Here is a 57,671-nt window from a genome sequence, read left to right as displayed (position 1 = left end):
AAAAAGAATGCAATCCAGATCAGCGATACCGATATCACCGTCAAAGCAAATGCTTTTCTAACCGTATGTTCGGGAATACTACGATTAAAAATACGTATTTCCTCACGCTGCCGCAAAAACGCGTAAGTTGACAAAATTAACACCACAAAAGTCATTAATTTTATACCTGAAGACGTACTAATTGACCCTGCTCCCACAAACATCAGTAGTATCGTTAAGATGGTGGTTCCATCGTTATAACCTGCAACATCCAATGTATTAAAGCCTGCGGTTCGCGGCGTGGTGGCATGAAACCAGGCTGCCCACCAACGTTCACTTTCGGCCAGTGCACCCAGGGTCGCGGAGTTATTCCACTCCAGCAACAAAAACAATAACATGACAACAACATTGATTATGACTGTGCTGATGATCATGACGCGACTGTAAAGATTCAACTTATGCCAACGACGCTGGCGATAAAGATCGATCCAGACAACAAAGCCCAGCCCACCGGTAATAAATAATCCAGTAATAATTAGATTAGTCCCCGGGTCGCCTACGTAGGCTGACAAACTGTCGGAGGATAATGCAAAGCCTGCGTTATTAAAGGCAGAAATCGCATAAAAGAAGCTATGGAATAGCGCATCTGCGATAGGCATTTCATCTATCCAGCATATAAACAACAGCACCATTCCTAAGCTTTCAACCATGAGCGCAAATAAAACAACTGATTTGGCGGTAGAAGTAACCGTCGCCAGCTTGGTCTGATTAAAAGCTGTGGCAGCAACTTGTTGATGGAACACACCAATTTTACCACCTATTGCTATAAGCGTTACCACCGCAAAGGTCATCAAACCGAGCCCGCCAAATTGGATTAGCAAGGCAATAACAGTCTGCCCAAAAAGCGTAAAGTCTGCACCTGTATCAACAACCACCAAACCGGTTACTGTAACCGCCGAGGTTGCCGTAAACAGCGCATCAATAACACCAATACTTTGATGGGTCGCAAACGGCAATAATAGCAGCCCAGCGCCAACCACAATTAACATTAAGAAGCTAAGCGCCAGGATGGCTGGAGGACTAAGTTTTAGATTACCTGAGCGAGCCGCTACCGGGTTACTTATAATAGGTCAGTCCTCTTAGTTGACGTCATCAAGTTTAGCCGCAATAAACCGATAGCCTACCCCAGCTTCTGTTTCTATAAAACGGGGAGCGCTGATATTATCCTTTAATTTTTTTCGTAACTGGCTAATAAAAATACGCAGATAATGTGTATCATTTTGATGTGACACCCCCCAAATTTCACGCAGCAATTGCTCCTGAGTCACCAACTTATTAGCATGACTTGCTAAATAATTTAGTAGCGCAAATTCTTTTCGTGACAGAGACAACCATTCGCTATCGAGTTTAACCCGGTGGCTTTCACGATTAATTTCTAACCCTTTAAAGGTTAATATGGCTTGCTGCTGTTGGCTGGTTTCCTGGTTAGAGTCACGAATCAACACATAGAGTCGAGCCATAAACTCGCTGATACCAAACGGCTTAGTCAAATAATCATTAGCGCCGGCTCTCAGCAGTTTTACTTTCTCCGCTTCTTCATCTCTTGCTGTCAGCACCAGAACAGGAACATTGCTCCATCCCCTTAACTTTTGTAGTACCTCATAACCATCACTATCCGGTAAGCCTAAATCAAGCACTACCACGTGAGGAGTATGCCGGGATGCCTGCTTTAAAGCGTCATCGGCGTTGGCAGCTTCAAAAAAAGTATAGCCCTCAGCCAACAGCGACACTTTCATGAATCGCCGAATCTGAGGTTCGTCATCAACCACTAGAACTTTAAACGGCGGCCGCATCACCATGACCTCCTTCAGACTCACTACTTAGCGGAAGTATTACCCGAATGTGACACCCGCTGCTCGCATCAACAAGCTCAATAGAACCTTTATGTAGTTCAATAATCCCTTTACTGACAGGTAGGCCTAAGCCCGTACCTCCGGTTCCGGAATCGCGCTGACGAGACGAATAAAATACATCAAAAATTTGCGCTCGTTCAGACTTATTAACACCGGGTCCCGAATCGATAATATCGACAACAGCATTTGTTCCTTGCTTTGATATTGTTATCTCTACCGGCTGGCTTGTGCCGGCATACTGATATGCATTATCGATAATATTAAAAAAGGCTTGTTCAAGCAGTGTCGTTTGCATCGCGACCAACAGTTCATCGTCGTCGCTGTGTATAACCAACTTCTTAGGCGCTACAAACCGTTGCTTGACTCGCCCAAGTAATGCCTGAATGTCAAACTCAAATAACTGGACGTTAGTAACGCCGTGTTGCAGCCGGGTTGCCTGCAACAAATTCTCTATATAGCGATGCAGTCGCCCACTCTCATCTATGGCGCCCTGTATCAAATCTTCCCGATCGTCAGGTAGCAGTTTACCATGGTACAACTGCAACGTGCTTAGGTTACCCATAATGGTTGCTAATGGGGTACGCAAATCATGCGATACACTGAGTAAAATATTAGAGCGTAACTGAGACTGTCGTAAGCGTTCCCGTTGAACTCTAAAAGATGTAGTCAAATGACTAATGGCAACCGCAACCAGAAAAAAGACCAATGCCGTTACCATTTCATCGGCATCCGTCATGTGTAACGTGTAACGTGGCTCACTAAATAAAAAATTAAATGCCAGAATTGCCAAAACCGTCGTTATCAAGGCACCGATGAAATTGGTTATAAATGCCACCACCACGACTGTTAGCAACAGCAATAAAGCAACACCGGCTGTCGGTAATAGCCAAGCTTCAAGATAAAAAAGCACGGTGGTTGAAACCGCCAGGACCAGTGCCGCAACCAAAGAGCGCTTCCAGATAGATAAGTGACTCAAATTAGTCTCTCCAAAACTTCGGCAGCAATAATGTTAATACCGTAAAGTATTCCAACCGACCCAAAATCATCGCGAATGATAACAACCAAGTGCCCGTATCAGATACTGGAATAAAGTTGCTGGAAACTTCACCAAAGCCCGGCCCCAATACATTAATACATGCGACAACAGCAGTAAAAGCGCTAAAAAAATCTAACCCCGTCATAGTCAACAAAACAGTCAACACGAGTGAGCTAATGGCGACTAACAACATAAATCCCATTACCGCCAAAATGACATCGTTTTTAACGACTTTTCCTTGATAGCGAACATGCAGAATAGCCTGCGGGTGAATCGCCTGCATCATTTGCTGACGTAAGATTTTCACCGTCAGAATATTGCGGATAAACTTATTACCACCGGCGGTCGAACCCGCACATCCGCCTAAATAGCTGGCAAAAATCAATAACCCAGCTGTTGCTGCGGGCCAGGCAGATAGGTCATCAGCACCGTAGCCTGTGCTGGTCATAAACGAAATAACATGAAACACTGACTGGCTAATTGTTTCACTAACACGCTCATGAGTATTTGTGGATAAAACAAACAAGGTGGTAATTGCGCCGAGAATAAGAATACTCAACAGCATCCATCGTGTTTCTTCGTCCTTGATATAGCCGCTTAATGACCGGCGAGTGAAATTATTATGATGTAAGGCGAAGCTTATTGCGCCCAAAATCATAAACACATCGGCCACGGCTAAAATATAATGATTATCAAAATGTCCCATACTGCCATCATATGGGGAGAATCCGCCGGTGGACACGGTCGTAAAGGCATGAGCTATTGCATCGAAGCTTTCCATGCCTGCTAACCAGTAAGCTAGCCCACAACTCACTGTCAATACAACATAAACTGCCCATAGATAGCGTGATGTGCTGCTTACGCGCGGCGCTAATTTATCGTTCTTGATCGGGCCTGGTGTTTCTGCCCGCAGCAGTCTCATGCCGCCGACGTTCAACATCGGCAGAATGGCTACTACAAAAATAACGATCCCTAAACCACCCATCCACTGCAAAAACTGGCGGTACAACAGAAAACTTCGTGGCATATCATCAAGGCCGACCAATATGGTTGCGCCAGTGGTCGTCATTGCACTAATCGATTCAAAAGTTGCGTCGGTAAAACTAACCCCGGTGATAAACCAAATGGGTAATGCGCCTAAGACACCCACCACAACCCAAGTGAATGATGCAAAAGCGAGTGCTTCACGATAGAAAAGTTTGGTTAACTTTGCGCGGTGATATCGCACATATAAGAGAATTGCGAATGCAAAGCCAATTAGACCCGAGTAAATAAATTGAATAACGGTTTTGTCTTTAAAAACAAATAACGCCAATACTGCAAACAGCCATTGAATACCTGCAATCCAAACGACCGGCCAAAACAGTAATCGCACCGTTGCATTAAAATTCACGAGACCAACCCGGTTAGCACATTATTTACTTATAGCCTAACCAAAGCTGGTATAAAATTGCCGTCAAATTTTAGCTCGGGGGTATAAAAAAAGCGTAAAATTTATTCGTAGATAGGCGTTCAGACTACGGTTTTGTCGCCTGACGTTTTAGACTTGTAACAAGCTCTACTTTCATAGCATACCGCCTAGTCAGCTAATAAAGCTTCATAACTTATCGTTGGCTCGGCTACTCGGTCCTCAAAAGCGGCTAGATCTTCTTGATCTTCTGCTAACGCAGCATGTAATTGAGGGTCAAAGTAAATCGTTGACCGCTTTGTTGTCTCGCTCATGAGACTCTCCTACACTTCAAGCACTTAATTAATATCAAACGCGCCAAGTGCTTTACGTTTCCAATAAGGCCGGATTAAAAGCCTCCAAACCCAATAGCCAGTTGCAATTGCATAAAGCACATTTTTACCTAAAAACATCCAGTCAAAACCGGTATCAGACCAGTAGAAAACGATATCAATCACTGCTCCGATGAAAACTAATAAACAAACAACAGCGACTATAAATAAAAGAGAATCTTTTAAATCTTTCATTACTTACTTCCAGTTAACGCACCATCATACCGCGTGAATAAATAGTATCCTCACCCGGGCAGGAATATTCCGGCTCTATTGTTGAGCAGGACTGGTTAGCTTTATCGAAACAGAAGTCAAAACGAGTTTGGGTTTTCACAGGCTCAGAAGTAATGTTTTTGGGAAGCTTATTCCATTTCCAGTTGGTAACAACGTCTTTGGCTACGGCTGAAAAGTGTTTATTAGTCGACTTAACAACCACGACGTCTTTGATGTTATTGTCTGACGTTATTACGTATTCAACGGTAGCGCAACCTTCTAGCGAATTAATAACGGCTTGCTGAGGATATCTTGCCGGGAACCGTTCTAATTGCGCCCACTTCGATTTGCCAAGTTCATTATCCACAACCGGTAAGTTGGGGTATTCAATGTTAGTGCTAGTAGTTGCACAACCACTAATTACTAAAATGCTGATAAAGAACCAATGGTAAAGCGTTTAGTCATGCCACTTCCTATGTGCTCTATGAGGTAGCCTCGCCCAGCACCCGAGAAGAGCTAAGCGAGTCGTTATAAAAACGTTAACTACGATAATTTCTTTAACTCAGAAAAGCAAATAAGTGGCGGTAAGAGCGGTAAACCGTGGCTAACTGATTGTTTATAACTATCTAAATCAAAAGGTTTACTTCGAAGAGCAGCTTGCGGATGTTTTGCTTAGTCGACATTAATAACAAGAGTTCGACTTTTTGATTAGCTTCATCAACTTTATAAAATACAAGGTTATAGTCATCAACCAACCACTGCCTATAATCAGTGATCCCAAGACTAAGCAGTCGCTCGCTAATGGGGCCTATTTTAGGGCTAACTGGCAGTTGTTCTTTAATCCTGTGTTTTATGTTGGCAATCACTTTATCAGCAATCGACTCTGAATAATTGTGTTCTATGAAGCTACGGAAGCGTCTGGTAGACAACTTAAAGACACGAGAGGCTTCTACTACATAAAACTCACTCGAATGCTTCATCAAGGCTCAACCTTTTGTCACCCAACGACTTTTCGGATAGCTTGAGAAGCTTCAAAAGTGCTAGAGTTTCTTGTTGAAACTCATAATCGGCAAAAGACTGAACCACGTAAGCGGGTTTGCCCTTTTTAGTAACAAGCAACTCTTCATTGAGTTCAAGAGAATTAGCGTTTTCTTTTAGATAAGTAACCGTTTCAGTTTTCATAAAAGGCCTCAAAAAGACTTTTTAAAGACTGTTTATAACTATAACACTACTTCTACAGTGCGCAACTCTTTATGTTCCAGTTAGCCGAGCTTGTTGCCTTCAGTCGCTTTCAGGGCCGCGCTCAGTTTCACTATCAGAATCGCCTTGTTTCTTGGCTTCTTCAAGTACTTGCTCACGGAAGCTTTCAAGACCTTGCTCTATTAGCTTGTAGGTTTCATCAGCATCGCTTTCTACTTTGCCCTCGTAAACTTGTAGGCCTTGCAAAATAGTCACCGCTTCGTTAAATCCTTTGTCGATGCCGCCTTTTATCAGTTCCAGAAAGTTATTCAGCGTCTCTTCTTCTGAGTCGCCAGGGTTTAATTCTTTGTAACGGCTGTAAAAGTTGGTGGCAAAGGAGACAATGCGATCAGCCGTGGCTTTAGGGGAAGTGTCGACGCCGGACTCGTAAATTTTCTTCGCTGCGTTCTTGCCCATGACAGGATCAAGCTCAGCATTAATGCCTTCGAGTGCGGTCTTGTACAGCAAGCTTAATGACTCATTGTTACTATTTAATGAGACCTTTTCATGCGCCGCTAATATCGCAGCGTTATAGGCCTTTTTCGATTCCGCCTTTACGTCGTTAACACCGCGATTATCAGCATTAGCTTCTGCTCTTACGCTATTAGGGCTAGGCTTACCAGAGCCTGTTACGGAGTTGGTTGGATTAATAGGCATGATGGACTCCTGCAAAGTCGGCTATCACTGACTTTCAGTATAGTCCGTAACCTTATTATCGGCAGGCTTTGATTAATACTTAGGCGTTTAGCCTTCTGATTTAGGTTTCAGAGAGTTATAAACCGCAAAAATGACCGTGCAAAATACACCAACAAAAATAGCGCGATAAAAGTCAGCACCAGAGAGCCCATTAGTCAATACTTCATAAATAGCCACACCAACACCAATTCCCAGGCCGGTGAGTAATGCGTTTTTCATTATTATTCTCCCTTGTTTAAAAGCTTATTACTTTTAGTGACTAAATCACCACTAATTTAACTTCTTAAAAGGGTCTTAGGACACGTTTAACTCCATATAATAAAATCGGTCGTCCTCGTTAGTCAGCGTGAAGCCGAACTTGTCATATAAGCGATATGCAGGACTAATTTTGAATACCTTCAGCATTAGCCTGTAAGCTCCAGGCTCTTCAGCTCTTCGTTTTGCTTCGGCCAACACCGCCCTGCCAATACCTTTGTTCTGAAAGTCCTTGATAATTTGAAGATCTCTTAACCAGCAAGAATCACCATCAAATGAAAGGCGCAACGCTCCAATTAGTTGACCGTCACACAAAATATCCCAATTATCTAAGTCGACAATTTGTTCCAGTATTTTAGATTCTTGCCAACCAACTCCGTAATGTTCGTAATACGAGCGCATATTGTCGTAAGTGATTGCGGCTGATTTAGACAAGTCTTGCGTCAGTCTAAAAGAAATAGCTTCGGTTAGTTTATACATGAGAGCTCAGTCAAGCCTTCTTAGCCTGTTGCCACAAAGCTTCGAGCTCATCTAAATTGCAGTCAGTGGGATGCTTGTCTCGCTCGCTTAGACGTTGCTCTATGTTTTGGAAGCGGCTTTTGAATTTTTCGTTAGCGCGTTGCAGAGCTGCTTCTGGGTTCACTTGTTTGTGGCGTGCGAGGTTAACAACAGCGAACAGTAAGTCGCCAATTTCTTCTTCGATGTGCTCTTGGTCTGTCGCCTCTTTTACTTCTTGTATTTCCTCTTCAATTTTGTCGTATACCGGCTCGGCTTCTGGCCAGTCGAAACCCACCGAAGCCGCACGCTTTTGCAGTTTGGCGGCTTTTAAAATGCTCGGCAACTGACTGGGTATGTCGTCAAACACAGAGCCACGGGCATTTTTCTCTGTACGCTCTTGCTGCTTTATTTGTTCCCATTGGGCTTTAATTTCAGCATCGGACAAGTTGCGTTCGGCATCACTGCCAAATACATGAGGGTGGCGGCTAATCAACTTATTGGCGGTATGTGCGGCAATGTCGTCAAACATAAAGTCGCCCTGCTCTTTCGCCAGCTGTGCATAAAACACCACCTGGAACAGCAAGTCACCGAGCTCGTCCTTTATCGCGGCCATGTCACCCGATTGAATCGCATCAACCACTTCGTAGGTTTCTTCTATGGTGTAAGGCAGCAGTGACTCAAAGTTTTGCTTTAAATCCCAGGGGCAGCCACCCTCGGGGTCGCGCAACCGACGCATGACTTCTGTTAATTCGGCGACACCATTAAATTCACTCATTTATAAAACCTTACACCCGTTGTACTTGTTCAACACCATTAATTTGTCGCAAGCGCTGACTAATACGCTGCAGACTTTCACTATCCTTTACCGCCACCTGCAGCACGATAGTCGCGGTTTGTGAGGTACCATCCGCGTCACTATCCATTTGTAAAACAGCGGCTTTTTCGTTTGATAATACGCTGGTGATGTCATGCAATAAGCTGTTACGATCCAATGCAGAAATACGAATACCGGCACGGTAATCCTGCTTGGTTTCCCGTGACCAGTTAACCTCAATAGCGCGCTGCGGATGTTGATGCAACAAGTTCGCAAGCTGTTCACAGTCGCGGCGGTGTACAGAGACGCCCCGCCCCTGAGTGATAAAGCCCATAATGGGCTCACCCGGCAGTGGTTCGCAGCATTTAGCAAACTGCATCATCAGGTTACCGATACCCTCAACCACTACTTCTGAGGTACCACCGACTTTACGTTTATTGACCTTTGCCCGCTTCTTAAGCTGTTCGACTTTTTCGGCATCACTGGTTTGCGGTTTTAAAAAGTTAACCACCTGATGCAAACGCACATCGCCGGCACCGATTGCTGCTAACAGATCATCCAGCGAACTCACGTTAAAACGCTCCAGCGCATCGCTCGCTTTGCTTAGTGGCAGGTTGTGTTTATGTAATTCGTTTTCCAGCAGTTCACGACCCGCGATTATATTCTTGTCGCGGTCCTGCTTTTTAAAGTAAGTGTGTACCTTAGCCCGTGCCCGTGCCGAGTGCAGATAGCCCATTTGCGGGTTAAGCCAATCGCGGCGCGGTTTGGCGGTTTTCTGGGTAAGGATTTCAACGCGGTTACCGTTTTGCAACTGATAGGTAAACGGCACAATCCGTCCATCCACTTTTGCGCCCACGCAACGGTGACCAACCTGGCTATGAATGTAATAAGCAAAGTCCAGTGGCGTTGAGCCCGCCGGCAAGTCGACCACCTCGCCCTTGGGGGTAAATACGTAAACCCGATCTTCAAAAACTTGCGAGCGAATTTCATCAACCAACGAGTCGCTGCCCGCCATGTCTTCGTGCCAGGCCAGTAGCTTCCGCAACCAGGAAATTTTTTCTTCAAAACCATGACGTTTACCGGCACTGGCACCTTCTTTATACATCCAGTGCGCAGCAACGCCCAGTTCCGCGTCATCATGCATATCGTGACTGCGAATTTGAATCTCGACGTTTTTATTGTCCGGCCCCACCACCACGGTATGTATCGACTGATAACCGTTCGGTTTAGGGGTAGCAACGTAGTCGTCAAACTCAGACGCTAAATGCCGCCACCGCGTGTGTACGACGCCTAATGCACCATAGCAATCTTTTAACGAATCGGTCAGGATGCGCACCGCGCGGATATCAAATAATTGATCAAACTGCAGATGCTTTTTCTGCATTTTGCGCCAAATCGAGTAAATATGTTTTGGCCTGCCATAAACCTCTGCATCGATATCTTGTTCGCGTAACAGTTGCTGTAATTCTTCGACAAAGGCGCTGATGTAATTTTCACGATCCAGGCGGCGTTCATCTAACTGTTTTGCTAACGCTTTATAGGTTTGTGGATGCAGGTAGCGGAACGAGATATCTTCCAGCTCCCACTTTAACTGCCCAATGCCTAAGCGGTTTGCCAGCGGCGCATAGATTTCAGCGCACTCTTTAGCTGCCAACACCCGTGTTTCTTCGTCGGCATTTTTAACCTCACGTAGGTAACAGATACGCTCAGCTAACTTGATGAGTACAGCGCGGACGTCTTCCACCATGGATAACAACATGCGTCGCACGTTATCGATCTGGTTACCATCCGGTTGACCATGCTGAAAGTGCTGTAAATCAGAAATACTTTGCATCTGGTGAACGTTCTGCAATAACACGCGCAGCGTTTTAGATGTGTCGTCCGGCAATTTATCTAGATTAATCGCACCGGCTTCGATTAGCGGTGCATATAGCGAGGCGACCAGTGATTCGGTGTCAAGGTTGAGCGGCGCCAGAATTTCGACCATTTCCTTGCCCTTGAGCAGTGCCTGGGCATGCTTTGGGTGAGCTTTAGCAAGCTCGGCTGCGTGCTGCTTCACTACCTCGGGCTGGGCAACATCGTGCAACCAATGTTGTTGGTCATCATTGTAATTGGGGTCATCCACGTGGGTACTGCGTACATGGACCATTGTCTACGCCACTCTTTCGAAACACACCATGGTTTCAATGTGATGGGTTTGCGGGAACATGTCAACTAAACCGAGCTGTTTAAGCCGGTAGCCGGCAGCTAAAATACACTTACTGTCTCGGGCCAGCGTATCCGGCGCACAAGACACATAGACAATGCGCTTGGGCTTGCGCTGCTCAGGCAATTGGCCTAACTGCTCGACAATTTTATCAGCACCGGCACGGGCCGGATCTAACAGCCAGTGAGTCGCGTTATAGGAAGCCAGCTTTTTAGCACCAATCTGACTCAAGTCTTGGGTTTCGGCAATCAGGTTATCACAACCTGCTGCTTGGGCATTAGCGGCCAGTTGTTGGCTCATGCCCGCAACCCCCTCGATGGCAATAACCTGTTTTACGCGCCGTGCCAGTGGCAATGAAAAATTCCCCACGCCGGCAAACAAATCCAGCACCACCGCATCAGACTCCGGCGCAAGCCACGCTAGTGCCTGCCGCACCATTTGTTCGTTAACGTCGGCATTTACCTGAATAAAGTCACCCGGGGTGAAATATAATCGGTCACCATCAATGCTTTGGTCATAACAGAAAGCGTCATTACATTCCTTTGCTGTCGTAACCGATGCTACCGAGTTATCGTCCTGCAACCAGAACGCCAGCGAGTGTTGTTCGGCGAAAGCTGTCAGTTCTTGCTTTTGTTGCGCCGATAAAGGCTTGAGCACCCGCAAAACCACGTGCACAACATTGGCCTGAATTAACTCAACATGCCCCAGAGTTCGCCCAAGTCCTGTATTGAATATAAGCTGTCGTAGCGGCTCAATTAATGCCGATAACGAGGGTCGCAACACCGGACAGTTCGCAATTTCGGTTATTTGTTTACTCTTCGCCGCTCTAAAACCAAGCCTCAGATGCTGCCGCTTGCCATCCCAAAAGGTCGCCAGGCGCGCTTTGCGTCGGTAGCCCCATGCGTCGGCCATTAAGGTCGGCTGCCATGATAACTGTTCGGTTTGGGCGAATTTCTGCAATAATCCGGCCACCGCGGCTTGTTTATAAGTCTGCTGGTTTGACTCATTCAGGTGTTGTACGTCGCATCCGCCACACGCTTGATAATAAGGGCATGGCGGCTCGATACGCTCAGTCGAGACCGATTTTACCGATAATAATTCAGCGCTGAACTTACTCAGCGGCTTATAGGTAATCTGTTCGCCGGGCAATGCCCCTGCAACAAAACGGGTGCCGCCATTGTGCTCTCTAACGACGCCCTGTAATTGGTGGTCGAGCGCAGCAACAATACCTTTACGAGGTTGTTTATCGTTTTTTTTACTGGCTTTAAAAAATTGAACCATTGGTTAACCTAACGCTCGAGCACAACCGTCGCGACTGCATATCGCGTTTCATCACTGATGCTCAGAAATGCCGCAGTTAAGTTGAGCTCATCAAACCACTGCGCGGCAGTACCACTAAAAATCCACTCGGGTTTGCCCCATTCGTCGTGTGTTACTTGCATATCCTGAAACGACAGCCCTTCAGCGATGCCTTTGCCAAAAGCTTTCGCGCACGCTTCTTTTGCTGCGAAGCGTTTTGCCAGAAAGTGATCCGGACTGGCATCACCTTGCATTTCATCCAGTTCAAGCGGTGTTAAAACACGTTTTGCCAACTGTTGCCCACGACTCAATGAGTTTTGGATCCTTGCCACTTCAACGATATCCGTACCGATGCCAAAAATTGCCATTAACGCGCCTTGTTTAAAATATTTTTCATATCACGGACTGCGGTTTCCAACCCGACTAGCACCGCACGGGCTATAATTGCATGACCAATGTTTAGCTCTTCAATCTCTGCGATTTGCGCAATTTCAAGGGTGTTATGGTAGTGCAAGCCATGGCCGGCATTAACCTGTAGCCCTAAACCTGCGGCATAACGAGCGCCTTCGGCTATTTTACGTAGTTCTGTAGCTTGCTCCACAAGTGTTTCAGCTTCAGCGTACTGTCCGGTGTGAAGCTCAATCAGCGGTGCGCCGCTAGCCTTTGCCGCATCAATTTGTTGTTCGTTTGCATCAATAAACAGCGATACCGTGATACCCGCCGCAGCTAACCGTTCAACCGCAGCCGTCACCGTGTTCAGCTGTCCAGCAACATCTAACCCGCCTTCCGTCGTAAGTTCTTCACGCTTTTCCGGCACCAGACAGCAATAGCGCGGTTTAATCTCCTCAGCAATAGCTAACATCTCGTCAGTCACTGCCATTTCCAGGTTCATCGGTACGTTAAGCGTTTGTTTCAACATACGGACATCGCGGTCCATAATGTGCCGACGATCTTCCCGTAGGTGGATAGTGATGCCATCCGCGCCAGCCTGTTCGGCGATCGCCGCTGCATGTACCGGATCGGGGTAACGCACGCCGCGGGCATTTCGCAATGTCGCAATATGGTCAATATTCACGCCTAAGCGTAAGTTACTCATTACCTGCTCCTTTGTTAGCGCGTTAGCGTTTAAAAAGTTCTCGCGAGCGCAAGGGCTTAGTGCCTAAATGAATTGCCAATGCTTCGCGCATAATTAATTTACATAATTTGCGTTGTGCCGGATCTAACACCTGATCCGACACCAGCGGTTGCTGGCTAAGTTGCTCTAACGACATCACCAACTGCGTATCCAGTGGGGTCGCATCGGGCATAGGGTTCTCGTGCAAAAAGCCACGCTCGGGATCAAAATAACAGTGCGCCTGCTGATCCAGCGTTATGCCAGTTTCAGCTTCGCTTCGCCAATCAAATGCATGTCCCAATTGTTGTAGTAATTGCCACTCAAACCAACGTAAAACCGTTTCTATATCCTGCTTTTTTGCCAGTGCGCTTAGCGCTGACTCATAGGCAAGAAATAACTCTGAGACTTCAGCGTACTGCGGCAACAGGCGTTGCAGCAGCTCATTCAAGTAAAAGCCACTATACAAATAGTGGCTGCTGAGGCTAAGCGGCGTGCCAGGTGACTCCGCCAGCGTGAGTGTTTTTAAGTCATGGCGACCGCTATATTCTACCTGCAAAGGATTAAACGCTTGTAATACCGCTCGCCAGGGATTTTTATTACGTTTAGCGCCCTTGGCTATCACTCTTACGCGCCCTTCATTTACGGTTAATAAATCAACCAGTAAACTGGACTCCTGATAGTCGCGACGGTGCAAAACATAGGCCGCTTGTGGCACCGTTAATCCTCGCGGTAACCCAGACTTTTCAGCGCTCGCTCGTCATCAGACCAACCCGATTTAACTTTCACCCACAGTTTGAGGTTAACCTTACTGCTTAGGAGTTTTTCCAGGTCTCGTCGGGCTTCGGTGCCAATGGTTTTTAATTTACTGCCGCCTTCGCCAATTACCATGCGCTTTTGCGCTGGACGCTCAACTAAAATCAACGCATGAATGTGCGTTGTACCACGCTCTGACTTACCAAACTGTTCAATTTCTACGGTCGTCTCGTAAGGTAATTCCTCGCCGGTAAAACGCATCAATTTTTCGCGAATAATCTCGGCGGTCATAAACCGTACAGACCTGTCGGTGACATAGTCCTGGGGATAAAAATGAAAGCCCGGTTGCAAGTGTGCTTTAACCACCTTGCGTAACGCGTCGATATTGTCACCATTTTTTGCGGAAATCGGTAAGATATCTTTGAATTCGCGCTGATCACTTAGCCACTGTAAATGAGGCAATAACTTCGATTTGTCTTTAACTTCATCAACTTTATTGACTAACAGCACCACCGGGCGCTCAGTTCTGGCCAGCTTTTCCAGCACCATTTTGTCGTCGTCAGTCCATTTGGTATTTTCTACTACCATCAAAATCAGATCGACGTCGTTAATGGCAGCCGCAGCAGTCTGGTTCATCACTTTATTAATCGCACGTTTTTCTTCTACGTGCATACCCGGTGTATCGACATAAACGGCCTGGCAATCACCGTCGGTATCAACACCTAAGATTTTGTGGCGCGTGGTCTGTGGCTTGTTAGATGTAATACTGATTTTTTGTCCTAACAAATAATTCAGTAAGGTCGATTTACCCACGTTAGGTCGACCGACTATAGCGACAAAGCCACTGTGTTTATTCTCGTCAATTAAGCCATCATCGCCCAGTGACTGTTTGATCATATCGTCAAGATTCATGATGACTCCTGTAATTTCTCTAGTGCGGCAGTCGCTGCCGCCTGTTCGGCCTTGCGGCGACTGGTTCCACTACCTTTTAAGGGCTTATCAAGCCCCTCAACCAGGCAAGTCACCGTAAACTGTTGGTTATGCGCCTGGCCTTGCGTTGCAACCACATCATATTCAGGTAACGGACGTTGCCGCGCCTGAAGCCACTCCTGCAGACGTGTCTTAGGGTCTTTCTGATTAGCGCCGGGCTTGATGGTTTCTAATTGTTCGGTAAACCACTGTAATACCATTGTTTTTACAGTAGCCATGTCGCTATCAAGGTAAACCGCGCCAATAATAGCTTCCATCGCATCGGCTAAAATCGACTCACGTCGATAGCCACCGCTTTTTAATTCACCCTGGCCAAGCCAAAGGTAATCGCCAACCTCTTTCTTACGACCCAGTTTTGCCAACGAGCGGCCACAAACGATGGCGGCGCGCATTCGGCTTAAATCCCCTTCCGCAACGTTTGGGAAACGTTGGAATAAGGCTTCGGCAATCACTACACCGAGTATTGAGTCGCCTAAAAACTCAAGCCTTTCGTTGTGGTTGGCGTGGGCGCTGCGGTGGGTCAGCGCCTGCTTTAACAGCTCTCGCTGTTCAAACTGATAACCTATAACATTTTCGAGTTGTTCGAGCGGTGGTTTTGGTAAACTCACTCTATACTCCCCAATCGTTCAAAACGCACTCCGGTCGGTACCCATTGTGGCAGCACGCTATCCGGGCTGCGATCCATTTCAAAACTCATCCACACAAAAAACGCACGACCGACCAAATACTCTTCTGGTACGAATCCCCAGTAACGACTGTCCTGCGAGTTATCGCGGTTGTCGCCCATGGCGAAATAGTGCCCTTCGGGAACAATAAATTCGCCGGAGTCAGTACCCGGCTGCTCGTAAAATAGCGGCACTCGTGAGCGCACACGGGGGTCCAGTAAAATCCTGTGCTTAATATCACCCAGGGTTTCCTGATAGACATTTAACGAGCCGCCACCAGAAAAATAGGTTTGTTCGGCGTCTACCGCGTTACGCTTAACATCCAACGGCGGACATTCACTGGCATTACCGCATTGTGGTTGGATAAAAAGTTGTTTATCGCGGTAAACAATGCGATCACCCGGTAGCCCCACTATACGTTTAATATAGTCGACGTTCGGCTCCAGCGGATATTTAAACACCGCAATATCGCCACGTTCGGGTTTGCCGGTTTCGATAATTTGCTTGCGAAATACCGGATCTTTGACTCCGTAGGCAAACTTTTCTACCAGAATGAAGTCGCCTTTTAGCAAGGTCGGCATCATCGAGCCTGAAGGTATTTGGAAAGGTTCGTACAAAAAAGATCGTAAAACCAACACCGCTGCCAGTACCGGAAATACCGACTGCCCAAATTCAGTAATGGTATTTTGTGCTTCACCCTGTTTGCGCTTTGGCTTTAGCACCAATGCATCAAATAGCCACAAAAGCCCGGCTATTAACGTAACCAGCGTTAATAAAATCGAAAAATAATTGGCCATTGCCCAACCCTGTTGTTATCTCTTATTTATCCGTTTTATCGTGACGGCCGTTATTTTCCGACTTTTAACACTGCCAGAAAAGCCTCCTGAGGAACCTCGACATTGCCCAGATTCTTCATGCGTTTCTTACCTTCTTTCTGTTTCTGTAACAGTTTCTTTTTACGACTCACATCACCGCCGTAACATTTGGCAGTTACGTTCTTACGTAACTGTTTAACCGTTGAGCGCGCGATAACGTGATTACCAATGGTTGCCTGAATCGCGATATCGAACATTTGCCGCGGAATCAATTCTTTCATCTTATCAACCAGCAGACGACCGCGACTTTCAGCATGTTCGCGGTGGGTAATCATCGCCAACGCATCAACGCGATCACCGTTAATCAAAATATCAACGCGAACCATATCGGCTGCCTGAAATTTCTTAAACTGATAATCCAGTGATGCATAACCGCGGCTGGTAGATTTTAAACGGTCAAAAAAGTCCATGACCACTTCTGCCATCGGCAACTCATAGGTAACTGACACCTGTTTACCGTGGTAGTTCATCGCGGTTTGTACGCCCCGCTTGTCTACGCAGAGGGTAATCACGTTGCCGAGGAACTCTTGCGGCACTAAAATGTTCGCTTCTACCACGGGCTCATAAATTGTTTCGATATCGTTGACCGCCGGTAAGTTAACGGGGTTATCAACTTTTACCATCTCTCCTTTGGTGGTTTCTACTTCATAAACTACCGTAGGCGCCGTCGTGATTAGGTCAATATTATATTCACGCTCCAGACGTTCCTGGATGATTTCCATGTGCAACATGCCAAGGAAGCCACAGCGGAAACCAAAGCCCAGTGCTGCTGAGTTTTCTGGTTCGTAAAATAACGAGGCATCATTGAGTGATAATTTACCCAAGGCATCTCTGAAACCCTCATAGTCATCGGCACTGATAGGGAACATGCCTGCATAAACTTGTGGTTTTACTTTTTTAAACCCTGGTACCGGCTCTTTCGCCGGGTTCTTGCTATTGGTTAGCGTATCGCCCACCGGCGCACCAAGAATATCCTTGATGCCGGCAATCACATAGCCAACTTCGCCGGTGTGCAAGATACCGGTCTCGTGCGGTTTAGGGTCAAAATAGCCGACTTTATCTATTAAGTGGGTTTGTCCGGTCGACATAACGGTCATTTTATCGCCTGCTCTCAGGGTTCCGTTTTTAACCCGAACCAAGGATACAACCCCCTGGTAATTGTCAAACCACGAATCAATAATAAGTGCCTGTAGCGGTTTTTCGACTTCGCCCTGCGGCGGCGGAATCTGCCGAACGATACGTTCCAACACTTCCTCAATGCCGATACCGGTTTTGGCTGAACATTGCACCGCATCAACCGCTTCAATACCTACGATATCTTCGATTTCCTGCGCAACACCCATGGCATCCGCCTGCGGTAAGTCGATTTTATTAAGGATCGGAACAACTTCTAAGTCCATATCAATGGCGGTGTAACAATTAGCAAGTGTTTGTGCTTCGACACCCTGTGCAGCGTCCACCACTAGCAACGCACCTTCACAGCCTGCCAATGAACGCGATACTTCATAGGAAAAATCGACATGCCCGGGCGTATCGATAAAGTTAAGTTGGTAGGTCTCGCCGTCTTTTGCCGTGTAATATAGCGTTACACTTTGCGCTTTGATGGTGATGCCACGTTCACGCTCAAGATCCATTGAGTCAAGAACCTGTTCAGCCATTTCGCGGTCAGTCAATCCACCACAATGCTGGATGAGTCGGTCGGAGAGCGTCGACTTACCGTGGTCGATATGCGCAATAATAGAAAAGTTACGAATATTCTTTTGATTAAACGCCCTTTGCGGCATTGATGACACCTCTAAAACTTAAGATTCTGCATGTGCTTGCTGAGCAAGCGCCATAAATAGCGTCGATCATACCGATGTTGCCGCAAAGCACAAATGTTTTAACGCGCTAACCATGCCTTTTACGCTGCGGCGACATTAATTTGGATAAGTTGCTGAACCTTAACATCACGTTGCCTAAACCAATGCTTTAATCCCACAAAGATGGCACCAAAACCACTAAAGGCCAGCAAAATGACAATCCCCTCAGTAAGCGGACTGAAGTGAGTCAGTAACGCCGCTATCAGTAACAACCCGACAATCGGCAATCCGTAAAGCAACAGCGCATATCGGGTAAAATCACTCTCGTCCATGACCACTTCAACACGATCACCCAGGTTAACGGGCAAATCACTTTCGACGGTAAAACGCGCATTACGATCGGCAAACACCTTGCTCAGGATGCCCGCACCACAGGTAGTGTTGTGCGTACAGCCAGAACAAGCCGTTTTTAATTGTGTTGAGAGGGTAATGCGTTGCCCATCTATAGCAACGACTTCAGCTCTTTCTTTCATGGCATTATTGTACGCTAGATGCGACCTGTTTGGCGACAGCTAACGGGATTTGACCCACTACCGTGACCATTAACTGCCCTGCAGGTTGACTATGCAATGTATGTGGCCCGGTTACTGAAATAGCTTTACCTGACGAACTTACCGTCTGGTCTGATATATAGACAGAATACTCTGCCAGGCCATCAGAAAATAAATAATGATCAACCGGAGTGCCTTCCAGAACTAAGCGGTGATGTTGTGCTTTAAGCAAATTAAATCCGGCGGGCGCCCAACGCGGCTGTTGTTTTAGCAGCGGTGATTGTTGGGATTGTAATTCTTCTAACATCGGCGGCCGGTCCACCCGACTTAATTCTGCAATGGTATCGGCGGCTACGTCTCGTAACGTCAAACTGGTCAGTTGCAATTGCTCCAGTACTTCGCCGTCATGGTTAACCATCAGCATTTTAAGCGGCATACCATTGTCACGGTCCAGCCAAAGTGAAAAACCATAGCGCTGGTTATCTTTGCTAATAAGGCGAATATGCTGGGCTTTGCGATCCAGTATGCGGGCACCGCCAACCGCTACAGCACGGTAGTTATCGGATATTTGCTCAAACGATTGATTGAAAGCTGTAGGGATCATGGTGGAGATGGAACGCGAGCGCAATGAGTAACTAGTCGACGCAGGATGAAAATGTGAAACCACGTTATCGATACGTAACGCCCTAAAACCCGGGCCGTTCATTTGCATTAACCATTCGTACTGACGGCCTTGTTTATCGATTCCATGAACCCAGCGATAAGGTTCTATCCGGTCGCCTTGTACGTGAACAAAAGAGGCTTCAAAGTTTAACTCGTTGAGGGCTTTCGACATCAAGTTAAACCAGCGCTGGCCGTCGCTATTTTCGGTTTCTTGTGCGGCGGTTTCTTGTGTGGCAGCCTGTTGGCCAGTGGGTGCCACCTGAGCGCCTGCCGGCAGAGCCGTGAGAGCAATACAGGTGACAAGTGCGGCGAGGACTACTTTTATCACGCGCTTACCCTCTTCATTAAAAGCTAGTGTTGCTGCGTTGACTCTGCGCCATCGTTAGCGCCCTTGTCGACTTTTTCCGCGCCAGTTTCCGATGCATTTTGTAATAATAAAATCTGTTGCTGATGATCAATCAGGTATGATTGCGCCTGACGTCTTAGCTGCACGTCCTGTTGTTCTTGTGCACCAGCAGATGCCGAATTTACTGACGGCGAATAACTAACCGGTTGACGCCCACCAAGAGGATTCGTAATAAAACCTGGTTCCTGCGCTGCCGGCACGGTATCGGGCGATTGTACCGACTGCACCGTCATTACAGCGACCACAGCAACTCCGGCTGCAACTGCAACTTTTGCGACAGGCTGATACCAACGGCTGGCCGCCTTACGCGCTGCTTTTGACCGGCTGGCAGCTGCAACAGACACAACATTATTGTGTTGCCCCTCTGCCGCGACAGCAGCACTGACACGTTCACTGATATCAACCGAAACTGTCACATCGCTTTTCATGACGCTACTAATAATGCTGTAGCGATGCCAACGCTGTGCCGTTTCTTCATCGGCTAACCAAGCGTCGATCGATTGCTGCTCAGCTGATTCTTCATCAAAAAACGCTGATGTTGCTTCTGTTTCGTCTACCAACTTAGCGTCTGTTGACCGATTGTCCTGAGACATAGTTTACCCTCTGTAAATCACCGTTCTAACAACGGTCTTAACTGATTATCAATGGCTTCCCGCGCTCTGAAAATCCGAGAGCGAACTGTACCGATCGGGCAATCCATTTCTATCGCAATTTCTTCGTAACCTAAACCGTCAATTTCCCGTAACGTTATTGCTCGCCGTAAATCATCAGGCAATTCTTCTATCGCTTTTAACACGACTGTCTGAATTTCGTCGGTTAGCAACTGTCGTTCCGGTGTCGCGGAATCTTTTAGCGCCCCTGCACCTTCAAAGTACTCGGCGTCTTCAGCATCAACATCAGATGCCGGCGGTTTACGCCCCTGCGCAACCAAATAATTTTTAGCGGTGTTGACCGCAATACGATACAACCAAGTATAAAATGCACTATCACCCCTAAACTTAGGGAGCGCGCGGTAGGCTTTGATGAAAGCTTCTTGTGCTACATCAGCCACGTCACCCTGCTGTTTGACATAGCGTGAGATCAAGCTCATCACTTTGTGCTGATACTTTTTTACCAGCAAGTCAAACGCGCGGTTATCTCCTTGTTGTACCCTTTCGACCAGTTGTTGGTCTGTAAGTTTCTCGCTCATCCGAGCCTGTTCTCCCTAGCCAAGGAACTGCGTGAACTGACGGCCCGCTGTAGTTGTTACAAACTGTGACAGACCGTTTAGTAAAAAGTTCGCAAATAATTATGCAAATGCGTAAAATCATTCAAAATTCTTAATGAGTACTTTATGGAACCTGCAGCAAATTATCAATCAGATGTCTTGATCATTGGGTCAGGTGCCGCCGGTTTAACCACCGCATTACAACTAGCTGACCATGTTAGCGTTATCGTCGTCAGTAAAGGTCCGTTAACCGAAGGCTCTACTTATTATGCTCAGGGCGGCATTGCCGCTGTGTTTGACGAAAACGATAGTATCGAAAGCCACGTCGAAGACACGCTCAACGCCGGCGGCGGTTTATGCGAACGTCATGCCGTAGAGTTTACCACACGCAATGCCCGCGATGCCCTGCAATGGCTAATTGACGCTGGTGTGGGCTTCGATCGTGTCAACACCGATGATAGCAAGCCAGAGTACCATTTAAATCGCGAAGGCGGACACAGCCATCGCCGTATTTTGCATGCGGCGGATGCAACCGGGCGCGCAGTGCAAACAACTTTACAGCAAAAAGTTCTGCAACACCCCAATATTAAGGTGCTGGAGCGTTTTAATGCGGTCGACTTAATCACCGGTAAGCGCTTGCATAAAGAACATCGCTGTTATGGCGCTTATTTGTGGAACCGCGCCCGTGAACGCGTCGAAACAGCCTCGGCACGCTTTGTTGTGTTGGCAACCGGCGGTGCCAGTAAGGTTTACCAATATACCAGCAACCCTGATGTGGCCAGCGGTGATGGTATTGCAATGGCCTGGCGTGCCGGCTGCAGTGTCACCAACATGGAATTTAATCAATTTCACCCGACTTGTTTATACCATCCAAACGCGCATAGTTTTTTATTAACCGAAGCATTACGCGGTGAAGGCGCAGTATTGCGTCGCCCCGACGGCTCGCGCTTTATGGATGAGTTTCATGAATTGGCCGAACTGGCACCACGTGATGTCGTTGCCCGCGCTATTGACTACGAAATGAAACGTTTGGGCGCCGATTGCATGTATCTGGATATTTCCCATCAATCCAGAGATTTTTTGCAGCAGCACTTTCCGACCATTTTTGATAAGTGTCTGTCGCTGGGTATTGATATTAGCGAACAGCCTATGCCTGTTGTACCCGCCGCACATTATACCTGTGGTGGTGTTACCACAACGCTGGATGCCGAGACTGACGTGCCGGGTTTATACGCGGTTGGTGAAGTCGCTTACACCGGCTTGCATGGCGCTAACCGTATGGCCAGCAATTCATTATTGGAATGTCTGGTATTTGCCCGTGCTGCAGCCAAACACATTTTAGCTAAACCGGCCGGCGAGGCTCCTCTGGCCACTTTACCCGCCTGGGATGAAAGCAAGGTCAGCAACTCTGACGAAGAGGTCGTTATTCAGCATAACTGGCACGAATTAAGACTCTTTATGTGGGACTATGTTGGAATTGTGCGAACCACAAAACGACTGGAGCGCGCTTTACACCGCATTCAGTTGTTACAACAGGAAATCCATGATTATTACGCCAACTTCAGGGTAAGCAATAACCTGTTGGAGTTACGTAACCTTGTGCAAGTGGCTGAACTTATTGTGCACAGTGCGATGGCACGCAAGGAAAGTCGTGGATTACACTATACGCTGGACTATCCCGACTTACTGCCGGAAGCTAAGCCTACCCGGCTAACGCCGCGCGGAAATCTGCCCGGCAACTAACGATAAGCAGCGCAGCTGCGCCAGTTGCGCTGCAGATAATTGAAACCACCACAACCAAAACCACTGCCGTTCGCCGGCATTAACTAACGGTACTACCAGTCCAAAACGCCACAAGATAATCGGTGGGGCTAATAACTGATAAGTGTCGTCATTTATTTGCCACAAGTGACCATCTTCAGATACAGACAGTAAACGTTGCGGTTTTTGCAGGCGAATGCGTAACAACGCTAAACTTTGACCCGTGACAACATAAAGTCGATCATTTTCGTTAGCTCCGCATCCGGACATTCCTTATGTCCCATAAACCAAGCAAACAAATCGGGATCGTCACAGGTAACCAAGCGTCGAAAGATAGCTTTGTCTTCCTCGCTAAGCTCATCGTAAGCTTGCTCTACAAAGGGTTCAAAAAGTACATCTAACTCGAGCATACCTCGGCGACAGGCCCACTTTAATCGGCGCTTATCTTTTAATGCATCTTCAGATTGTTTGAATGGCAGCATGACAACTCCACATTTCGCCTTGAAAAATAATTTCGTGCCCTAATATTAGCATGAAGTCGTTAAATAAGGAGCGCCCGTGATTGCTTTAGATACGCTTTTTACCCAACAACAGCCCGATGCGATTTCGGCAACTCTGGATGATTATGGTATCATTGAGCTCATTGGTGCAGATGCTGAGAGTTTTTTGCAGGGTCAGTTAACCTGCGATCTTAATCGCCTCAGCGAGCAGCCGTTTTTATATGGTGCGCATTGCGACCCCACCGGCAAAGCGTTTAGCGTGTTCTGGTTGGTTCGTTCCGCGCAAGGCTTTTTATTGATCATGAATAAAAGCGCCATTAGCGGTTCATTAGCGCAATTTAAAAAGTACGGTGTATTTAATCAGGTCGAGATAACCGACGTAACTGATCAATGGCATATTAGTGGTCATTTTGGTGAATCGATTGCCCTACCTGATGTTAATGAAAATACATACGTAATAATGCTTGGCGAGCAACCCAAACAAGCGTTGGTTGTAAGCCAAACAACGATTTCTACGGAGTATCCGCAGAGTTACTGGGATGCATTGGAGATTGAACGCGTTCGTCCACAGCTGACAGCGGAAAATAGTCAGCAATTTGTGCCGCAGATGTTAAATATTCAGGCACTGGACGGAGTCAGCTTTAACAAGGGATGTTATATCGGCCAGGAGACAATTGCCCGGATGAAATACCTGGGCAAGCAGAAACGTGCGTTATTCCGTTTGTCAGGCAAAGCCGCCGAGGTGAAGCCTGCAACAGAATTGGAGCGTAAAGTTGGCGATAACTGGCGTCGTGCAGGAACGGTCATTATGGCAGTGAACCGTTCTCCACAATCATTTGACCTGCTGGCGGTATTGCCAAGCGATATCGAGCAAGATACGCCGATTCGGGTTAAAGGTGACGACGATAGTCTTCTGGAAATACACTCACTGCCGTATCAATTAGGTTAACTATTTATGAGCGAAGCAATTGCCCCTAACAAAGTTGTGGCTATCAACTACACAGTAAAGACTGCAGAAGGCCAGACTTTAGACCAATCTAAGGAAGGCAATCCTCTGACTTTCATCCACGGCCGTGGCATGCTGATTCCAGGTTTGGAAAACGCATTAGAAGGCAAAAACGTGGGTGACCAGTTCACCGCAGAAGTTAAGCCTGACGAAGCTTATGGCGACCGTCACGACGGTTTAATCCAAACCGTACCGCGTAACTTGTTCGGTGAGAACGAAGTTCAGCCTGGCATGCAATTCCGCGCCAGCACCGATCAAGGCGATCAGTCTGTTGTTATCGTAGAAGTTAACGATGACGAAGTGACTGTTGATGGTAACCACCCATTAGCCGGCGTTGACCTTAACTTTGACGTTGAAGTAGTCGAAGTTCGCGATGCGACTGAACAAGAGTTAGAGCACGGTCATGTGCACGCTGATGGCGAAGATCATTAATTGATAAGTTGCTGTTAGTTATAAAAATACCGCCGGATGGCGGTATTTTTTTGTGCTTAAACGACTTTGCACCCTTCTTGCTCAAGCAACGCTTTTTTGCGCTCAATACCCGCAGCAAAACCGCGCAGCTCGCCTTTAATACCAATCACCCGATGACACGGAATAACAATAATCAGAGGGTTTCTCGCAATCGCATTAGCAACTGCCCGCACGCTTTTGGGTTTACCAATCTTTTCCGCAATTTCTTTGTAAGATAACGTTCTTCCAGGCTCGACTTTTTGCAATTGCTGTAAAACCTCGGACTGAAATTCCGTCGACTGCACGCGCAATGGCAAGCTAAACCGCTGCCGTTTTCCGGCAAAGTATTGTTCCAGCTGTTCTCGTGTCTGTAACAGCACCGGATGATCGGTCGCTTTATTCGACGTTGATAAATCCGGTAAATTCTTTTGGTCGCGATAATACAACCCGGTCAAATGACGATCATCAGCAATGGCCACCATATGACCTAATGGTGTAGTAAATTCGATATGATGCATATTGGCCTTGTCCTGCTGAGTGAGTGTTCAACTATACATAAATTTGAACGATTATCAGCCTTTTTGCCAGTTTTTTTTCGAATTTTTTTGAATATACATATTCTTACCGGCTCCTTCGACATTTATCAAGGCATTAGGTATTCTCACAGCTTGCTACTTTTACATCATGTCGAGGTTTAGGAGTGACAGCTAAACTTATTAGAAATACCGGCTTAGGTGGTGCGCTTGTTATTGGCTTAGGCTCAATTCTAGGCACCGGTGCTTATGTCAGCGTTGGTTTGAGCGCCAGCATCGCAGGCAGTTTGCTGGTGTGGGCGATTGTAATTGCTGCCTTTACCGCCCTATGCAATGGCCTGTCATCAGCACAACTTGCTGCCGCGCACCCGGTCAGCGGCGGAACCTACGAATACGGCTACCACTTTTTAAACCCTCTGAGCGGCCGTATTGCAGGTTGGTTATTCATTATTGCCAAGAGCGCATCAGCCGCCACCGCAGCTTTGGCGGTAGCATGGTATATCAGCGTGACAATGGGTCTTAGCGCATGGATCGTGAATCTCATAGCAGTTGGACTGTTAATACTATTAACGATCTTTGTTTTATCCGGCGTACGTCGCACCAATTGGCTTAATATCGTTCTGGTGCTGATAAGTCTGGCAGGTCTGACAGCCTTTATAATCGCAACGTTTAGTGCACAAAAAACCACAAACTCAGCAACAGTATCAGTCGATTCATTGTCGTTATTCCACGCCGCCGCACTCATGTTTGTCGCCTTCACCGGTTACGGCCGCATCGCCACCATGGGTGAAGAAATTACAGAGCCGCGCCGCAATATTCCTAAAGCCGTAGTCCTAACCCTGGCCGTAGTCAGCGCCATTTATATCGCCGTCGGACTGGCAATTTTACACCTCGGCGGTATCGCATCGTTCGAGCAAAGTAACTTCAATATTGCCAATCTCATTAGCGACCCAAGCTGGCGTTGGCTAGTCGTCCTTGGCGGTGTAGTCGCCATGAGTGGCGTGGTATTGAACCTGGTATTAGGCGTGTCACGCGTAGTGTTAGCCATGGGTCGCCGCGGTGACTTGCCACAATCACTAGCCCATTTGAGCAACGATAATCAATCCGCCCCCGCAGCCACCTGGGCAACCTTTGCCGTAATGGCAATTATTGCGCTACTCGGTGGTATAGAGTCCGCCTGGACACTCAGCGCCTTTACGGTACTGGTTTACTACGGCATTACCAACATCGCGGCATTGAAAGTGAGCAGTGAGCAGCGTTTTATTCCGAAGTGGGTTTCGGTAATTGGTTTGATCAGCTGTTTTGGGCTTGTCGTGCTGGCGGCGTTGGCATAGAGGGCGTGGCTGGATGTAGGGGGCTTTGGTCTCTGCCGCTGCGTTTTGCAGTGTTCAGGGTAGGCTCGCCAAAGGGACGCTGCAAGTACATCCATGTACGCTTGTTTCCGGCCATCCATGGCCTCCAACACCCTTTGGCGAGCCTACCCTAAACCCTGCACGCAGCAACAGAAACCAAAGCCCCAATCACGCTGCGCCTTAAAGCAAGTTTATTTAGTCAGCCTTTGGACGCATGTGCGGGAACAGCAGCACGTCGCGAATCGATGGTGAATCGGTTAATAACATCACCAGACGATCGATACCGATCCCCTCGCCCGCCGTTGGTGGCATACCATGCTCCAGCGCCGTAACGTAATCTTCGTCGTAGAACATCGCTTCGTCATCGCCCGCTTCTTTAGCTTCTACTTGATCACGGAAACGCTGCGCCTGATCTTCGGCATCGTTAAGCTCCGAGAAACCGTTAGCCAGTTCGCGGCCGCCTGCAAAGAACTCAAAACGATCGGTAACGAACGGATCGTCATCGTTACGGCGTGCCAACGGTGATACTTCGGCCGGGTATGCCGTGATAAACGTTGGCTGAATTAACTTATGTTCGGCCACTTCTTCGAAAATTTCGATTTGAATTTTACCCAAGCCCCAGCCCGGCTGTACCTCAATACCCGCCTCTTCGGCAATTTGTACCGCCGACTCACGGCTCTGTAATTGCTCTGGGGTTAGCTCCGGCATGTACTTAAGAATTGCTTCCAGTACCGTCATCCGCTCAAACGCCTTACCGAAATCGTAATCAACGCCCTGGCTGGTGAAAGTAGTGGTGCCCAGCACAGACTCGGCGATACCGCGCAGCATTTGCTCGGTGATATCCATCAAATCATGATAATCCGCATAGCCCCAGTAGAACTCCAGCATGGTGAACTCAGGGTTATGACGAGTCGATAAACCTTCGTTGCGGAAATTACGGTTAATTTCGAATACCTTCTCGAAGCCACCCACAACCAAACGTTTTAAATACAGTTCCGGTGCAATCCGCAGGAATAATTCCATATCCAGCGCATTATGATGGGTGCTAAACGGACGCGCAGAAGCGCCGCCGGGGATGGTTTGCATCATCGGTGTTTCAACTTCTAAAAACTCACGCTCCGTCAAAAAGCGACGAATGTATTCGATAACTTTTGAACGCACCACAAAGGTATTGCGCGACGCTTCGTTAGTAATCAAATCAAGGTAGCGTTGACGATAGCGTGTTTCCTGATCGGCCAGACCATGGAACTTATCGGGTAACGGTCGTAGTGCTTTGGTCAATAACCGCACGTCATCCACCTGCACACTCAACTCACCGGTATTGGTTTTAAACAGTGTACCGCTGGCACCGACGATGTCACCCAGGTCCCATTTTTTAAATTCGCTGTTGTAGTAGCCTTCAGGCAGGTTATCCCGCGCAACATATAACTGAATACGACCACTCATATCCTGGATCGTGGCAAAACTTGCCTTACCCATAATACGACGGGTCATCATGCGTCCGGCAACTTTTACCCGAACACCCTGAGCTTCCAGTTCTTCTTTTGTTGCCTCGCCGTATTCGGCTTGTAAATCGTTAGCTAGCGAGTCGCGACGAAAATCATTAGGAAACGCAATGCCCTTATCACGGAGCGCCGTCAGTTTCGCTTTTCGCTGTGCGATTTGCTCGTTTACGTCGACGTCGGGTGATTGCGATTTATCTGTCATACTGTCTTCCTCTATTCGGTCGCTTATAAGCCACTTTTTAAACTGGCTTCAATAAATGGATCCAGGGCGCCGTCAAGCACCACTTGGGTATTTCGATTTTCTACGCCGGTGCGCAGATCTTTAATGCGCGCATCATCCAGCACATAGGAACGGATTTGACTGCCCCAGCCAATATCCGACTTGGTATCTTCCAGTGCCTGCTTGTCTTCATTTTGCTTCTGCAGCTCCATTTCGAACAATTTCGCTTTTAGCTGCTTCATTGCCGAGTCACGGTTTTTATGCTGTGAACGGTCACTCTGACACTGCACCACAATACCTGACGGTTCGTGCGTGATCCGCACTGCCGAGTCGGTACGGTTAACGTGCTGTCCGCCTGCACCTGAGGCACGATAGGTATCAATGCGCAGGTCCGCCGGATTAATTTCTATTTCGATATCGTCGTCAACTTCGGGATAAACGAATACCGATGCAAACGACGTATGGCGACGATTGCCTGAATCAAACGGTGATTTTCGCACTAACCGGTGCACACCGGTTTCCGTGCGCAGCCAACCATAGGCGTATTCACCGGCGATCCGCACGGTGGCTGATTTAATACCGGCAACCTCACCTTCTGACAACTCGGTTATTTCGGTAGTAAAACCGTGCGCCTCTGCCCAGCGCAGATACATGCGTAACAACATATTCGCCCAGTCCTGCGCTTCGGTGCCGCCCGAGCCAGACTGAATATCGACATAGCAATCGGAATCGTCATTATCGCGCGAAAACATCCGCCTGAATTCAAGCTTTTCCAACGCTTTTAACAGTTCGGCAAGTTCCGCCTCAGCTTCATTAAACGTATCTTCGTCTTCGGCTTCAACCGCCAACTCAACCAGGCCTTCGACATCATCAAGACCCTGTGTGAGGGTATCTAAAGTCTCTATCACTTGTTCGAGCGCGGCGCGCTCTTTACCCAGCGCTTGTGCTTTGGGGGGATCATCCCATACTTCCGGCTGCTCTAACTCGCGCGTAACTTCTTCTAAGCGTTCTTTCCTGGTATCGTAGTCAAAGATACCCCCTAAGCGCTTCACTGCGCTCACGCATGTCTTTAATCTGATTATAAGTCGCGTTAGTTTCGAACATGATCACCCGATTTTGTCTACAGAAATTTTGAAAGCGCACAGTTTATCGCACTTGGCGAATTTGCTCTACCAGCAACTGCACGTTTGTACGACCTCTAAAGTGATTTAATTGCGGCTTGTATAGAATTTCAACGTGGCTAATGCTCTCATTAGGCCACACTTGTGTATCAACGTTAAAAGCGATGGCATCAAGCACGCCCCCAGCAGGGCTACGCAACACTAATTTTAGATGTTGTGAGCCTACGATGCGTTGCGACACCACATAAAACTGACCGTCAAATAACGGCTCCGGGAACCCTTGCCCCCAGGGACCGGCTTGCTGCAATTGTAATACGCTATCTAAACTTAACTGGTCGTCGTTTAGCTCACCATCAGACCAATAGACCGCTTCTTTTTGCTCTTCGGTAAGCCAGTCACTGGCGATTGCCTGGGCGACACGGGTAAACTCACTTAATTTGTGCTTTGGTAAGGTTAAGCCAGCTGCCATTGCGTGGCCGCCAAAACGTGTAATTATACCAGGTTCTACTGTGTCTATGCGTTCCAGTAGATCGCGGATGTGCAAGCCTTTAACCGAACGCGCGGAGCCTTTTAACGTTTCTTCGTCTTCACTGGCAAATACGACCACCGGACGATTCACGTTATCCTTTAACCGGCCCGCTACGATACCGATAACACCAGCGTGCCAGTCAGGTTCGTATAAGGTAAGCAGATCCGGCACCTGGCCCTGATTATCAAACTGTAACTGACTGACAATTTGCTCGGCGTGCTCACGCATCCCTGCCTCGATAGACCGGCGTTCGCGGTTTAACTGGTCAAGTTGTTGCGCGAGCTCAGCAGCTCGCTCGCCGTCAGCCAGTAAACACTCGATGCCAAGGCTGATATCATCCAGTCGGCCCGCGGCATTAATTCGTGGGGCTAACGCAAAGCCCAAATCTGCCGCCTGTAGCTGCGCTCTATCGCGCCCGGCCACCTCTAACAGCGCCGCAATACCGGGGCGACAAACCCCATGCCGAATTCGCGCTAATCCCTGCTGTACCATGATCCGGTTATTGTAATCCAGCGGTACCACGTCAGCCACCGTGCCCAAAGCAACTAAATCTAACCAGTTAGCCAAACTCGGTAATTGCTCTGTGCCCAGCTCCCGAAAGCGTGCGCGCAAAGCCAACATCAGATAAAAGGCAACGCCGACGCCGGCTAAATTTTTACTGGCAAAGTTACAGCCGGGCTGGTTAGGGTTAACGATGGCATCGGCTGGCGGCAAGGTTGCCGGCGCCAAATGGTGATCAGTAATAATTACCTGCAACCCTAGCTGCTGAGCTCGCTCGGCAGCCTCGTTGGCGGCAATACCATTATCGACCGTTATAATGATCTCAGTGCCGCGTGCTGCTAATTGTTCAACCATGGCAACCGACAAACCATAACCCTCGGTCATTCGGTTTGGTACACGGTAATTGACCCGGGTAAAGCCAAGCTCAGTTAGTGCGGTAACCAATAACGCCGTGCTGGTGGCGCCATCGGCATCAAAGTCACCACAGATAGTGATATGCCGATGCTGCGATTGCACCAGAATGTCAATCGCCTTGTCGACACCTTGCAGGCTGTCAAAGTGCAACAACCCTTTTGCCGACAACTGCAGCTGCTCAGCACTCTCGACCCCGCGCCGGGCATAGATTTGACGGATTAATGGCGGCAGAGTTTCAGGTAAATGACTGTCATCTACGCGCGCGTGCCGCCTAATTACAAAATCAGTCATCGCGCTGATTAATTCTGCATGGCTTCAAGCAATGCGTCGGCGGTACGCAGTCCCGGCAACATACGCCCGTCAGGCAGAACAACAGCGGGGGTACCGGTAACACCAAATGCCTGTCCCATACGATAGTGTTTTTCTACCGGGTTATCACAGCTCGGGCTGTTAACCGAGTCACCATTTTTAAAGGCCGTGAGTGCTTGCTTTGGTTTTTCTGCACACCACACCGCCTGCAACTGCTGCCCGCCTTTGCTATTTAAACCGCCGCGGGGAAAAGCCAAATAACGAACCGTGATCCCCTTATCGAGGTATTGTCCCAAGTTTTCGTGCATACGTTGGCAATAACCGCAGGTCGTATCGGTAAACACAGTAATCGCATATTGCTCTTTAGATGACGGATAGACCACCATCTCGTCTTCAATTTTCTCGATTTCAGCCTTACGTAAGTTCGCCATGGCGGATTCGGTTAGGTTGTTGGGCGGCGTTTGTGTTACGTCAAAAAGATTACCGGCGATAAGCCGGGTACCATCTTCAGAAACATAAAAAATGCCTTGATTAGAGGTAATTTCATAGAGCCCATCAATGGAGGTTTCGGCAATACCGGCGACCTGAATACCGAGCGCTTCCAGGCGACTGGTATCTGGCTGCTGAGCAGACGCTGACAAACTTAAGCCTAATAAGCTGCTAATCCCCAGTGCTGCAAAAAAAATTCGTTTCATAGTGTCCTCGTAACTGCCTGCTCGTAATTAACCGCGCGGATGATGCTGTGAGTGCAGGCTCTGCAACCGCTCCCGCGCTACCTGAGTATAAATTTGTGTGGTGGATAAATCACTGTGCCCCAGCAGCATTTGTAACACGCGAAGATCAGCTCCGTGGTTCAGTAAATGCGTTGCAAAAGCATGGCGCAGCGTGTGCGGTGACAGATGAGCCTGTATCCCCGCAAGCTGAGCATAATGTTTTATACGGTACCAGAACGCCTGGCGCGTCAGTAAGGTACCGCGTTGCGTAATAAAAATCCATGGGCTGGACTTACCTGAAAGCGCCGGACGCCCATGTTTTAAGTAGCGTTGCAACCAGTCCAGTGCTTCTTCACCTAGCGGCACCAGTCGCTCTTTATCACCTTTACCAATAATACGTACCAGGCCCTGCTGCAGTGATACCTGCTGCAACTGCAAACGAATCAACTCGGTCACACGCAGTCCGCTGGCATAAAGTACTTCTAACATGGTGCGGTCGCGTAAACCCAATTCGCTGTCGGTATCAGGCGCATTCAATAGCGATTCGACATCCTGCTCGCTTAATGAATGAGGAATTGACTGGGGAAGTTTCGGGCGTTTTAATTTTGCGCTTGGATCGTTACTGAGCCAGCTTTGCTTAACCGCAAACTGGCAGAACTTTTTTATTGCGCTTAAAAAACGTGAGGTACTCCGCGGCGACAGCCCCTGGCTCCGGCGCCATAGTAAATAATCCTGCAGCACCTCGGTTGTGGTGTCGAGCAACCGTAGTTTGCATTGCCCGAGATAATCGCAATAACGTCTTAAATCGCTGCGGTAGGATGCCTGAGTGTTCTGACTCACCCCTTGATGTAACCATAGGTGTTCCACAAACGCATCTATCTTATCGTCATCTTGCGGGTGAACCTGGCTCATGCCAATACAACAACTTATCGATAGTTAGTTAATATGGCTAAGCTTACATCAGCTGTTGATTGGGTTCTATCCCCAGTTGCTGCAATACATCATAAAGCTGGGCCGGATCGCGGCGGCGCTTAGGCAACGCCTCGGGTTGCTGCTTGCGTTTGCGTCGTTGTAGCGTTTGCCAGTCGAGGTTTGCGATGAGTTCCAGTGGTAAGCGTTGCGGATCGCTATTGGCAATAAGCGGCTGCGGGTGTACAGCATCCTGTAATTTAAAATCACTCAGTTGGTTTGCCTGATTGTAAACCCCGGAGGCTACTACTGTTGCTTGATCATAGCCTAATGGTCGAGCCCGGGCAGCACCGATTTCCCTGGTCCAGTTAATGGATTCGGGCGCGTCATCGTTTATCGGTTGCTCGCCCATAGCAGCTAACCACAATGCAAACTCGGCACCATGCCCCTCTGCCATAGCCGCACTGGCCCGGTGGTCAAAAAAAGCCTGTGCGCTGGATTCAACTGTGTGTGCTGCTGACGTGTTTACTGGCATAATTCCGCTAACCCAAGAACCTTAACCGGGTTATCGGCAACGACAGCAATTGTTTAAGTTTTTCTTTTTAGCCCTTTACACAACCAATCAGACTGCTATGATACGCGCCTCGTGTGGAGGGGTTCCCGAGTGGCCAAAGGGATCAGACTGTAAATCTGACGGCTCAGCCTTCGCAGGTTCGAATCCTGCCCCCTCCACCACGCTTTCTTTTAGGTCAGTTCTGGCTATCCTCCAATTCAGCTATTTTCACAACGACTTTGCCCTGACTGTTATTGCCTTTTAAATAGGCTAGCGCATCATTGATTTCGCGCGCATCAAACTGTTTATCAAGTATTGGCCTGACCCGCCCAGCACTGAATGCTTCTGCAAACTGCTGCCACATTGCAGTCAAGATTTCCCCTTTTCGAGCACTGGGCAAGGCCCTTAGCGTTGACCCCATTAGCTGCTGTCGCTTCATTAACATGCGACCAAAATCGACGGAACCTTCGCGACCGCCCATCAAGCCAATCAATATAATGCGGCCGTCCTGGTTAAGAATTTTTTGATCCCGTGCAATCGAATCACCTGCAACAGGGTTGAGAATAACATCGACACCGCCATGTGCTTTGAGGATCTCAACGTAATCCTGTTGCTGCCGATTTATCGCTTTGGTGGCGCCAAGTGTTTCGCAAAAAGCACACTTATCGTCACCACTCGCGGTAACATAAATAGGATTGCCTTGCTCTCGGCATAACTGTATCAGCGCACTACCAACACCGCTGGCACCCGCGTGCGCAAACACCACATCGGTCGTGCTTAGTTGAGCCAGCATAAAGACATTTAAATAAGCAGTAGCAAAGGTCTCCAGCCAGGCAGCACCTTGCGCCAGACTCCAGCTTGGCGGCAATGTTAATACCTGGTGCTGGCTAACAATTACCGACTCGGCATAGCCACCGGCGGCCAACAAAGCCGCGACGCGATCACCAATGTTTAACTTGGTTACATCGCTGCCCACTGCGGTCACAATTCCCGAACATTCTAATCCCGGCACCGATGATGCCCCGGCAGGCGGCGGATAGGCGCCGGCTACTTGCATAAGATCGGCACGATTAACGCCGGCAAACGCGATACGAATTTGCACCTCATCCGCCGCTAATTGTTGCGGTTGTACATCGGCATCGGTCTGCCATTCAATCTGTCCATCTTTTATCTGGGCTGCTAACATAAAAAACCCCTCAGCTTTTTAAGCAAAAAGTCGATAAGTACCGTAGTAAAGCGACGCAATAGCGATTAACCTAACATGGTCAGTGAGTTAAAAGGATAACAATAAGACATCATGAGTGAGTCTGTCGAACTCGCCGATAAGCGCGTCTTGATTATAGAAGATCAGAAAGCTTTTCAGGTGATGTTAAAGGGATTACTACTGAACCTTGGCGCCAAGGAAGTTGAAGCTAAACGTACCGGCGAAGCGGGTATCGCTGCCTATGTGCGGCGACCATTCGACGTTATGTTGGTGGACTACAACCTTGGCCGCGGTAAAAATGGCCGTCAGGTACTGGAAGAGCTTAAGCACCGCGGTGTTTTAAAAGAAGACACGATATTTTTTATTATCACCGGTGATAATACCCGCCCCATGGTGCTGAGTGCCCTCGAACACCAACCCGATGATTACCTGACAAAGCCATTCTCGCATCGCGTACTGCGCTCGCGCTTAGTGCGTGCCTACAAGCGCAGAATGTGGCTTAAAGATGTTTTCCGTTCACTGTATCAGCAGGACTACGATGCCTGTATTAATGCCTGTCAGCGCCATATTGATTCACAAAGCCGTTACTCGGGCTACTGTCAAAAGCTGCAAATTGAACTGTTTAATAAAACCGGGCGACTGGAACAGGCCGAAGCCGCGATTAAACAGGTGATGGCAGAAGGCAAACAACCGTGGGTTCAGCTAAAACTGGCTGAAGTCCGCCTATCGCAAAAGCGCCCCGAAGATGCCCTGCAGATTGCCGAAGCTGTGTTAAAGAAATTGCCCAATGCTATCGAAGCCCAGGACATTAAAACACAATGCTATTTGCTATTAGAGAACAACGAAGAAGCACTTAGCAGCGCGCGGCAATCGATTAATATGGCACCGTTCTCGATAAATCGCCAGACGCAGCTAGCTAACATTGCTCGTGATAACGGCGACTTTGAGATTGCCAAACAAGCAATGAATAACGTGTTACAGATAGCACGTACGTCCGTCTTCAGAAACGTTCAACACCTGTGTAATTATCTTCGTGCGATATTAGATGCTGCCGAGCATGCCGAAACACGCCAAAAAGTCGCAAAATATCAAACCGAGGCAACCATGGAGCTGCAACGGTCACGATATGACGAGAATGTGGTGTATTCTGAGCTGTCGTTTGAAACACTCGAGTCAGTCCTGGTCTCACGAATCGATGCCTTTAATGGTCGTTTGCGTGAAGCACAGCAGTTGCTTAATAAGGCAGTCGGTGATGATTTATCTAACAACAACCCGGTGCCAACCGAGCTGTTGGCCGACGTTATTATTGTATTACTCGACCTCGGCGAATTTGAAAAAGCTAATGAATTAGCTGCTGCAGCTGACGGCGACGATGTAATCGATTCCTACACCCGCAAACTGTTGTCAGAGCGGCGTGAGCTGGCAGCAAAAACCGAGGCCGCCTTCAGAGATGTTCACCAGCGCGGTATTCGTTTGTACGAACAACATAAATATAAAGAAGCATTGGCCACGTTTAAAGAGGCACAACAGCTGGCTCCTTTAAATAGTGGTGCAGCGCTGAACTATATTCAAACCGCTGTAAGTTATTGTCAGAATACCGGCAAAGTCGAACTGGAAGTGTTGAAGCGGGAATGCGCCAATTGTTTTAAAACGCTGCAGGGACTGCCGCTATCGGACAGTCACAAACAGCGTTATAACTATTTACAGGAACAAACCAGCAGCCTCGGCCTACGCTAATTTCTGGTTGGCCGCCAGCGTCCCGCGTTGATAGTCGTTAATAGCCTGTTCAATTTCTGCCGACGAGTTCATTACAAACGGGCCATATTGAGCAATTGGCTCGCCAATGGGTTTTGCTGCCAGCAGCACTACCCCGGCTTCATCTTGCGCCGTCAACGTTAGTGCTGCTTCGGTATCAAGTTGTAATAACTCACCACGCTCAACGCGCTCGCCATTGAGGTCGATTGAGCCCTTGTAAACATAGGCCAGACGCTGTTGCTGGCCCTGTGATGGTAAGCTGACCTTCGCATGAGGTTGTAATATCACATCCAGCATTAAAAACTCACGACCCGGCGCGCTAACCGGACCTGTTTTATCAGCATAATCGCCGGCAATTACACGTATGCGGCTGTCGGGCGTGCTAATTTCAGGTATCGTCGCCGCAGGATAATCATGCCAGTCAGGGTCTGACAGCTTTTCCGCTGCCGGCAGGTTAACCCAAAGTTGAAAACCCCACATCAGGCCTTCTTCCTGTTTTGGCATTTCAGCATGAATAATGCCCCGCGCCGCTTTCATCCACTGCACTCCGCCCGCTTCCACGATACCGGTGTTGCCAACCGAATCTTTATGCTCCATCTGGCCGGCAAGCATATAGGTCAGTGTGCAAAAACCACGGTGCGGATGCGGCGGAAAACCAGCAATGTAATCATCCGGATTGTCTGAGCGAAACTCATCCAGCATCAAAAACGGATCCTGATGCTTTAAACCCGGTTGATTGATCACCCGCGTTAGCTTAACACCGGCACCGTCTTGCGCCGGCATTCCCCGAAAACGACCTGTTATCGCTGGCTTGTTTTTATCTGACATAACACACCTCATTAAACGGGCTGCATGAAATCAATATCCGGACCAACCGGCACGACTTGTGTTGGGTTGATAGTTTTGTGACTACCATAATAATGCCGTTTAATGTGATCCATCACCACTGTCTCGGCAACTCTCGGATGCTGGTACAACTGTCGCACAAAGCGCCAGGTGCCGGGGTAATCAACAATCCGCCGGCGGTTGGTCTTAAAATGACCAAAGTAGACTGCATCAAAACGTACTAACGTGGTAAACAGCCGCCAGTCTGCTTCGGTCAGCTGATCGCCGGTAAGAAACGTCTGCTTCGATAAAATGTCCTCAACCCGGTCAAGCGCGGTAAACAAGGCTTCATAAGCCTCCTCGTAGGCGTCTTGCTGGGTTGCAAAACCACACTTATAGACGCCGTTATTAATGTCGTGATACACCCACTCGTTAATCGAATCAATCTGCTGTTGAAGTGACTCGGGATAGTAGTCGTCGTAATTTCCGGTCAAATCATTAAAAGCACTGTTAAAAATGCGAATAATCTCTGCCGACTCGTTATTAACAATGGTTTGCTCTTGTTTGTCCCACAACACCGGAACGGTTACACGCCCCGAGTAATTTGGATCCGCTTTAAGGTATAGCTGATACATGAAGTCGCTGTCGTAAAGTGCGTCGTGTAACGGCTTATCCGCAAATTCCCAGCCATTTTCTAACATCAGTGGGTGTACGACAGAAACATCGATGTGCTGTTGCAATCCTTTCAACTGACGAAAGATGAGCGCCCGGTGAGCCCAGGGACAAGCGTAAGAAACATATAAATGATAACGTCCGGACTCGGGCTTAAACCGGCCATCGGCAGTAATCTGATCACGAAACTGAGATTCGCTCCGCACGAAGCGTCCACCATGTTTTTCGGTGTCGTACCACTTATCGTGCCACTGACCATCGACTAATAATCCCATAACACCTCCTGCATTTTGAATAGCTACAGTTTAGCGTCTATTTTTTAGTGTTATTAGCGGTAAATTTAGGCTTTTTGGTTCGATTTTTTCGAATTAATTAACGATAGGGTAGCGTCTGCAGCGATATCGCTGGCATTTACTTTTAACTGCCGATGTAAATCAGTAAAAGTACTAATCAACGACTCATTACTGGATTGCATCAATGCCTGCAACTGCTCGGTTAAGGCCTCTTCTGTGGCCTCGTCCTGTGCCAACTCCGGCACTAACTTTTTGCCAGCCAATAAATTAGGCAACGAGAAAAACGGCGCGTGAAAAAGTCGCTTTATTAACCAGTACGTGACCGCGCTAAAGCGGTAGGCCACTACCATCGGCCGCTTAATTAGCATTGCTTCCAGCGCAACGGTACCCGACGTCAGCAACAAATAATCAGCCGCAGCCATGGTTTCGCGACTGTTGCCCACCGTTATCGTCAACGGCAGATCGGCGGCAAGCTGTTGGTGCATTTCCCTGAACTGCTCAGCACGGGCGTCGCTGATCATCGGCGCAATAAATTGCAGGTTCGCATGTTGTTGATGCAAGCGCGCCGCAACAGTCAGAAATAAAGGCCCCATGCGCTCGATCTCGCCCGTGCGGCTACCGGGAAGTAGCGCTAACATCGGCGACTCAAGTTGAATATTTAGTTCCTCCCTTGCCGATTTACACGGCCATTGCATCGGGATCTGATCGGCTAATGGATGGCCAACAAAGGTAGCCGGCAATTGATGCTGGTCATAAAACTGCTTTTCGAAAGGCAACAAGCACAACATGTGGTCGACTGATTTCTTTATGCCTTTAATGCGTCCTTTGCGCCATGCCCAAACCGATGGACTGACGTAATGGACGGTCGCAATACCCTTTTGTTTTAGGCGTCGTTCAACCGTTAAGTTAAAGTCCGGCGCATCTATACCAATCATAACGTCCGGTTTTTGCTCTACCAGATAGTTGACAAGATTTTTACGGTGCCGCAATAGCTTGGGTAAATGAGCAAGTACCTCGGCAATGCCCATTACTGCCAGGTCATCCATTGGAAAGAAGCTGGCTAAGCCCTGCTCTGCCATAAGCGGCCCGCCGACACCGACAAAACGAACAGGCACACTTGATTGAGATTTAATAGCGCGCATTAAACCGGCGCCAAGCAAATCGCCGGAATGTTCTCCGGCGACAATAGCTATCGTGAGCGACTTGTTTGACGTCATAATGGGATGTGAGGCGAGTTACGGCCGAATAATGCCGCGTTGGCTATGCTGAACAAACTGACAAAACTCATCTAACGATGGCTCATTTAATTCAGCGATCCGCGCAAGTGCTTCATCGACCGTCAAATTATTACGGTACAACAATTTATAAGCGCGGCGAATATTTTGGATCTGCTCGGGTGAAAACCCACGTCGCTTTAACCCTTCACTGTTAATCGTGCGAGGTCGGGCGTTATGGCCCTGCGCCATAACAAACGGCGGAATGTCCTGCACAACTATCGAGTTTACCGCACAAAAACTATGAGAGCCGATGTGACAGAATTGATGCACACCGGTCATACCACCAAGTATAACCTGATCGCCAACATGGACATGCCCTGCCAGCGTCACCTGATTTGCCAAAATATTATGGTCACCGATAATGCAGTCATGAGCAACGTGCACATACGCCATCAATAAATTATCTGAGCCAATTTTGGTCAGGCTTTGGTCTTGTACGGTGCCCCGATGGATAGTGCAGGATTCACGAATTACGTTACGATCGCCAATTTCAAGTCGAGTCGGCTCGCCCGCATATTTCTTGTCCTGGCAATCTTCTCCAACCGACGCAAACTGGTAAATGGTATTGTCCTGACCAATAGTCGTCGGCCCTTTAATAACAACGTGCGAGCGGATATCACAATTATCGCCGATGGTGACATCGGGTCCAATGATTGAATAGGGACCTACACGGACATTTTTGCCAAGCGATGCACCGCTATCAATGATTGCCGTTTCGTGGATCACTAGACTTCCCTTCTCGCACAAATGATATCAGCGCATGCAGCCAATTCGCCGTCTACTTCAGCGCGCCCGGAAAACTTCCAGATACCACGGCGCTCTTTTTCGAACGTCACATGAAAGTGCACCGTATCGCCGGGAACTACCTGGCGCTTAAAACGCGCATTATCGATACCCGCAAACAAGTACAAGTCATTAGCGTCAGATTTCTGCTGAGTAATTTTAAAGCCCAGTAACCCTGCCGCCTGAGCTAAACCCTCTAACAGCAATACGCCCGGAAAAATGGGTTTACCGGGAAAATGCCCATTAAACATGGGTTCATTAAAGCTGACATTCTTTATCGCATGAATGGCATGCTCACAATCACATTCGATAACGCGATCGATCAATAAAAAAGGATAACGGTGTGGCAATAAGTCCAACACACCTTGTATATCGAATCCAGACTCCGTGGCTTTCACATCATCTCCTGGTTATTCGTTGTCATTTTGTTGCTGTTCCAGCGTTTTGACGCGTTTAAACAGATCATCTAACTGACGGAAACGCGCACCGTTGCGGCGCCATTCGCGATGGCCGGCTGCAGGGATACCTGAGGCGTAAACACCGGGTTCCGTAATGGCTTTTATCACCATTGCAAAGCCCATGATCTGCACGTCGTCACAAACACTAATATGGCCGTTAATCGCCGAAGCTCCACCGATCATACAGCGCTTACCAATCCGGCAACTTCCGGCTAACACGGTGCACCCGGCTATGGCAGTGTCTTCATCGATAAACACGTTATGTGCAATTTGGCACTGATTATCGATAATACAACCGTTGCTGATAATGGTGTCGTCCAACGCACCCCGATCAACCGTCGTTGATGCGCCAATTTCAACCCGATCGCCGATAATAACCCGGCCAATCTGCGGAATCTTAAGCCACTTACCGTTTTCTGGTGCCCAACCAAACCCATCAGCGCCGATGATGGCACCTGAGTGAATATTACAATCGGCACCAATTTGGCACTGATGATAAATGTGTACGCCCGACCAGACTTTGGTATTGTCGCCAATAACGACATCGGCACCAATATGAGTATGCGCGCCAATACTGACGTTAGCGCCAATAGTTGCGCCCGCCTCAATCACTACATACTCGCCTAATGAGACGTTGTCACCAATTATTGCACGCTCGCTAACCTTCGCAGAAGCGGCAATACCCTCGGCCGGGGCCGGGGTTGTATCTAGTAGTTGTGCCACTTTGGCAAACGCCGCGTATGGATTATCGACCACTATTGCATGGCTGATACCACTCCCTTCATCGTCTTTAGGCGACAACAAAATAGCGCCCGCTCCAGACTCTGCGAGTTGGTTTTTATAACGACTGTTTGCCAAAAAGGCCACTTGATGAGCGTGTGCTGACTGCAACGTACCCACCCCAGTAATAGTAAGGTTCGCGTCGCCGCGAACCTTACCACCAACATGATCTGCTAACTGCTGCAGGGTATACTCAGCCATCCATTAATTACCTGATGACATCTGTGTAACTACCTCGTCAGACAGATCGTTATCTGCTTTCATGAAGGCAACTGCGTTGCTTTCCAATACCAAGTCATAATTCTCTTTCTGAGCAACGGCATTAATCGCTTTTTGTACTTTACCCAGCAACTCATTGCGTTCTTCCTGCTGGCGGCGACGAGTGTCTTCCTGCAGTGCTTTTTGCTTAAGTTGTGCTTCCGAGATCAACTGCTCTAACTCACGGTTTAGTTGAGTTTTCTCTTGGTTTGACATGATAGCTGCATCACGCTCTTGCTTCTGGCGAAGCTCCTGAACTTTCTGTTCCAGTTGACGCATTTCTTCAAAACGATCTTCAAACTCGGCCTGCAGATCTTGTGAGATTTGCTCACGCTGAGGCAGTTGTTGGAAAATCGACATCATATCGACTACGCCAATTTTCTGTTGCGCTTCTGCTGCACCAGCAAATAATGTAGTTGATAAAGCAACGGCCACTGCGGTTGTCTTGATTAAAGTTTTCAAAGTTAACTCCTCAAATAATGTTGTTCGCTGTTCACGATTAATTATAGTTTATCAGAATGTAGTACCAATATTGAACGAGAATACCTGTGTTTCATCGCCTTCAACTTCTTTCAGGGCGCGACCCAACGAGAACGTTAACGGCCCCATCGGCGAAATCCACTGCACTGACACACCAGCCGAAACACGGAAGTCACCCGGATCGCTGTAGTCTGATAGCTGCTGGCTGTTACCAATTAACTCCAGATCTTTATATTGGTCATAATCAAATTCAGTATCCCACACTGTTCCCACATCAACAAATACGCTGGTACGAACACTGTTTCGCATACCCTCATCGATAAATGGCGTTGGTACAATTAACTCAATACCACCCACGACCTTAGCATTGCCACCCACGGCGTAACGGCTAACCTGCACGCTTTCGGCACCAACGCCTTCAGGGTAGCCCCCCGGTAAGCCGGTCCAGTCTGGTGGGCCGGACACTTGGTCTGCGAAACTATAAATAGCTCTCGGACCAACGGTGTTAGGTTCAAAACCTCGTAAATCGCCCTGACCGCCGACACGGAAAGACTCCCAGAACGGCAACAAGAAGTCATTACCGACATCATCTTCGCCATAACCGTTACCATAACCGATATTAAACCGTGTAAGCAGTGACCACTGCTGGTCATCAGATAATGGTAGATAATATTTAAAGTCGTAATTAGCTTTAAAGTACTGAATATCACTAAACGGCGCCGACACTTCAACTGAAGCACGCTGCGATGAACCCGATGTCGGGAACGTACCGCGGTTAAGCGTTATACGCTGCCAACCGGCATTAAACTCATAGATATCGAAAGCTACACCTTCGTCAGGGTTCTCGCGATCCAGGAACGCCGAGTAAAACTTACGGATCTGTTCATAGCCATCAACATTACTTACTTCCTGCTGCTTGTAGCCAACACCGAAGTTAAAGCTGTTGATTTCGTCAACCGGGAAGCCGATATTTGATGAAACACCATAGGTTTTCTGGTTATAACGAATCAAGTTTTCCGCCTGACCCGCATCAAACTCACTCATATAAAGCTGGCCGGAGAGGCTAACGCCATTGATGGTAAAGTACGGGTCGGCATAAGAAACACTAAAGTTCTTATTAAAACGGCTAGTCGAGACGTTAATTCCGGCACGGTTACCCGTCCCTAAAAAGTTATTTTGCTGAATACCGGCATTAAGTTGTAAGCCAGAGTAGTCACCATAGCCAATACCAGCATTAAAAGAACCCGATGGTTGCTCTTTAACTTTATAAGTAATGTCGACCTGATCGTCGCGGCCGTCTACCTTTTGTGTAGAGCTGTCGACGGTCTCAAAAAAGCCCAGTCGCTCCAGGCGGATTTTGCCCTGTTCAACCTTGTCATCAGATAGCCATGCGCCTTCGAGCTGACGCATCTCGCGGCGTAAAACACGATCCTGGGTCAGGCTGTTACCTTCAAAATTTATACGGCGAACATAAACGCGGTTACCCGGTTCTATCGAGAAGGTTAACTTAACAGTCTTATCGGCATCGTTACGCTCAGGTATCGCACGTACCTCCGGGTACGCATAACCAAAGCGGCCATAAAAACGCGAGATCATATCCTCGATATAGGTGACCTGAGCGGCATTATACAGCGTGCCTTCCTTGATGGTGGCAATGCGCTCAACCAGTTCGTCATGGCCTTTTAGATCACCCATCACGTCGGTACCGCTAACACGGTATTTTTCGCCTTCATCGACGTTCATGGTAATGTAAATGCCTTCCCGGTCGGGAGTCATCGAGACCTGCACTGACTGCACGCTAAACTGCAAATAACCGCGGTCACGATAAAATGACTCAAGTGTCTCCAGGTCGCCACTAAGCTGTTCTTTCTGATAGCGCTTCTCGCCAATAACATTCCACCAGGGCAGATCGTCCTTCAATTCAAAGGCATCGAGTAGCATCTCGTCGGGAAACGCGTTATTACCGACAATATTGATCTGCGCAATCTCAGCCGCATCGCCTTCATCGAAGTTCATCAACAACTCGACCCGGTTACGAGGCAGCTCGACCACTTCTATAGTGACCTGAGCATTATATTTGCCGACGCTATGGAAGAAGTCTTCCAGGCCCTTTTCGATGCCTGAGATGGTTGTCCGATCAAGCGGCTCGCCGACAACAATATTGTTGTCTTGCAAACTTTGTTCAAGCTGCTCGTCTTTGATGTCTTTGTTGCCGTCAAACGTAATTTCAGCAATAGTCGGGCGTTCGCTGACCTGAAATACTAAGGTATTACCGTCGCGCTTAACTTCGATGTAATCAAAGTGGGTAGATGAGTACAGTGATTTGATGGCACTGCGGATCTGCATCTCGCTGACATCATCACCAACACGCACTGGAATGTAAGTCAACGCAGCACCAAGCGCTACCCGTTGTAACCCTTTGACTTCTATATCTTCAACGACAAATTCTTCTTGTGCATGCACCGGCGATACCGCCGCTGCTACTAAGGCACTCACTAACAGCTTTTTAAACGTCATTATAAATAGCTACTTATTGTTGATTCTAAATCAGAACGCGTATCGAACGATATCATTGCTTATCGCCAGCACCATTAAGGCAAAAACAAGTGCGGCGCCAATCCGATAGCAAATATCCTGCACTTTTTCCGAAATGGGCTTTCCTCGTGCCCATTCGACCACAAAAAAGGCCAAATGACCGCCGTCTAAAACCGGCAGGGGCAACAAGTTGATGATACCTAAATTAACACTTAAGAGCGCAAGGAAGCTAAGAAAATAGACAAAGCCATTACCGGCACTCACGCCAGCTCCTTCCGCGATACTTAGCGGTCCTGCTAAGTTTTTAACCGATACATCGCCGGTTAATAATTTTCCAATCATCTGGACGCTAACAACCATCAGACTCCAGGTCTGTTCAGCGCCTTTCATTAAGCCGCCGACAATACCATATTGATGATTAAATACATAATCCTCAGGCATCGGTTCCGTCTTCGGCACGATGCCAAGGTAACCTATGACATCGGAACCCTGTTCACGTTCCCCGACCGTCACAGAAATTTGTTGCTCTTCGCTATTACGCTGTATCAGTAAGTTCAATACTTTGCCCGGCGATGAGGCGATAATATCCGTTAATTGCTGCCAACTATCAATGGCTATGCCATCGGCGCGGATGATGGTATCGCCTGCCTGCAAGCCAGCTTCAGCAGCAGGTGATTGCTCCATCACTTGTGCCAACTCGGTATAAACAGCCGGTTGATAAACAGAAATACCTAAACTGCCAAAGGTTGACTCGGTTTCCGGATCAAATTGCCAGTCATCGATATCAAGTGTCTTCAGGCGTTGCTGGCCATCTGCTGAGCTGACCACCAGGTCGACACGTTCATTACCAATTGCCGACATTAAACCTAACTGAACCTGTTGCCAGTCGTAAGCCTCGACGTTGCCCACCCGCACGATTTCCTGACCACGCTGTAAGTCAGCCTGCTCAGCAATGGAACCGGCGGCGACATCGCCAATAACGGGTTTTACCGTCGGCACACCAATACCAAACATGAGCCACAGTACCGCCACTGCCAAAATAAAATTGGCAATGGGACCGGCAGCAACAATCGCAAAGCGTTTATAAACTGACTGCGCGTTAAACGACACTGCCTTATCTTCCGGCTTTACCTCGTCGACCCGCTCGTCCAGCATGCGCACATAACCACCAAGCGGGATGATGCCAACTTGATACAGCGTCCCGTCTTTTGCTGTGCGCGACCAAATAGCACGACCAAAGCCCACTGAATAGGTTAATACTTTTACACCGCAGCGGCGGGCAACCCAAAAATGCCCAAACTCATGAAAGGCAACCAAAATGCCAAGGGTTACGGCAAAAGCAGCGGCATACCATATAAAATCAAGCATGGCTCACCTGCTTAACACGTTGATTGGTAAGTTCTCGCGCCAGTGTGTCTAAATCCATTAATGCCTCGATACTGTCGCAAACAGCAAGCGTTTGGTGTTGTAATGTCCAATCGCAAGTTTCTGCAATCTGAGTAAAACCAATATGACCGTTTAAAAAAGCATCCACTGCCACTTCGTTAGCGGCATTAAGTACCGTGGTGGCACTTTGCCCCTGCCAGCAACAGTCTATCGCTAATTGCAGGCAAGGATAGCGTTCGCTACCAGGCTGCTTAAAGGTCAGCGCGCCCAGTTCGGCAAAGTTAAGACCTTTAACGCCACTTTTAATGCGATCAGGAAAGCCGAGCGTATGCGCGATGGGCGTTCTCATATCCGGCTCACCTAACTGAGCGATGACCGAACCGTCTACGTACTGCACCATCGAGTGAATAACACTCTGCGGATGAATGACTATTTGCAACTGTTCTTTAGTGCAATTAAACAACCAGCGGGCTTCGATGTATTCCAGACCTTTATTCAGCATAGTGGCCGAATCGACCGAAATTTTCCGTCCCATTGACCAGTTAGGGTGATTACAAGCGGCTTCCGGTGACTGCGCAGCCAGCTCTGTCAACGGGGTGTCCCGAAACGGTCCGCCGGAACCGGTAAGCAAAATATGATCAATGCCGGCAGCGCCCAAATCCATTTTCCCTACTTGCTGTTGCTGTAGCTCAGGCAAACACTGGAATATTGCATTGTGCTCGCTATCGACGGGTAAAATCGTTGCCCCACTGCGGGCTGCATGCTGAATAAAAAGCTCGCCACTGACAACCAACGCTTCCTTGTTTGCCAGCAACACGGTTTTACCACTGTCGATGGCCGCTAACGTTGGCTTTAACCCCGCCGCGCCCACGATTGCTGCCATCACGACATCAACAGATGCCGCCGAGCTAACCTCTGCCAGCTGAGCAGAGCCAACTAGCACCTCGGTGTCTGAGCCTGCCAACAACTGACTTAATGCCTTTGCATGCTCAGCATTACCGATTACCGCATACTGCGGCTTAAACTCGTGACACAACTGCGCCAGTTGTTGATATTGGTTCATCGCCGTTAACGCGAACACAGAGAATGACTCACGATGACGGCGAATCACGTCCAGCGTATTTTGACCTATCGAGCCCGTGGCCCCTAAAACCGTTATACTGCGCATGGGTTAATGCAGAAACTCCAGATAAGCAAGCGTAAATATAGGTACTGCAGCTGTAAGACTATCTATGCGATCTAAAATTCCACCGTGGCCGGGCAAAATCGAACCACTATCCTTAACCCCTGCCGCACGCTTAAACATACTTTCGTTTAAATCACCAAATACAGACGCGACAACAGTAAATAATCCGGTTAGGTAATATCCGGTAAACTGATCAGCTGGTATTTTGGTCCAGTGCGAAACTACCATCATCACCACAAAGGCCAAACTGATTCCACCGCACAAGCCCTCCATGGTTTTACCCGGACTCACTGCAGGCATCATTTTGTTGCGACCATAACGCACACCCGCAAAGTATGCGCCAACATCTGCAGCCCAAACCAATAACAGGATAAATAGCACCACCCAACCGCCAAAATACGGCTGCACGTCAATATTGATTGATCTGACAGTGACCAGAGCGGCCCAGGTAGGAACAAAAATGAGTAAACCAAATAGCCCGACTATAGAACGAGTTCGCGACCATAATCGTCGGCTGGAAGGATAATTAACGATAAGGGCTAACGCACAAACCCACCAGATACCGCCGACCAAAATAGTGTAATAAATGAGGGGGTCAAGACTGCCATCGGTCCATAAATGTTGGTAGGGAACTAACAAGCTCAGGCCACCAATAATGACCCCTACAGCTACCGTGTAAGCAATGCGGCCGGACTTTTTGGTAACGCCCATCAACGGTGACCATTCCCAGGCGCCCAGCATAATGACCGCCTGAATAAATAGTGAAAAGCCCCAAAGTGGCAATAGAAAAACCGCATATAATGCGACAGGTATTAACAGCAATGCTGTGAGTATTCGTTGTTTTAACAAAAATTATTCCTCTACCCGGGTTTCCAGGGTTTGCATGACACTGTCAAGCTGTTCACTTGTTAAACCAAAGCGCCGCTCACGTTTCGCAAACTCGGCAATCGCCTGCGAAAATGTCTGATCATCAAAATCTGGCCACAATACAGGCGTAAAATACAACTCCGCATATGCCGCCTGCCACAAAATAAAATTACTAATGCGGCACTCGCCCCCTGTCCGAATCAACAAGTCTGGTGACGGTTGCCCTGCTAATTGTAACTGTTGAGCAAATAGTTCAGTCGATATATCACTGCTGCGTAACTGTTTGTCTTCAACTTTCTGCGCCAGCGCTTTAGCTGCATTGGCAATATCCCATTGCCCGCCGTAATTAGCTGCAATATTTAATGTCAGTGCGGTATTCGCTGCAGTTTTTTCTTCCGCCGTCCTTATTTGTCGTTGCAACCGTTCAGAGAACCGTGTTGTGTCGCCAATAATTGTCAGCTTTATATTGTTTTCGTGCAGCTTTTTAACTTCGCGTTTAAGCACTGTCATAAACAAATCCATCAACACCGACACTTCTTTTTCCGGCCGCTGCCAATTCTCGCTACTAAACGCAAATAGCGTCAATGACTGAATACCATTGCGGCGGGCAAACGCCACAGCGCGCCGCACGGCTTCAGCACCGGCTTTGTGGCCAAACGTACGTAATTTTCCACGCTGTTTCGCCCACCGGCCATTACCGTCCATGATAATTGCTACGTGCTTTGGTACTAATTGCTGTAGCGATGGGAGTGTTGTCATGCTTCTGCCATAAATAATAAAAACGCCGCGCGAGAATATCTTACACGGCGTTTAACACCAAATGAATACGCTTATTCCCTACACTTCCATGAGGTCTTGTTCTTTTGCCTTAAGCGCTTCGTCGATCTGCTTAACATATTTGTCAGTGATCTTTTGGATTTGTTCCTCAGCAGCGCGTTCTTCGTCTTCGGTTATTTCTTTTTCTTTTAATAACTCTTTAACGTCGCTGTTGGCATCGCGGCGAATATTACGCACGGCAACACGGCCCTGCTCGGCTTCGTTACGCACAATTTTTACTAAGTCGCGACGGCGTTCTTCAGTTAACGGAGGCAGAGGAATACGAATAACTGTGCCTGCAGATGCCGGGTTTAAACCCAGATCTGAAGTCATAATCGCTTTTTCTACCGCTTGTGTAGATGACTTATCAAATACCGTCAGTGCCAGTGTGCGAGAATCTTCTGTAGTGATATTGGCCAGCTGCTTAAGCGGCGTATCAACCCCATAATAATTCACCATGACACTATCAAGAATGCTGGGATGGGCTCGCCCTGTGCGTACTTTTGACATTTGTCCGCGCAGCGAATCAACGCTTTTTTGCATGCGCTCTTCAGCGTCTTTAATAATTTCATTTATCACGTTGCTATCCTTTCTTTAATTCTGTTACGAATTTTAATCGTTACCCGCGTCTTTACTGATCAGTGTACCTTCTTCTTCACCAAGAATCACTGACCGCAGTGCACCGGGTTTATTCATGTTAAACACGCGAATCGGTAAACCATGGTCACGTGCTAACGTAAATGCCGCTAAATCCATCACTTTGAGCTGTTGTTGCAGGACGTCATCATAGTTGATGTGGCTATAGAGTTTTGCATCCGGATTATTAACCGGGTCAGCTGAATATACTCCATCAACCTTGGTGCCTTTTAACACCACTTCCGCTTCGATCTCGATACCGCGTAAGCAGGCCGCTGAATCTGTGGTAAAGAACGGATTACCAGTACCAGCAGAAAAAATAACCACACGTCCTGACTTTAATAAACTAATGGCTTCTGCCCAGTTATAACTATCACAAACACCCGTCAATTCGATGGCCGACATCAAGCGTGCATTCACAAAAGCTCGATGCAGTGCGTCACGCATCGCCAGCCCGTTCATTACCGTAGCCAGCATACCCATGTGGTCACCAACAACGCGGTTCATACCTGCCTTTGCCAGTCCCTCACCACGGAATAAGTTACCACCACCAATGACTAAGCCAACCTGAACACCAAGTTCAACGAGTTCTTTTATCTCTTGTGCCATACGATCCAGCACTTTGGCATCAATACCAAACGGCTCATCGCCCATTAGCGCTTCGCCACTGAGTTTTAACAAAATACGTCGATAACTGGGTTTCGGGTGGGTGCTCATCATCGCCTCGCTATAGCTGTTTGTTAATGGTTTCACATTTACTTAAAAAAAACCGCGTCCTGAACCATCAAGACGCGGTTTTGTTCATCACTTAGGGTTGCGACCCAGCCACAAAGAATTAACCTTTGCTCGCTGCCGCCACTTGAGCTTGAACTTCAGAAGCAAAATCTTCTTCTTTACGCTCAATACCTTCACCCACTTCGAAGCGCACAAATGTAACTACGTCTGCGCCTTCTTTCTTCAACAATTCACCAACGGTCATTGAAGGATCTTTAACGAACGGCTGGCCAGTCAGGCTGATTTCGCCAGTAAACTTACGCATACGGCCTTCAACCATTTTCTCAGCAATCTCTTTTGGCTTACCGCTTTGCATAGCGATATCAACCTGGATTGCGCGTTCTTTCTCAACCACTTCAGCGTTAACATCTTCAGGCTTAACGAATTGCGGGCTGCTTGCTGCTACGTGCATGCAGATATCGCGAGCCAGATCTTCGCTACCACCGGTCAATGCAACTGCAACACCGATGCGAGCACCGTGAGTATAAGTTGCTACCAAGTCGCCATCTTCAAGTGTTGTTACACGACGTACTGCCATGTTCTCACCGATTTTAGCAACTAAGTCTTCACGAGTTTTTTCAACGGTTTGGCCACCGATGTCAGTTTCACGAAGTTTTTCAACGTCGTTTTCTTTGCTCGCAAATGCCGCGTTGATGACTTTGTCACCAAAAGCTAAGAAGCTGTCGTCACGTGCAACGAAGTCAGTTTCGCAGTTAAGTTCAACCAACGTTGCCTGGTTACCTTCAGATTTTACTAAGATAACGCCTTCAGCTGCGGTACGGCCCGCTTTTTTAGCTGCTTTCGCCTGACCGCTTTTACGCATCAGTTCAATCGCCGCTTCCATATCACCGTCGACTTCCTGCAATGCTTTTTTGCAGTCCATCATGCCAGCGCCAGTGCGCTCGCGCAGTTCTTTTACCAGAGCTGCAGTAATTGCCATGGTTTTATCCTCGATTATTCTTCAGTTGCTTCAACAAATTCGTCAGCGTCTTTTACGTCACCTTGCGCAGAACCCGCTTCTTTTACAGCAGAAGCAGCAGCGTTCAAGTATAACTGTACCGCACGAATTGCGTCGTCGTTACCTGGAATGATGTAGTCGATATTGTCTGGATCAGAGTTGGTATCAACAACAGAAACGACTGGGATACCCAGGTTGTTCGCTTCTTTAACCGCAATGTGCTCGTGATCAGCGTCGATAACGAACAATACGTCAGGCAAACCGCCCATGTTTTTGATACCGCCAAGGCTCTTCTCTAACTTTTCCATTTCGCGGGTGTTAACCAGCGCTTCTTTCTTGGTCAGCTTTTCGAAGGTACCGTCCTGGCTCATCGTTTCAAGGTCTTTCAGGCGCTTGATTGATTGACGAACTGTTTTCCAGTTGGTCAACATACCGCCTAACCAGCGATGGTTTACAAAGTACTGGTTACAAGCAAGAGCCGCTTCTTTAACTGGCTCAGCTGCGGCACGCTTAGTACCAACAAACAGGATTTTACCTTTGTTAGAAGCAACGTGCTGTAAGTAGCTCAACGCATCGTTGAACATTGGCACAGTTTTTTCTAAGTTGATGATATGAATCTTGTTGCGAGCGCCAAAAATGAACGGCTTCATTTTTGGGTTCCAGAAACGGGTTTGGTGACCGAAGTGGACACCTGCTTTAAGCATGTCACGCATTGACACGTTTGCCATAATCTTTTCCTTTTGTAGGGGTTAAGCCTCCATATACCCCATAACACGACCCTGAAACCTGTTGGTTTGCAGAGCACCCCGTATTACGTGCCGGTATATGTGTGGTTTAAGTTAATTAATAAATGTCTTTTGACAGCCTTCAAAAAAGGCGCGCAATTTATACCATAAGCAGCGTACGAACACAACATAAACAGGATAGCGAAAATACCGCGCGGCTGGTAAACTATGGCTTTATTATAACGACTGCAATTTCGATAAAGAGAGAGCCGTACGAATGGATATATCGATTAAAACCCCTGAAGAAATTGAGAAGATGCGTGCCGCCGGGCGTTTAGCTGCCAGCGTGTTAGAGATGATTGGCGACTATGTTAAACCGGGCGTTACCACAGAAGAGTTGGATGATATTTGCCACAAATACATCACCGACCACGGCGCCTACCCTGCTCCGCTCAATTATCACGGCTTTCCTAAGTCCATTTGTACATCGGTAAACCATTGTGTTTGCCACGGCATTCCGGGGCCAAAAAAGTTGAAAGATGGCGATATCATGAATATCGACGTAACGGTCAAGCTCGACGGCTACCATGGCGATACCTCTAAGATGTTTGTGGTGGGCAAACCGTCAATTTTAGCCGAACGCTTAAATCGCGTTACCCAGGAGTCACTTTATAAAGCCATTAAAATGGTCAAACCCGGCATTCGCTTGGGTGATTTTGCCGAAGTTATCCAGCAGCACGCCGAAAGCCACGGCTATTCAATCGTACGAGAATATTGTGGCCATGGTATTGGCGCAGTCTTTCACGAAGACCCGCAAATAGTACATTACGGTAAAGCAGGTACCGGCGAAGAACTCAAAGCAGGCATGTGTTTTACCATCGAACCTATGGTTAATGCCGGTAAGCGCCATACCAAGCTAATGAAGGACGGCTGGACGGTACTAACGAAAGACCGCAGTCTGAGTGCCCAATGGGAACATACCCTATTGGTGACAGACGATGGTGTCGAAGTGTTAACGCTGCGTGCCGAAGAAGAACAGGAATTACCGCGTGTTATTAGTCACGGCTAAAACAGCATAAAGGATAACTCATGATACAACCGGTTGCTTCAGAACAGCTCGCTCAGGAAGACTTTTACAGTCAGTGGCCGGCAGTGGCTGAGGCACCGGACCGGGAAACTTACCAACAACTATTAGAGCGTTACCGGCAATGGGCCGAGCAACAGTTTATTACCGCCGACATCGATGAGTTAGTGCATCACCGCTCGACTTTTTTCGATCAGTTACTGCAACGTTTATGGCAGCAGTTTGAACTGAATAAAGAAACCGTCGCGCTAATCGCGGTAGGCGGGTACGGCCGACAAACGTTGCACCCCGGTTCCGATATTGATTTATTGATTCTGGATGACACGCAGTCGGCTACAGCCGCAGGTAAACTGACCGAGTTTCTGACTTTTTTGTGGGATCTGCATTTGGATATCGGCCACGCGGTGCGCAGCGTCAATGACTGCTTTGCGCAAGCAGCCAATGACATCACCATCGCCACCAACCTCATAGAAGCCCGTTATTTGTGTGGTGACGAGTCTATTTACCAACGCTTTCAGCAACAGTTGGTCAGTGACTTTCCCTGGTCCAGTCGTGACTTTTATCAGGCAAAACTGGCTGAGCAAGAACAGCGACATCAGCAGTATCACGGCACCTCTTATAATCTTGAGCCCAATATAAAATCCAGCCCCGGTGGCCTGCGTGACATTCAAACGATCGGCTGGATTGCCAAACGTCACTTTCAAACCCACTCCGACGAGAGCCTGGTTGAGTATGGGTATATGACAGCCGACGAGTTTGTTGAGTTACGGGACTGCATGAATTGGCTGTGGCGTATTCGTTTTGCACTGCACCTGGAGGTAGGCAAGCGCGAAGATCGGCTGCTATTTGATTTTCAACCGGGCGTCGCCGTGCGTCTGGGTTATGGCACCGAAGGCAAGCAGTCGGTTGAGCTGATGATGAAGGACTATTTTAAAGTGGTTCTGCGGGTCAGTGAACTTAACCAAATGCTGTTACAGTTTTTTCAGCAAGCGATTCTGGGCGCGCAGGACTTGCTGGATTCGTCCGACCTTGATGACGACTTTGCCATTACCGGACAGCTGCTGACCGCGCGCCACGACGATGTATTCAATGATAACAAAAACCTGATCAAAGCCTTTTTACTGATCGCTCAGCACCCTTACATCAAGGGTATTCAATCGCACACTATTCGACTGCTTCGTAATGCACGTGCCAATTTAACCGAGCCGTTAAGTTACGATGCCGAATGTCGGCAGCTATTTTGCCGTTTGATAGAACATCCCCAGGGCTGCGGCCGCGCATTTTCGCTGATGCATCATCACAGTGTTATGGCGAGCTATTTACCCCAATGGCAGCAAATTGTCGGACAAATGCAGTTTGATTTGTTTCATGCCTACACAGTGGATGAACACACCTATAGATTGGTGCGCAACTTATACCGCTTCAGCGATCCCGACTTTGCCGGTAAGTTCCCGTTGTGCGAATCGTTAGTGGTAGCTATGGAGCGCCGCTATTGCCTCTACTTAGCCGGCGTTTTTCATGATATCGCCAAGGGGCGCGGTGGTGACCATTCCGAGTTAGGTGCAATGGATGCGCGCAACTTTTGCCATCAGCACGGTTACAGCGATGACGACGCAGAGCTGGTTGCCTGGCTGGTCGAGCAGCATTTAACCATGTCGGTTACAGCGCAAAAACGAGATATCCATGATCCTGAGGTGGTACAGGAGTTTGCCAACAAGGTACAAACTAAAGAGCGGTTGGACTTTTTGTATTGTTTGACGGTTGCAGATATTCGGGCCACCAATCAGTCGTTATGGAATAACTGGAAAGCGACTTTGCTGGAAGAGCTTTACAATGCCACCCACTACCTGCTGTCCCAGAATAGCAGTACACCGACACTGGATGTGCGTAAAAAGATCCAACAGAATAAAGCTAACGCCATGGCGCTGCTGCTCAGTGCCGGTTTTGACGAAAAAGCGATTAATGCGCTGTGGGGCCGCTTTACCGCTGATTACTTTTTTCGCCATACCCCTGAACAAATTAGCTGGCACTCACAGCATATTTTAAGCCTTGCACCGGAGCAGTTGCCGTTAATTCTTATCGGCGATGAAAACAACTACGGAACCACCGAGTTGTTTATTTACCATCAAGAACAGCAAAATTTATTTGCCTCGGTCGCCGGCGTGCTGGATGCGCAGCAACTCAGTATTCTTGATGCGCAAATTCTGGCAACCCGCGATGGCTTTGTTATGGATACTTTTGTGCTGTTACAGCGCGACGGCAAACCCCTGACCAGTGCAGCGCGCATCGAGGAAGTAAAACAACACCTGCTGGACGTTTTGCATCATCGCTTAGCGATACCAAAAACACACCGCCCGTTGTCTCGGCGAATGAGAAACTTTGAAGTAAAAACACGGGTTAAGTTTTTATCCAGCAAACATCAACGCCGCACGACTTTTGAGTTGACCACGCTTGACCGACCCGGGTTAGTCGCTAAACTGGCGGCCATCTTACAGCGCCTAGATGTCAGTGTACTGGCGGCAAAAATAACCACCATCGGTGAACAGGCCGAAGATTTATTTATTGTGTCTTCAAGCGATAACGAAGCCTTATCAGAGATACAAAAAGAAGCACTTAAACAACAGATTATCGAAGAATTAGACTATTAGGAGCGACAATGCCAATCGATTATTATAAACAAAAAATTACTGATGCTTTCGAAAACCGCGACCAGATAACGCCGCAGTCAGACGACGATGATTTGCGCGAAGCCGTACGTTATATCATCGATAAAATCGACCGTGGTGAGCTGCGTGTTGCAGAAAAGCTTTCAGGTGAGTGGGTTGTGCATCAGTGGCTTAAAAAAGCGGTGTTATTGTCGTTCCGTTTAAACGATAACTACCTGATGGAAGGCGGCGAAACTCGTTTTTGGGACAAGGTACCGGCCAAGTTTGCCGATTACGACGCCGCACGTTTTCGTGCCGAAGGCATGCGCGTAGTGCCTCCCGCAATGGTGCGTAAAGGTGCGTTTATTGGCCGTAACGTGGTGGTAATGCCCTCTTACGTGAATATCGGAGCCTATGTCGGTGACGGTTCTATGGTAGATACCTGGGCCACCGTCGGCTCGTGCGCACAAATCGGTAAAAACGTGCATTTGTCGGGCGGAGTTGGTATCGGTGGTGTATTAGAGCCACTGCAGGCTAACCCAACCATTATCGAAGATAACTGCTTTATCGGTGCCCGCTCAGAAATCGTAGAGGGCGTGATTGTCGAAGAAGGCGCAGTCATCTCGATGGGCGTTTACATCGGTCAGAGCACCCGTATCTACGACCGCGAAAACGACAAAATACTTTATGGTCGTGTTCCTGCAGGTGCTGTCGTAGTGCCGGGATCATTGCCTTCTGCAGATAAATCACACAGTTTGTATGCAGCTATTATCGTTAAACGTGTCGACGCAAAAACCCGCGCTAAAGTAGGTATCAACGCGCTGCTGCGTAGCGCTGAGTAAAAGATAGGCAGAACGGTTTAACGGCGGTAACTGACGGTAATCAAGAGTTTAGGCTTTTTCTTACCGTCGCCGCCAATATCGTTTCCGTAACAACCGCATTCGGAACGAAGTAGTTCGCTTGATATCACCACGCTCTAGGTCGGCTTTGTGCCAGGAGCGGACGTTAACGCTGCCAGCACGCGCGGCTTTGTATTGGAGGCGAAGCCGCAACTGAGAAGCCGTCGCCGTGCCTGGCCTTGTTAAGCATGCTTTTCAATAAATTCGTTGCACTGATTTTCATAGTCTTGTTTTACAGGCTCCTCATCTATATGCGTCCAAGTAATACGGAAAACGATGTGGTTACAAATTGCATGAAGATATATCGCTTCTAATTCATAGTCTTCTGGCTTGTTTGGATTCCAAGCCTTTTTATTCCTTTCGCTGTGATGATGCAGTTCTCCTCTAAGATCTACTATGTAATCGATAAAGTCGTCATAGCTTTTGTAAGCTTTATTTGTCCCTTGTTTAGCTAATAGTTCTTTATTGAGTAATCCTTGTAGTGACTCAGTCACAGCGTGATCAAATGCGTCTTTTAGTTCATTTGAACACTTCAGCTTCTGCTTAATCTGGTTCCCACGCCATTTACCATCACCAAATCTCGATTCTAAAATCAAATAGAAGTCGTAAATAGCATCAATGTATTCTTTACTCTCCATATCTATTGTTCCTTTTCGGTAAAAACTGGAAACAACAGACTCTCTTGCCCCATCCCAAGACTTAATAATAGCCCGTGCAGCAAGGTCAAAAGAAAGTGGTGGAACATCATTTATACTCATCCTTTCGGATTTAACAGAGAAATTTTTAATATGAAGTTTTCTTTCTTCTTCTTGTGTTTCAGGTAACCAAGAAATCTCGAAGTTCCGCTTATCAATATACTTAAGGCCCCAGACGGACATCAAAGCCTCTATTCCTCTCAAATTTCTTTGTACGATGCATGTTTCGGATGAATCCGAACACTCATTTCGGTTGAATCCGATCACCCATTTCGGTTTAAACCGATCACCTGTTTCGGTTTTATCCGATCACTTTTAGCCTTTTTCCGAAATCACTGTTCGGATTGCCGA

The 57,671-nt window shown here is 47.9% G+C and carries 60 protein-coding genes, 1 tRNA gene and 1 pseudogene (1 of these 62 running past the window's edge); 9 read left to right on the top strand and 53 right to left on the bottom strand.

Annotated features, from left to right (window positions below; all coding sequences use genetic code 11):
• From DEU29_RS00300 to rpoE, 26 genes are all read right to left on the bottom strand, one after another.
• Positions 1-1,028, bottom strand: partial view of a TrkH family potassium uptake protein gene (locus DEU29_RS00300; RefSeq protein WP_133538205.1) — the 5' portion only. 235 nt of this gene lie to the left of the window's left edge; only the first 1,028 of its 1,263 coding nucleotides appear in the window; it begins with the start codon at positions 1,026-1,028; its stop codon lies off the left edge, out of view.
• Positions 1,029-1,118: 90 nt separating this feature from the next.
• Entirely contained in the window at positions 1,119-1,832 is a 714-nt protein-coding gene (locus DEU29_RS00295) for a response regulator transcription factor (RefSeq protein ID WP_208107588.1), read from the bottom strand.
• Positions 1,816-2,868, bottom strand: coding sequence for a sensor histidine kinase (locus DEU29_RS00290; RefSeq protein WP_133538203.1), 1,053 nt, complete (start codon positions 2,866-2,868; stop codon positions 1,816-1,818). The genes DEU29_RS00295 and DEU29_RS00290 overlap by 17 nt, the downstream gene beginning before the upstream one ends.
• A gap of 1 nt (position 2,869) precedes the next feature.
• Positions 2,870-4,321, bottom strand: a complete 1,452-nt coding sequence (locus DEU29_RS00285; RefSeq protein WP_133538202.1) for a TrkH family potassium uptake protein — start codon at positions 4,319-4,321, stop codon at positions 2,870-2,872.
• A gap of 185 nt (positions 4,322-4,506) precedes the next feature.
• Complete coding sequence (locus tag DEU29_RS13980; RefSeq protein ID WP_166635854.1) at positions 4,507-4,650, bottom strand: hypothetical protein; 144 nt, start codon at positions 4,648-4,650, stop codon at positions 4,507-4,509.
• Between the two features lie 24 nt (positions 4,651-4,674).
• Positions 4,675-4,902 (bottom strand): hypothetical protein, encoded by a 228-nt coding sequence (locus DEU29_RS00280; RefSeq protein ID WP_133538201.1) that lies wholly within the window; start codon positions 4,900-4,902, stop codon positions 4,675-4,677.
• Positions 4,903-4,915: 13 nt separating this feature from the next.
• Positions 4,916-5,287, bottom strand: a complete 372-nt coding sequence (locus DEU29_RS00275; protein ID WP_166635853.1) for an energy transducer TonB — start codon at positions 5,285-5,287, stop codon at positions 4,916-4,918.
• 259 nt (positions 5,288-5,546) lie between these two features.
• The gene (locus DEU29_RS00270; protein WP_133538199.1) at positions 5,547-5,900 is read right to left on the bottom strand and encodes a hypothetical protein; all 354 of its coding nucleotides are present in this window, start codon (positions 5,898-5,900) and stop codon (positions 5,547-5,549) included.
• Positions 5,884-6,102: a type II toxin-antitoxin system prevent-host-death family antitoxin gene (locus DEU29_RS00265; protein ID WP_133538198.1), complete on the bottom strand. Its 219-nt coding sequence runs from the start codon at positions 6,100-6,102 to the stop codon at positions 5,884-5,886. Before DEU29_RS00265 ends, DEU29_RS00270 begins: the two co-directional genes overlap by 17 nt.
• A gap of 99 nt (positions 6,103-6,201) precedes the next feature.
• The gene (locus DEU29_RS00260) at positions 6,202-6,816 is read right to left on the bottom strand and encodes a DUF5610 domain-containing protein (protein ID WP_133538197.1); all 615 of its coding nucleotides are present in this window, start codon (positions 6,814-6,816) and stop codon (positions 6,202-6,204) included.
• Between the two features lie 87 nt (positions 6,817-6,903).
• On the bottom strand, positions 6,904-7,074 hold the full coding sequence (locus tag DEU29_RS13975) for a hypothetical protein (protein WP_166635852.1): 171 nt from the start codon (positions 7,072-7,074) through the stop codon (positions 6,904-6,906).
• A gap of 75 nt (positions 7,075-7,149) precedes the next feature.
• The gene (locus DEU29_RS00255; protein WP_133538196.1) at positions 7,150-7,590 is read right to left on the bottom strand and encodes a GNAT family N-acetyltransferase; all 441 of its coding nucleotides are present in this window, start codon (positions 7,588-7,590) and stop codon (positions 7,150-7,152) included.
• Between the two features lie 10 nt (positions 7,591-7,600).
• Positions 7,601-8,383 carry a nucleoside triphosphate pyrophosphohydrolase gene (gene mazG / locus DEU29_RS00250; protein WP_133538195.1) on the bottom strand — a complete coding sequence of 261 codons (783 nt, stop codon included), beginning with the start codon at positions 8,381-8,383 and terminating at the stop codon, positions 7,601-7,603.
• 10 nt (positions 8,384-8,393) lie between these two features.
• Positions 8,394-10,571 carry a GTP diphosphokinase gene (gene relA / locus DEU29_RS00245; RefSeq protein ID WP_133538194.1) on the bottom strand — a complete coding sequence of 726 codons (2,178 nt, stop codon included), beginning with the start codon at positions 10,569-10,571 and terminating at the stop codon, positions 8,394-8,396.
• Positions 10,572-10,574: 3 nt separating this feature from the next.
• Entirely contained in the window at positions 10,575-11,909 is a 1,335-nt protein-coding gene (gene rlmD, locus DEU29_RS00240) for a 23S rRNA (uracil(1939)-C(5))-methyltransferase RlmD (RefSeq protein WP_133538193.1), read from the bottom strand.
• A gap of 8 nt (positions 11,910-11,917) precedes the next feature.
• Positions 11,918-12,295, bottom strand: coding sequence for a holo-ACP synthase (gene acpS, locus DEU29_RS00235; RefSeq protein WP_133538192.1), 378 nt, complete (start codon positions 12,293-12,295; stop codon positions 11,918-11,920).
• On the bottom strand, positions 12,295-13,023 hold the full coding sequence (gene pdxJ / locus DEU29_RS00230) for a pyridoxine 5'-phosphate synthase (protein ID WP_133538191.1): 729 nt from the start codon (positions 13,021-13,023) through the stop codon (positions 12,295-12,297). Before pdxJ ends, acpS begins: the two co-directional genes overlap by 1 nt.
• 22 nt (positions 13,024-13,045) lie before the next feature.
• On the bottom strand, positions 13,046-13,756 hold the full coding sequence (gene recO, locus DEU29_RS00225) for a DNA repair protein RecO (protein ID WP_133538190.1): 711 nt from the start codon (positions 13,754-13,756) through the stop codon (positions 13,046-13,048).
• A gap of 2 nt (positions 13,757-13,758) precedes the next feature.
• Entirely contained in the window at positions 13,759-14,706 is a 948-nt protein-coding gene (era, locus tag DEU29_RS00220) for a GTPase Era (protein ID WP_133538189.1), read from the bottom strand.
• Positions 14,703-15,392 (bottom strand): ribonuclease III, encoded by a 690-nt coding sequence (gene rnc / locus DEU29_RS00215; protein WP_133538188.1) that lies wholly within the window; start codon positions 15,390-15,392, stop codon positions 14,703-14,705. The genes era and rnc overlap by 4 nt, the downstream gene beginning before the upstream one ends.
• Positions 15,389-16,246, bottom strand: a complete 858-nt coding sequence (gene lepB / locus DEU29_RS00210) for a signal peptidase I (RefSeq protein WP_133538187.1) — start codon at positions 16,244-16,246, stop codon at positions 15,389-15,391. The genes rnc and lepB overlap by 4 nt, the downstream gene beginning before the upstream one ends.
• A 50-nt stretch (positions 16,247-16,296) precedes the next feature.
• Positions 16,297-18,108 carry a translation elongation factor 4 gene (lepA, locus tag DEU29_RS00205; protein WP_133538186.1) on the bottom strand — a complete coding sequence of 604 codons (1,812 nt, stop codon included), beginning with the start codon at positions 18,106-18,108 and terminating at the stop codon, positions 16,297-16,299.
• A 119-nt stretch (positions 18,109-18,227) separates the two neighbouring features.
• The gene (locus DEU29_RS00200) at positions 18,228-18,659 is read right to left on the bottom strand and encodes a SoxR reducing system RseC family protein (protein ID WP_133538185.1); all 432 of its coding nucleotides are present in this window, start codon (positions 18,657-18,659) and stop codon (positions 18,228-18,230) included.
• Positions 18,660-18,663: 4 nt separating this feature from the next.
• A complete protein-coding gene (locus tag DEU29_RS00195) occupies positions 18,664-19,668 on the bottom strand; it encodes a MucB/RseB C-terminal domain-containing protein (RefSeq protein WP_133538184.1) in 1,005 nt (334 codons plus the stop codon).
• A gap of 23 nt (positions 19,669-19,691) precedes the next feature.
• Positions 19,692-20,339, bottom strand: coding sequence for a sigma-E factor negative regulatory protein (locus tag DEU29_RS00190; protein ID WP_133538183.1), 648 nt, complete (start codon positions 20,337-20,339; stop codon positions 19,692-19,694).
• A gap of 17 nt (positions 20,340-20,356) precedes the next feature.
• Positions 20,357-20,935 carry an RNA polymerase sigma factor RpoE gene (gene rpoE / locus DEU29_RS00185; RefSeq protein ID WP_133538182.1) on the bottom strand — a complete coding sequence of 193 codons (579 nt, stop codon included), beginning with the start codon at positions 20,933-20,935 and terminating at the stop codon, positions 20,357-20,359.
• A gap of 144 nt (positions 20,936-21,079) precedes the next feature.
• On the opposite strand from rpoE, the gene nadB reads away from it, so the two are divergent.
• A complete protein-coding gene (gene nadB, locus DEU29_RS00180) occupies positions 21,080-22,696 on the top strand; it encodes an L-aspartate oxidase (RefSeq protein WP_133538181.1) in 1,617 nt (538 codons plus the stop codon).
• On the opposite strand, the gene DEU29_RS00175 is transcribed toward nadB, so the two are convergent.
• Together DEU29_RS00175 and DEU29_RS00170 are read right to left on the bottom strand one after the other, a co-directional pair.
• Positions 22,664-22,921, bottom strand: a complete 258-nt coding sequence (locus DEU29_RS00175; RefSeq protein ID WP_133538180.1) for a hypothetical protein — start codon at positions 22,919-22,921, stop codon at positions 22,664-22,666. The genes nadB and DEU29_RS00175 overlap by 33 nt on opposite strands.
• A gap of 2 nt (positions 22,922-22,923) precedes the next feature.
• Complete coding sequence (locus tag DEU29_RS00170) at positions 22,924-23,196, bottom strand: succinate dehydrogenase assembly factor 2 (protein WP_133538179.1); 273 nt, start codon at positions 23,194-23,196, stop codon at positions 22,924-22,926.
• A gap of 76 nt (positions 23,197-23,272) precedes the next feature.
• Between DEU29_RS00170 and DEU29_RS00165 the strand changes: the two genes are divergently transcribed.
• Together DEU29_RS00165 and DEU29_RS00160 are read left to right on the top strand one after the other, a co-directional pair.
• The gene (locus DEU29_RS00165; protein WP_133538178.1) at positions 23,273-24,163 is read left to right on the top strand and encodes a YgfZ/GcvT domain-containing protein; all 891 of its coding nucleotides are present in this window, start codon (positions 23,273-23,275) and stop codon (positions 24,161-24,163) included.
• Positions 24,164-24,169: 6 nt separating this feature from the next.
• On the top strand, positions 24,170-24,652 hold the full coding sequence (locus DEU29_RS00160; protein WP_133538177.1) for an FKBP-type peptidyl-prolyl cis-trans isomerase: 483 nt from the start codon (positions 24,170-24,172) through the stop codon (positions 24,650-24,652).
• Between the two features lie 56 nt (positions 24,653-24,708).
• On the opposite strand, the gene DEU29_RS00155 is transcribed toward DEU29_RS00160, so the two are convergent.
• On the bottom strand, positions 24,709-25,188 hold the full coding sequence (locus DEU29_RS00155) for a methylated-DNA--[protein]-cysteine S-methyltransferase (RefSeq protein WP_133538176.1): 480 nt from the start codon (positions 25,186-25,188) through the stop codon (positions 24,709-24,711).
• Between the two features lie 182 nt (positions 25,189-25,370).
• Between DEU29_RS00155 and DEU29_RS00150 the strand changes: the two genes are divergently transcribed.
• A complete protein-coding gene (locus DEU29_RS00150; RefSeq protein WP_133538175.1) occupies positions 25,371-26,537 on the top strand; it encodes an APC family permease in 1,167 nt (388 codons plus the stop codon).
• Positions 26,538-26,750: 213 nt separating this feature from the next.
• Here the strand turns inward: DEU29_RS00150 and lysS are convergent, their stop codons facing one another.
• From lysS to DEU29_RS00120, 6 genes are all read right to left on the bottom strand, one after another.
• Positions 26,751-28,262 carry a lysine--tRNA ligase gene (gene lysS / locus DEU29_RS00145; protein WP_133538174.1) on the bottom strand — a complete coding sequence of 504 codons (1,512 nt, stop codon included), beginning with the start codon at positions 28,260-28,262 and terminating at the stop codon, positions 26,751-26,753.
• Positions 28,263-28,285: 23 nt separating this feature from the next.
• A protein-coding gene (gene prfB, locus DEU29_RS00140; protein WP_133538173.1) for a peptide chain release factor 2 occupies positions 28,286-29,384 on the bottom strand; the annotation gives its coding sequence in 2 pieces (ribosomal slippage) (positions 28,286-29,308 and positions 29,310-29,384; 1,098 coding nt in all).
• Between the two features lie 42 nt (positions 29,385-29,426).
• Complete coding sequence (gene recJ, locus DEU29_RS00135) at positions 29,427-31,136, bottom strand: single-stranded-DNA-specific exonuclease RecJ (RefSeq protein WP_133538172.1); 1,710 nt, start codon at positions 31,134-31,136, stop codon at positions 29,427-29,429.
• An 8-nt stretch (positions 31,137-31,144) separates the two neighbouring features.
• Positions 31,145-31,849: a bifunctional protein-disulfide isomerase/oxidoreductase DsbC gene (gene dsbC, locus DEU29_RS00130; protein ID WP_133538171.1), complete on the bottom strand. Its 705-nt coding sequence runs from the start codon at positions 31,847-31,849 to the stop codon at positions 31,145-31,147.
• 27 nt (positions 31,850-31,876) lie between these two features.
• Positions 31,877-32,779, bottom strand: coding sequence for a site-specific tyrosine recombinase XerD (xerD, locus tag DEU29_RS00125; protein WP_133538170.1), 903 nt, complete (start codon positions 32,777-32,779; stop codon positions 31,877-31,879).
• A gap of 43 nt (positions 32,780-32,822) precedes the next feature.
• Complete coding sequence (locus DEU29_RS00120; RefSeq protein WP_133538169.1) at positions 32,823-33,311, bottom strand: VC2046/SO_2500 family protein; 489 nt, start codon at positions 33,309-33,311, stop codon at positions 32,823-32,825.
• 115 nt (positions 33,312-33,426) lie between these two features.
• Here DEU29_RS00120 and DEU29_RS00115 point away from each other — a divergent pair.
• A tRNA-Tyr gene (locus DEU29_RS00115) sits at positions 33,427-33,511 on the top strand.
• Positions 33,512-33,525: 14 nt separating this feature from the next.
• Here DEU29_RS00115 and DEU29_RS00110 read toward each other — a convergent pair.
• Positions 33,526-34,515, bottom strand: a complete 990-nt coding sequence (locus DEU29_RS00110; protein ID WP_133538168.1) for an NAD(P)H-quinone oxidoreductase — start codon at positions 34,513-34,515, stop codon at positions 33,526-33,528.
• 111 nt (positions 34,516-34,626) lie between these two features.
• On the opposite strand from DEU29_RS00110, the gene DEU29_RS00105 reads away from it, so the two are divergent.
• On the top strand, positions 34,627-36,270 hold the full coding sequence (locus DEU29_RS00105; protein ID WP_133538167.1) for a tetratricopeptide repeat-containing response regulator: 1,644 nt from the start codon (positions 34,627-34,629) through the stop codon (positions 36,268-36,270).
• On the opposite strand, the gene DEU29_RS00100 is transcribed toward DEU29_RS00105, so the two are convergent.
• The 16 genes from DEU29_RS00100 to rpsB form a co-directional block, all read right to left on the bottom strand.
• The gene (locus DEU29_RS00100; protein ID WP_133538166.1) at positions 36,262-37,116 is read right to left on the bottom strand and encodes a pirin family protein; all 855 of its coding nucleotides are present in this window, start codon (positions 37,114-37,116) and stop codon (positions 36,262-36,264) included. The genes DEU29_RS00105 and DEU29_RS00100 overlap by 9 nt on opposite strands.
• 11 nt (positions 37,117-37,127) lie before the next feature.
• A complete protein-coding gene (locus DEU29_RS00095) occupies positions 37,128-38,060 on the bottom strand; it encodes a glutathione S-transferase family protein (RefSeq protein ID WP_133538165.1) in 933 nt (310 codons plus the stop codon).
• 65 nt (positions 38,061-38,125) lie between these two features.
• Positions 38,126-39,295 carry a lipid-A-disaccharide synthase gene (gene lpxB / locus DEU29_RS00090; protein WP_133538164.1) on the bottom strand — a complete coding sequence of 390 codons (1,170 nt, stop codon included), beginning with the start codon at positions 39,293-39,295 and terminating at the stop codon, positions 38,126-38,128.
• A gap of 18 nt (positions 39,296-39,313) precedes the next feature.
• On the bottom strand, positions 39,314-40,081 hold the full coding sequence (gene lpxA / locus DEU29_RS00085) for an acyl-ACP--UDP-N-acetylglucosamine O-acyltransferase (RefSeq protein WP_133538163.1): 768 nt from the start codon (positions 40,079-40,081) through the stop codon (positions 39,314-39,316).
• On the bottom strand, positions 40,081-40,536 hold the full coding sequence (fabZ, locus tag DEU29_RS00080) for a 3-hydroxyacyl-ACP dehydratase FabZ (RefSeq protein ID WP_133538162.1): 456 nt from the start codon (positions 40,534-40,536) through the stop codon (positions 40,081-40,083). Before fabZ ends, lpxA begins: the two co-directional genes overlap by 1 nt.
• A gap of 12 nt (positions 40,537-40,548) precedes the next feature.
• Positions 40,549-41,577, bottom strand: a complete 1,029-nt coding sequence (gene lpxD / locus DEU29_RS00075) for a UDP-3-O-(3-hydroxymyristoyl)glucosamine N-acyltransferase (RefSeq protein ID WP_133538161.1) — start codon at positions 41,575-41,577, stop codon at positions 40,549-40,551.
• A 3-nt stretch (positions 41,578-41,580) separates the two neighbouring features.
• On the bottom strand, positions 41,581-42,096 hold the full coding sequence (locus DEU29_RS00070; protein WP_133538160.1) for an OmpH family outer membrane protein: 516 nt from the start codon (positions 42,094-42,096) through the stop codon (positions 41,581-41,583).
• 51 nt (positions 42,097-42,147) lie between these two features.
• A complete protein-coding gene (bamA, locus tag DEU29_RS00065) occupies positions 42,148-44,631 on the bottom strand; it encodes an outer membrane protein assembly factor BamA (protein ID WP_133538159.1) in 2,484 nt (827 codons plus the stop codon).
• Positions 44,632-44,661: 30 nt separating this feature from the next.
• Positions 44,662-46,017: a sigma E protease regulator RseP gene (gene rseP, locus DEU29_RS00060; RefSeq protein WP_133538158.1), complete on the bottom strand. Its 1,356-nt coding sequence runs from the start codon at positions 46,015-46,017 to the stop codon at positions 44,662-44,664.
• Complete coding sequence (gene ispC, locus DEU29_RS00055; protein ID WP_133538157.1) at positions 46,010-47,203, bottom strand: 1-deoxy-D-xylulose-5-phosphate reductoisomerase; 1,194 nt, start codon at positions 47,201-47,203, stop codon at positions 46,010-46,012. Before ispC ends, rseP begins: the two co-directional genes overlap by 8 nt.
• Before the next feature lie 3 nt (positions 47,204-47,206).
• Positions 47,207-48,070 (bottom strand): phosphatidate cytidylyltransferase, encoded by an 864-nt coding sequence (locus DEU29_RS00050; protein ID WP_133538156.1) that lies wholly within the window; start codon positions 48,068-48,070, stop codon positions 47,207-47,209.
• A gap of 3 nt (positions 48,071-48,073) precedes the next feature.
• Positions 48,074-48,847: a polyprenyl diphosphate synthase gene (gene uppS, locus DEU29_RS00045; RefSeq protein ID WP_133538155.1), complete on the bottom strand. Its 774-nt coding sequence runs from the start codon at positions 48,845-48,847 to the stop codon at positions 48,074-48,076.
• Positions 48,848-48,925: 78 nt separating this feature from the next.
• Positions 48,926-49,483 carry a ribosome recycling factor gene (gene frr, locus DEU29_RS00040; RefSeq protein ID WP_133538154.1) on the bottom strand — a complete coding sequence of 186 codons (558 nt, stop codon included), beginning with the start codon at positions 49,481-49,483 and terminating at the stop codon, positions 48,926-48,928.
• A gap of 33 nt (positions 49,484-49,516) precedes the next feature.
• The gene (gene pyrH, locus DEU29_RS00035; RefSeq protein ID WP_133538551.1) at positions 49,517-50,257 is read right to left on the bottom strand and encodes a UMP kinase; all 741 of its coding nucleotides are present in this window, start codon (positions 50,255-50,257) and stop codon (positions 49,517-49,519) included.
• A gap of 118 nt (positions 50,258-50,375) precedes the next feature.
• Positions 50,376-51,254, bottom strand: coding sequence for a translation elongation factor Ts (tsf, locus tag DEU29_RS00030; protein ID WP_133538153.1), 879 nt, complete (start codon positions 51,252-51,254; stop codon positions 50,376-50,378).
• Positions 51,255-51,268: 14 nt separating this feature from the next.
• On the bottom strand, positions 51,269-52,000 hold the full coding sequence (rpsB, locus tag DEU29_RS00025; RefSeq protein WP_133538152.1) for a 30S ribosomal protein S2: 732 nt from the start codon (positions 51,998-52,000) through the stop codon (positions 51,269-51,271).
• A gap of 265 nt (positions 52,001-52,265) precedes the next feature.
• Here rpsB and map point away from each other — a divergent pair.
• The 3 genes and pseudogenes from map to dapD all read left to right on the top strand — a co-directional run.
• Positions 52,266-53,066: pseudogene (map, locus tag DEU29_RS00020) on the top strand (type I methionyl aminopeptidase); the annotation flags it as partial.
• A 20-nt stretch (positions 53,067-53,086) separates the two neighbouring features.
• A complete protein-coding gene (gene glnD, locus DEU29_RS00015) occupies positions 53,087-55,729 on the top strand; it encodes a [protein-PII] uridylyltransferase (protein WP_133538150.1) in 2,643 nt (880 codons plus the stop codon).
• A gap of 8 nt (positions 55,730-55,737) precedes the next feature.
• Positions 55,738-56,568, top strand: coding sequence for a 2,3,4,5-tetrahydropyridine-2,6-dicarboxylate N-succinyltransferase (dapD, locus tag DEU29_RS00010; RefSeq protein ID WP_133538149.1), 831 nt, complete (start codon positions 55,738-55,740; stop codon positions 56,566-56,568).
• Between the two features lie 239 nt (positions 56,569-56,807).
• On the opposite strand, the gene DEU29_RS00005 is transcribed toward dapD, so the two are convergent.
• Complete coding sequence (locus DEU29_RS00005) at positions 56,808-57,503, bottom strand: hypothetical protein (RefSeq protein WP_133538148.1); 696 nt, start codon at positions 57,501-57,503, stop codon at positions 56,808-56,810.
• Positions 57,504-57,671 lie beyond the last annotated feature (168 nt).

Origin of the sequence: Idiomarina aquatica (genome assembly GCF_004362895.1) — a bacterium.
Classification (GTDB): domain Bacteria; phylum Pseudomonadota; class Gammaproteobacteria; order Enterobacterales; family Alteromonadaceae; genus Idiomarina.
Note: the sequence above shows the minus strand (reverse complement) of the source record. Positions and strands in the feature narration are given on the sequence as shown.

Bases quoted from the DNA above. Each gene is read 5' to 3' on its own strand.
- dapD (WP_133538149.1), top strand. From the start codon at position 55,738: ATGCCAATCGATTATTATAAACAAAAAATTACTGATGCTTTCGAAAAC.
- tsf (WP_133538153.1), bottom strand. From the start codon at position 51,254: ATGGCAATTACTGCAGCTCTGGTAAAAGAACTGCGCGAGCGCACTGGC.
- recJ (WP_133538172.1), bottom strand. From the start codon at position 31,136: ATGACTGATTTTGTAATTAGGCGGCACGCGCGCGTAGATGACAGTCAT.
- DEU29_RS00295 (WP_208107588.1), bottom strand. From the start codon at position 1,832: ATGCGGCCGCCGTTTAAAGTTCTAGTGGTTGATGACGAACCTCAGATT.
- DEU29_RS00280 (WP_133538201.1), bottom strand. From the start codon at position 4,902: ATGAAAGATTTAAAAGATTCTCTTTTATTTATAGTCGCTGTTGTTTGT.
- DEU29_RS00265 (WP_133538198.1), bottom strand. From the start codon at position 6,102: ATGAAAACTGAAACGGTTACTTATCTAAAAGAAAACGCTAATTCTCTT.
- mazG (WP_133538195.1), bottom strand. From the start codon at position 8,383: ATGAGTGAATTTAATGGTGTCGCCGAATTAACAGAAGTCATGCGTCGG.
- pyrH (WP_133538551.1), bottom strand. From the start codon at position 50,257: ATGAGCACCCACCCGAAACCCAGTTATCGACGTATTTTGTTAAAACTC.
- DEU29_RS13975 (WP_166635852.1), bottom strand. From the start codon at position 7,074: ATGAAAAACGCATTACTCACCGGCCTGGGAATTGGTGTTGGTGTGGCT.
- DEU29_RS13980 (WP_166635854.1), bottom strand. From the start codon at position 4,650: ATGAGCGAGACAACAAAGCGGTCAACGATTTACTTTGACCCTCAATTA.
- lpxB (WP_133538164.1), bottom strand. From the start codon at position 39,295: ATGACGTCAAACAAGTCGCTCACGATAGCTATTGTCGCCGGAGAACAT.
- DEU29_RS00255 (WP_133538196.1), bottom strand. From the start codon at position 7,590: ATGTATAAACTAACCGAAGCTATTTCTTTTAGACTGACGCAAGACTTG.
- pdxJ (WP_133538191.1), bottom strand. From the start codon at position 13,023: ATGAGTAACTTACGCTTAGGCGTGAATATTGACCATATTGCGACATTG.
- nadB (WP_133538181.1), top strand. From the start codon at position 21,080: ATGGAACCTGCAGCAAATTATCAATCAGATGTCTTGATCATTGGGTCA.
- rlmD (WP_133538193.1), bottom strand. From the start codon at position 11,909: ATGGTTCAATTTTTTAAAGCCAGTAAAAAAAACGATAAACAACCTCGT.
- xerD (WP_133538170.1), bottom strand. From the start codon at position 32,779: ATGAGCCAGGTTCACCCGCAAGATGACGATAAGATAGATGCGTTTGTG.
- DEU29_RS00260 (WP_133538197.1), bottom strand. From the start codon at position 6,816: ATGCCTATTAATCCAACCAACTCCGTAACAGGCTCTGGTAAGCCTAGC.
- rseP (WP_133538158.1), bottom strand. From the start codon at position 46,017: ATGCTTGATTTTATATGGTATGCCGCTGCTTTTGCCGTAACCCTTGGC.
- DEU29_RS00155 (WP_133538176.1), bottom strand. From the start codon at position 25,188: ATGCATCATATCGAATTTACTACACCATTAGGTCATATGGTGGCCATT.
- rpsB (WP_133538152.1), bottom strand. From the start codon at position 52,000: ATGGCAAACGTGTCAATGCGTGACATGCTTAAAGCAGGTGTCCACTTC.
- DEU29_RS00105 (WP_133538167.1), top strand. From the start codon at position 34,627: ATGAGTGAGTCTGTCGAACTCGCCGATAAGCGCGTCTTGATTATAGAA.
- uppS (WP_133538155.1), bottom strand. From the start codon at position 48,847: ATGACAACACTCCCATCGCTACAGCAATTAGTACCAAAGCACGTAGCA.
- era (WP_133538189.1), bottom strand. From the start codon at position 14,706: ATGAATCTTGACGATATGATCAAACAGTCACTGGGCGATGATGGCTTA.
- DEU29_RS00005 (WP_133538148.1), bottom strand. From the start codon at position 57,503: ATGTCCGTCTGGGGCCTTAAGTATATTGATAAGCGGAACTTCGAGATT.
- lpxD (WP_133538161.1), bottom strand. From the start codon at position 41,577: ATGGCTGAGTATACCCTGCAGCAGTTAGCAGATCATGTTGGTGGTAAG.
- DEU29_RS00190 (WP_133538183.1), bottom strand. From the start codon at position 20,339: ATGTCTCAGGACAATCGGTCAACAGACGCTAAGTTGGTAGACGAAACA.
- DEU29_RS00100 (WP_133538166.1), bottom strand. From the start codon at position 37,116: ATGTCAGATAAAAACAAGCCAGCGATAACAGGTCGTTTTCGGGGAATG.
- DEU29_RS00120 (WP_133538169.1), bottom strand. From the start codon at position 33,311: ATGCCAGTAAACACGTCAGCAGCACACACAGTTGAATCCAGCGCACAG.
- lepA (WP_133538186.1), bottom strand. From the start codon at position 18,108: ATGCCGCAAAGGGCGTTTAATCAAAAGAATATTCGTAACTTTTCTATT.
- DEU29_RS00170 (WP_133538179.1), bottom strand. From the start codon at position 23,196: ATGCTGCCATTCAAACAATCTGAAGATGCATTAAAAGATAAGCGCCGA.
- lysS (WP_133538174.1), bottom strand. From the start codon at position 28,262: ATGACAGATAAATCGCAATCACCCGACGTCGACGTAAACGAGCAAATC.
- rpoE (WP_133538182.1), bottom strand. From the start codon at position 20,935: ATGAGCGAGAAACTTACAGACCAACAACTGGTCGAAAGGGTACAACAA.
- acpS (WP_133538192.1), bottom strand. From the start codon at position 12,295: ATGGCAATTTTTGGCATCGGTACGGATATCGTTGAAGTGGCAAGGATC.
- DEU29_RS00270 (WP_133538199.1), bottom strand. From the start codon at position 5,900: ATGAAGCATTCGAGTGAGTTTTATGTAGTAGAAGCCTCTCGTGTCTTT.
- DEU29_RS00160 (WP_133538177.1), top strand. From the start codon at position 24,170: ATGAGCGAAGCAATTGCCCCTAACAAAGTTGTGGCTATCAACTACACA.
- DEU29_RS00110 (WP_133538168.1), bottom strand. From the start codon at position 34,515: ATGTTAGCAGCCCAGATAAAAGATGGACAGATTGAATGGCAGACCGAT.
- DEU29_RS00200 (WP_133538185.1), bottom strand. From the start codon at position 18,659: ATGAAAGAAAGAGCTGAAGTCGTTGCTATAGATGGGCAACGCATTACC.
- DEU29_RS00095 (WP_133538165.1), bottom strand. From the start codon at position 38,060: ATGGGATTATTAGTCGATGGTCAGTGGCACGATAAGTGGTACGACACC.
- glnD (WP_133538150.1), top strand. From the start codon at position 53,087: ATGATACAACCGGTTGCTTCAGAACAGCTCGCTCAGGAAGACTTTTAC.
- ispC (WP_133538157.1), bottom strand. From the start codon at position 47,203: ATGCGCAGTATAACGGTTTTAGGGGCCACGGGCTCGATAGGTCAAAAT.
- dsbC (WP_133538171.1), bottom strand. From the start codon at position 31,849: ATGAAACGAATTTTTTTTGCAGCACTGGGGATTAGCAGCTTATTAGGC.
- relA (WP_133538194.1), bottom strand. From the start codon at position 10,571: ATGGTCCATGTACGCAGTACCCACGTGGATGACCCCAATTACAATGAT.
- lepB (WP_133538187.1), bottom strand. From the start codon at position 16,246: ATGGCCAATTATTTTTCGATTTTATTAACGCTGGTTACGTTAATAGCC.
- bamA (WP_133538159.1), bottom strand. From the start codon at position 44,631: ATGACGTTTAAAAAGCTGTTAGTGAGTGCCTTAGTAGCAGCGGCGGTA.